Annotated in this window: 55 protein-coding genes (1 of these 55 cut by a window edge); 30 read left to right on the forward strand and 25 right to left on the reverse strand. The window is 67.1% G+C overall.

The genetic code is table 11. The features are described 5' to 3' along the window. Nucleotides 1–239: 239 nt before the first annotated feature. Both VQ042_RS12235 and VQ042_RS12240 read left to right on the forward strand, forming a co-directional pair. The gene (locus VQ042_RS12235; RefSeq protein ID WP_331819598.1) at nt 240–524 is read left to right on the forward strand and encodes a hypothetical protein; all 285 of its coding nucleotides are present in this window, start codon (nt 240–242) and stop codon (nt 522–524) included. Continuing rightward, nucleotides 455–604 (forward strand): toxin-antitoxin system HicB family antitoxin, encoded by a 150-nt coding sequence (locus tag VQ042_RS12240; protein WP_331819724.1) that lies wholly within the window; start codon nt 455–457, stop codon nt 602–604. Before VQ042_RS12235 ends, VQ042_RS12240 begins: the two co-directional genes overlap by 70 nt. Here the strand turns inward: VQ042_RS12240 and VQ042_RS12245 are convergent. Continuing rightward, nucleotides 592–1416: a helix-turn-helix transcriptional regulator gene (locus VQ042_RS12245; protein WP_331819600.1), complete on the reverse strand. Its 825-nt coding sequence runs from the start codon at nt 1414–1416 to the stop codon at nt 592–594. The genes VQ042_RS12240 and VQ042_RS12245 overlap by 13 nt on opposite strands. Before the next feature lie 277 nt (nt 1417–1693). Here VQ042_RS12245 and hslU point away from each other — a divergent pair, with 277 nt between their 5' ends. Continuing rightward, complete coding sequence (hslU, locus tag VQ042_RS12250; protein ID WP_331819602.1) at nt 1694–2998, forward strand: ATP-dependent protease ATPase subunit HslU; 1305 nt, start codon at nt 1694–1696, stop codon at nt 2996–2998. Between the two features lie 9 nt (nt 2999–3007). Here hslU and VQ042_RS12255 read toward each other — a convergent pair whose 3' ends face one another. The 5 genes from VQ042_RS12255 to VQ042_RS12275 all read right to left on the reverse strand — a co-directional run bounded on the left by VQ042_RS12255 (nt 3008) and on the right by VQ042_RS12275 (nt 6726). Next, nucleotides 3008–3799, reverse strand: a complete 792-nt coding sequence (locus VQ042_RS12255) for a class II glutamine amidotransferase (RefSeq protein ID WP_331819604.1) — start codon at nt 3797–3799, stop codon at nt 3008–3010. Between the two features lie 133 nt (nt 3800–3932). Next, nucleotides 3933–4331, reverse strand: coding sequence for a helix-turn-helix domain-containing protein (locus VQ042_RS12260; protein WP_331819606.1), 399 nt, complete (start codon nt 4329–4331; stop codon nt 3933–3935). After that, nucleotides 4328–4894 carry a Smr/MutS family protein gene (locus VQ042_RS12265; RefSeq protein ID WP_331819608.1) on the reverse strand — a complete coding sequence of 189 codons (567 nt, stop codon included), beginning with the start codon at nt 4892–4894 and terminating at the stop codon, nt 4328–4330. Before VQ042_RS12265 ends, VQ042_RS12260 begins: the two co-directional genes overlap by 4 nt. Beyond that, nucleotides 4891–6000 (reverse strand): murein transglycosylase A, encoded by a 1110-nt coding sequence (gene mltA / locus VQ042_RS12270; protein ID WP_331819610.1) that lies wholly within the window; start codon nt 5998–6000, stop codon nt 4891–4893. The genes VQ042_RS12265 and mltA overlap by 4 nt, the downstream gene beginning before the upstream one ends. Before the next feature lie 15 nt (nt 6001–6015). After that, nucleotides 6016–6726, reverse strand: a complete 711-nt coding sequence (locus VQ042_RS12275; RefSeq protein ID WP_331819612.1) for a Tim44/TimA family putative adaptor protein — start codon at nt 6724–6726, stop codon at nt 6016–6018. Nucleotides 6727–6910: 184 nt separating this feature from the next. Between VQ042_RS12275 and VQ042_RS12280 the strand changes: the two genes are divergently transcribed. Further along, the gene (locus VQ042_RS12280; RefSeq protein ID WP_331819614.1) at nt 6911–7453 is read left to right on the forward strand and encodes an FxsA family protein; all 543 of its coding nucleotides are present in this window, start codon (nt 6911–6913) and stop codon (nt 7451–7453) included. Nucleotides 7454–7640: 187 nt separating this feature from the next. Next, on the forward strand, nt 7641–8156 hold the full coding sequence (secB, locus tag VQ042_RS12285; RefSeq protein ID WP_331819616.1) for a protein-export chaperone SecB: 516 nt from the start codon (nt 7641–7643) through the stop codon (nt 8154–8156). An 85-nt stretch (nt 8157–8241) separates the two neighbouring features. On the opposite strand, the gene dnaQ is transcribed toward secB, so the two are convergent. The 4 genes from dnaQ to VQ042_RS12305 all read right to left on the reverse strand — a co-directional run bounded on the left by dnaQ (nt 8242) and on the right by VQ042_RS12305 (nt 11355). Further along, complete coding sequence (gene dnaQ / locus VQ042_RS12290) at nt 8242–8964, reverse strand: DNA polymerase III subunit epsilon (protein ID WP_331819618.1); 723 nt, start codon at nt 8962–8964, stop codon at nt 8242–8244. A 178-nt stretch (nt 8965–9142) separates the two neighbouring features. Then, a complete protein-coding gene (gene coaE, locus VQ042_RS12295; protein ID WP_331819620.1) occupies nt 9143–9727 on the reverse strand; it encodes a dephospho-CoA kinase in 585 nt (194 codons plus the stop codon). A 73-nt stretch (nt 9728–9800) separates the two neighbouring features. Beyond that, on the reverse strand, nt 9801–10763 hold the full coding sequence (locus tag VQ042_RS12300) for a shikimate dehydrogenase (protein ID WP_331819622.1): 963 nt from the start codon (nt 10761–10763) through the stop codon (nt 9801–9803). Continuing rightward, nucleotides 10756–11355 (reverse strand): Maf-like protein, encoded by a 600-nt coding sequence (locus VQ042_RS12305; protein WP_331819624.1) that lies wholly within the window; start codon nt 11353–11355, stop codon nt 10756–10758. Before VQ042_RS12305 ends, VQ042_RS12300 begins: the two co-directional genes overlap by 8 nt. 537 nt (nt 11356–11892) lie before the next feature. On the opposite strand from VQ042_RS12305, the gene hemE reads away from it, so the two are divergent. From hemE to VQ042_RS12355, 10 genes are all read left to right on the forward strand, one after another. After that, a complete protein-coding gene (gene hemE / locus VQ042_RS12310) occupies nt 11893–12912 on the forward strand; it encodes a uroporphyrinogen decarboxylase (protein WP_331819626.1) in 1020 nt (339 codons plus the stop codon). A gap of 187 nt (nt 12913–13099) precedes the next feature. Beyond that, nucleotides 13100–13603, forward strand: coding sequence for a protoporphyrinogen oxidase HemJ (hemJ, locus tag VQ042_RS12315; RefSeq protein ID WP_331819628.1), 504 nt, complete (start codon nt 13100–13102; stop codon nt 13601–13603). Between the two features lie 117 nt (nt 13604–13720). Beyond that, nucleotides 13721–14263 carry a gluconokinase gene (locus tag VQ042_RS12320; RefSeq protein WP_331819630.1) on the forward strand — a complete coding sequence of 181 codons (543 nt, stop codon included), beginning with the start codon at nt 13721–13723 and terminating at the stop codon, nt 14261–14263. A 287-nt stretch (nt 14264–14550) separates the two neighbouring features. Continuing rightward, the gene (rho, locus tag VQ042_RS12325) at nt 14551–15810 is read left to right on the forward strand and encodes a transcription termination factor Rho (RefSeq protein ID WP_331819632.1); all 1260 of its coding nucleotides are present in this window, start codon (nt 14551–14553) and stop codon (nt 15808–15810) included. A 161-nt stretch (nt 15811–15971) separates the two neighbouring features. Further along, nucleotides 15972–16448, forward strand: coding sequence for a YbaK/EbsC family protein (locus VQ042_RS12330; protein ID WP_331819633.1), 477 nt, complete (start codon nt 15972–15974; stop codon nt 16446–16448). Nucleotides 16449–16537: 89 nt separating this feature from the next. Further along, on the forward strand, nt 16538–17974 hold the full coding sequence (gene mnmE, locus VQ042_RS12335; RefSeq protein WP_331819635.1) for a tRNA uridine-5-carboxymethylaminomethyl(34) synthesis GTPase MnmE: 1437 nt from the start codon (nt 16538–16540) through the stop codon (nt 17972–17974). A 125-nt stretch (nt 17975–18099) separates the two neighbouring features. Continuing rightward, nucleotides 18100–19968 carry a tRNA uridine-5-carboxymethylaminomethyl(34) synthesis enzyme MnmG gene (gene mnmG / locus VQ042_RS12340; protein ID WP_331819637.1) on the forward strand — a complete coding sequence of 623 codons (1869 nt, stop codon included), beginning with the start codon at nt 18100–18102 and terminating at the stop codon, nt 19966–19968. Continuing rightward, the gene (gene rsmG / locus VQ042_RS12345) at nt 19958–20677 is read left to right on the forward strand and encodes a 16S rRNA (guanine(527)-N(7))-methyltransferase RsmG (protein WP_331819639.1); all 720 of its coding nucleotides are present in this window, start codon (nt 19958–19960) and stop codon (nt 20675–20677) included. The genes mnmG and rsmG overlap by 11 nt, the downstream gene beginning before the upstream one ends. A 107-nt stretch (nt 20678–20784) precedes the next feature. Further along, the gene (locus VQ042_RS12350) at nt 20785–21570 is read left to right on the forward strand and encodes a ParA family protein (protein WP_331819726.1); all 786 of its coding nucleotides are present in this window, start codon (nt 20785–20787) and stop codon (nt 21568–21570) included. A 95-nt stretch (nt 21571–21665) separates the two neighbouring features. Then, nucleotides 21666–22649 carry a ParB/RepB/Spo0J family partition protein gene (locus tag VQ042_RS12355; protein ID WP_331819641.1) on the forward strand — a complete coding sequence of 328 codons (984 nt, stop codon included), beginning with the start codon at nt 21666–21668 and terminating at the stop codon, nt 22647–22649. A 123-nt stretch (nt 22650–22772) separates the two neighbouring features. Here the strand turns inward: VQ042_RS12355 and holA are convergent, their stop codons facing one another. From holA to leuS, 3 genes are all read right to left on the reverse strand, one after another. Beyond that, nucleotides 22773–23816 (reverse strand): DNA polymerase III subunit delta, encoded by a 1044-nt coding sequence (gene holA, locus VQ042_RS12360; RefSeq protein ID WP_331819643.1) that lies wholly within the window; start codon nt 23814–23816, stop codon nt 22773–22775. A 176-nt stretch (nt 23817–23992) separates the two neighbouring features. Continuing rightward, on the reverse strand, nt 23993–24541 hold the full coding sequence (locus VQ042_RS12365; protein WP_331819645.1) for a hypothetical protein: 549 nt from the start codon (nt 24539–24541) through the stop codon (nt 23993–23995). Then, nucleotides 24528–27146 (reverse strand): leucine--tRNA ligase, encoded by a 2619-nt coding sequence (gene leuS, locus VQ042_RS12370; RefSeq protein WP_331819647.1) that lies wholly within the window; start codon nt 27144–27146, stop codon nt 24528–24530. The genes VQ042_RS12365 and leuS overlap by 14 nt, the downstream gene beginning before the upstream one ends. A 172-nt stretch (nt 27147–27318) precedes the next feature. Here leuS and VQ042_RS12375 point away from each other — a divergent pair, with 172 nt between their 5' ends. From VQ042_RS12375 to acs, 3 genes are all read left to right on the forward strand, one after another. Continuing rightward, on the forward strand, nt 27319–27993 hold the full coding sequence (locus tag VQ042_RS12375; RefSeq protein WP_331819649.1) for a YggS family pyridoxal phosphate-dependent enzyme: 675 nt from the start codon (nt 27319–27321) through the stop codon (nt 27991–27993). Nucleotides 27994–28123: 130 nt separating this feature from the next. Continuing rightward, the gene (locus VQ042_RS12380) at nt 28124–28519 is read left to right on the forward strand and encodes a DUF1761 domain-containing protein (protein ID WP_331819651.1); all 396 of its coding nucleotides are present in this window, start codon (nt 28124–28126) and stop codon (nt 28517–28519) included. Between the two features lie 122 nt (nt 28520–28641). Continuing rightward, entirely contained in the window at nt 28642–30591 is a 1950-nt protein-coding gene (acs, locus tag VQ042_RS12385) for an acetate--CoA ligase (RefSeq protein WP_331819654.1), read from the forward strand. Nucleotides 30592–31059: 468 nt separating this feature from the next. Here acs and VQ042_RS12390 read toward each other — a convergent pair whose 3' ends face one another. The 6 genes from VQ042_RS12390 to VQ042_RS12415 form a co-directional block, all read right to left on the reverse strand. Then, a complete protein-coding gene (locus VQ042_RS12390) occupies nt 31060–32154 on the reverse strand; it encodes a PRC-barrel domain-containing protein (protein ID WP_331819656.1) in 1095 nt (364 codons plus the stop codon). A gap of 173 nt (nt 32155–32327) precedes the next feature. Further along, nucleotides 32328–33608: a cyclopropane-fatty-acyl-phospholipid synthase family protein gene (locus VQ042_RS12395; RefSeq protein WP_331819658.1), complete on the reverse strand. Its 1281-nt coding sequence runs from the start codon at nt 33606–33608 to the stop codon at nt 32328–32330. A 130-nt stretch (nt 33609–33738) separates the two neighbouring features. Next, complete coding sequence (locus tag VQ042_RS12400; RefSeq protein ID WP_331819660.1) at nt 33739–34056, reverse strand: hypothetical protein; 318 nt, start codon at nt 34054–34056, stop codon at nt 33739–33741. Between the two features lie 59 nt (nt 34057–34115). Continuing rightward, nucleotides 34116–34529: a hypothetical protein gene (locus VQ042_RS12405; RefSeq protein ID WP_331819662.1), complete on the reverse strand. Its 414-nt coding sequence runs from the start codon at nt 34527–34529 to the stop codon at nt 34116–34118. A 72-nt stretch (nt 34530–34601) separates the two neighbouring features. Then, nucleotides 34602–35120: a thermonuclease family protein gene (locus VQ042_RS12410; RefSeq protein WP_331819664.1), complete on the reverse strand. Its 519-nt coding sequence runs from the start codon at nt 35118–35120 to the stop codon at nt 34602–34604. A gap of 222 nt (nt 35121–35342) precedes the next feature. Then, the gene (locus tag VQ042_RS12415) at nt 35343–35567 is read right to left on the reverse strand and encodes a DUF1674 domain-containing protein (RefSeq protein WP_331819666.1); all 225 of its coding nucleotides are present in this window, start codon (nt 35565–35567) and stop codon (nt 35343–35345) included. A 229-nt stretch (nt 35568–35796) separates the two neighbouring features. Here VQ042_RS12415 and htpX point away from each other — a divergent pair, with 229 nt between their 5' ends. The 5 genes from htpX to purH all read left to right on the forward strand — a co-directional run bounded on the left by htpX (nt 35797) and on the right by purH (nt 42125). Further along, on the forward strand, nt 35797–36765 hold the full coding sequence (gene htpX, locus VQ042_RS12420; protein WP_331819668.1) for a zinc metalloprotease HtpX: 969 nt from the start codon (nt 35797–35799) through the stop codon (nt 36763–36765). A 77-nt stretch (nt 36766–36842) separates the two neighbouring features. Next, a complete protein-coding gene (locus tag VQ042_RS12425; protein WP_442880074.1) occupies nt 36843–38267 on the forward strand; it encodes an RsmB/NOP family class I SAM-dependent RNA methyltransferase in 1425 nt (474 codons plus the stop codon). 204 nt (nt 38268–38471) lie between these two features. Next, the gene (locus tag VQ042_RS12430; protein ID WP_331819672.1) at nt 38472–40145 is read left to right on the forward strand and encodes a heparinase II/III family protein; all 1674 of its coding nucleotides are present in this window, start codon (nt 38472–38474) and stop codon (nt 40143–40145) included. A 56-nt stretch (nt 40146–40201) separates the two neighbouring features. Beyond that, nucleotides 40202–40417, forward strand: coding sequence for a hypothetical protein (locus VQ042_RS12435; RefSeq protein WP_331819674.1), 216 nt, complete (start codon nt 40202–40204; stop codon nt 40415–40417). Between the two features lie 91 nt (nt 40418–40508). After that, nucleotides 40509–42125 carry a bifunctional phosphoribosylaminoimidazolecarboxamide formyltransferase/IMP cyclohydrolase gene (gene purH / locus VQ042_RS12440; protein WP_331819676.1) on the forward strand — a complete coding sequence of 539 codons (1617 nt, stop codon included), beginning with the start codon at nt 40509–40511 and terminating at the stop codon, nt 42123–42125. Nucleotides 42126–42142: 17 nt separating this feature from the next. Here the strand turns inward: purH and VQ042_RS12445 are convergent, their stop codons facing one another. After that, nucleotides 42143–43597 (reverse strand): MFS transporter, encoded by a 1455-nt coding sequence (locus VQ042_RS12445; RefSeq protein ID WP_331819678.1) that lies wholly within the window; start codon nt 43595–43597, stop codon nt 42143–42145. Beyond that, complete coding sequence (locus VQ042_RS12450; RefSeq protein ID WP_331819680.1) at nt 43594–44472, reverse strand: MOSC domain-containing protein; 879 nt, start codon at nt 44470–44472, stop codon at nt 43594–43596. The genes VQ042_RS12445 and VQ042_RS12450 overlap by 4 nt, the downstream gene beginning before the upstream one ends. Before the next feature lie 153 nt (nt 44473–44625). On the opposite strand from VQ042_RS12450, the gene VQ042_RS12455 reads away from it, so the two are divergent. Then, nucleotides 44626–44754: a hypothetical protein gene (locus VQ042_RS12455; protein WP_331819682.1), complete on the forward strand. Its 129-nt coding sequence runs from the start codon at nt 44626–44628 to the stop codon at nt 44752–44754. Between the two features lie 71 nt (nt 44755–44825). Here the strand turns inward: VQ042_RS12455 and VQ042_RS12460 are convergent, their stop codons facing one another. Further along, the gene (locus tag VQ042_RS12460) at nt 44826–49730 is read right to left on the reverse strand and encodes an NAD-glutamate dehydrogenase (protein WP_331819684.1); all 4905 of its coding nucleotides are present in this window, start codon (nt 49728–49730) and stop codon (nt 44826–44828) included. 112 nt (nt 49731–49842) lie between these two features. On the opposite strand from VQ042_RS12460, the gene VQ042_RS12465 reads away from it, so the two are divergent. Next, nucleotides 49843–50427: a peroxidase-related enzyme gene (locus VQ042_RS12465; RefSeq protein WP_331819686.1), complete on the forward strand. Its 585-nt coding sequence runs from the start codon at nt 49843–49845 to the stop codon at nt 50425–50427. A gap of 166 nt (nt 50428–50593) precedes the next feature. Here VQ042_RS12465 and VQ042_RS12470 read toward each other — a convergent pair whose 3' ends face one another. Genes VQ042_RS12470 through VQ042_RS12480 form a run of 3 tightly spaced genes read right to left on the reverse strand, consistent with a single transcriptional unit; the run spans nt 50594 to nt 52758 of the window. Next, nucleotides 50594–51232 carry a TPM domain-containing protein gene (locus tag VQ042_RS12470; RefSeq protein ID WP_331819688.1) on the reverse strand — a complete coding sequence of 213 codons (639 nt, stop codon included), beginning with the start codon at nt 51230–51232 and terminating at the stop codon, nt 50594–50596. Nucleotide 51233: 1 nt separating this feature from the next. Then, on the reverse strand, nt 51234–52091 hold the full coding sequence (locus VQ042_RS12475) for a TPM domain-containing protein (RefSeq protein ID WP_331819690.1): 858 nt from the start codon (nt 52089–52091) through the stop codon (nt 51234–51236). Between the two features lie 37 nt (nt 52092–52128). Next, complete coding sequence (locus VQ042_RS12480; protein ID WP_331819692.1) at nt 52129–52758, reverse strand: LemA family protein; 630 nt, start codon at nt 52756–52758, stop codon at nt 52129–52131. A gap of 121 nt (nt 52759–52879) precedes the next feature. Between VQ042_RS12480 and VQ042_RS12485 the strand changes: the two genes are divergently transcribed. From VQ042_RS12485 to zapE, 5 genes are all read left to right on the forward strand, one after another. Next, nucleotides 52880–53137: a hypothetical protein gene (locus VQ042_RS12485; RefSeq protein ID WP_331819694.1), complete on the forward strand. Its 258-nt coding sequence runs from the start codon at nt 52880–52882 to the stop codon at nt 53135–53137. A gap of 9 nt (nt 53138–53146) precedes the next feature. Beyond that, complete coding sequence (gene pdxY, locus VQ042_RS12490) at nt 53147–54040, forward strand: pyridoxal kinase PdxY (protein ID WP_331819696.1); 894 nt, start codon at nt 53147–53149, stop codon at nt 54038–54040. 162 nt (nt 54041–54202) lie between these two features. After that, entirely contained in the window at nt 54203–54853 is a 651-nt protein-coding gene (locus VQ042_RS12495) for a carbonic anhydrase (RefSeq protein ID WP_331819698.1), read from the forward strand. Between the two features lie 207 nt (nt 54854–55060). Beyond that, on the forward strand, nt 55061–55588 hold the full coding sequence (locus VQ042_RS12500) for an AprI/Inh family metalloprotease inhibitor (RefSeq protein WP_331819700.1): 528 nt from the start codon (nt 55061–55063) through the stop codon (nt 55586–55588). Nucleotides 55589–55702: 114 nt separating this feature from the next. Continuing rightward, nucleotides 55703–56356, forward strand: partial view of a cell division protein ZapE gene (zapE, locus tag VQ042_RS12505; protein ID WP_331819728.1) — the 5' portion only. 486 nt of this gene lie beyond the right edge of the window; 654 of the gene's 1140 nt are visible here — the first part of the coding sequence; its start codon is at nt 55703–55705; its stop codon lies off the right edge, out of view.

A 56356-nucleotide genomic window follows, 5' to 3' on the forward strand; every position in this document is an offset into this window, starting at 1 on the left:
CAAGTCCGATGAAACCGATCTTCCCATGGTGCGTATCCTCCCGCACACAAGGAATCAGAATACGTCTCCAAGCGGAACCATCCGATTCACACTTATTACTGGACGCTCTAGGGCTCGCGGGTTTAGATCAGTCTTGGCGGCATGCGCGCGGTGTTTCACCGCCCGCACCCACGCAAGGAAGCCGACAAGGGTGCGCTGCGCTCGCTCCGACGCTTTCTCCTGCAGGCGGGAGTCCAGACGTGAATACCATGCATAACAAGGGCTACGAAGGCATTGTTGCCGATGGCGAGGACGCGGAGATCTTCCATGGCGAGGTTGTCAATCTTCAGGACGTCATCACCTTTCAGGGCGCTTCAGTTCCCGAACTGAAGCAGGCTCTGAATCGGTCGAAGACTACCTGGCCTTCTGCAACGAGCGGGGCGAAGACCCGGAAAAGCCCTATTCGGGGCAATTCCTGGTGCGAGCCCAGCCACGGCTGCATCGCGAGCTGGTTGCAGCAGCCCGACGCGCAGGCGTCAGTCTGAACAACCTCGTGACTATCACGCTCGAGCGGACGCTGGGGGAGCATTCCAGCGCTGACACGTCACCCCCTCACGACAAATAGCCGAGCTGGGCGGCCAGAGCGACGGCGTGGGTGCGGTTGGAGGCATCGAGCTTGCGCTGGGCTGCGGTCAGATATTGCGAGATGGTGTATTCCGACAGGCTCAGGATGATGCCGATCTCCGACGAGGTTTTGCCGAGCATGGCGAGCTTCAGGCAGTCGCGCTCGCGCACCGACAAAGGATTGTTGCGCCGGTTCTCCTCGAAGCGCGCCGCCGCCAGCATGCCGAACAGGGCAAAGGCGAAGAGATGCAGCTCGCGGGTGGCGGCCGCGGAGATGGCGCAGCTCCGGCCGGCAAAGGACACCGCGCCGTTGAAGGCGGTCAGCCCGTGCACCGGGAAGAAGGCGCCGGCCAGGTAGTGCGCATCGAGCAGCATGCGGGCTGCCGGCGAAGGATCCGGTTCATCGGCGCCGTAGAGGGTGTCGATGTCCCAGACGAAGGGCATCGGGTCGGTCTTCAGCGCCCCGACCACCAGTTTCGAGCGGTGCAGCCCGAGCTGTTCGTAACCGGTGGCGAAACTTTCCGGCCAGTTGGACAGAAGGAGCCGCGTCGCCGTGCCGCCGTCGTCCGTCGAGGGCACCGACAGGACCGCGGCGTGTGAAAAGCCGAAATCGCCTGCCACCGCGTGGAGAACCCCCGTCAGGGCGACCTCGTCCCAGGGTGGCGCGAGCGTGTTCAGGCGATCGAGTGCGCCGCACATCCGAACCCGGGGCGCGCAGTTTCCGAAGTCCGGCTGTCCCCTGGTCCCGGGCAGTCGGTCGATCAGGGCCGGGACGCCATCGGGGGCGTCCGTCGAACCGTTCGAAGATGGCATGGCCGCACAGCCTCTCGCGATCTGCTCGTTCCGTTTCATGCGCCCCTCGACGCGAATCGGACACGGCCCATACTGGCCTCTCCACGGACAGGATTGAAGCCTTGACTTCGCAATCGGTCGCCTCGTCCTCGCCAGGCGAAGCGGCCTTCCCCCTTGCCAAGGGTGGCAGGATGGCGATGCGGCCCCCATCTAGCGGCGAGTTGCCGTGGCGACCGGTCCGCCGGGCCGCGGAATGCATGCGTGCCGGCGCGGCTCGCCGGCCTGGAAAGAGATATCCATGACTGATTATTCTCCCCGCGAGATCGTCTCCGAGCTCGACCGCCACATCATCGGCCAGAAGGATGCCAAGCGCGCCGTCGCCGTCGCGCTGCGCAACCGCTGGCGGCGTCAGCAGCTCGAGGGGAACCTGCGCGAAGAAGTGATGCCGAAGAACATCCTGATGATCGGGCCCACCGGCGTCGGCAAGACCGAGATCTCGCGCCGGCTGGCACGGCTCGCGGGCGCGCCGTTCATCAAGGTCGAGGCGACCAAGTTCACCGAGGTCGGCTATGTCGGCCGCGACGTCGAGCAGATTATCCGCGACCTGGTCGAGATCGGCATCGGGCTGGTGCGAGAGAAGAAGCGCGAGGAAGTGAAGACCAAGGCTCATCAGGGCGCCGAGGAACGGGTCCTGGACGCCCTCGTCGGCAAGACCGCCTCGCCCGCCACCCGCGATTCCTTCCGCAAGAAGCTGCGGGCCGGCGAACTCGACGACAAGGAAATCGACGTCGAGGTGTCCGACACGTCCAACCCGATGGGCGGCATGGACATTCCCGGCATGCCGGGCGCCAATATCGGCGTCCTCAACCTGTCCGAGATGTTCGGCAAGATGGGCCAGCGCACCAAGCAGCGCCGGACCTCGGTGCGCGAGAGCTACGAGCTCCTGATCGGCGAGGAATCCGACAAGCTGCTCGACCAGGAGCAGCTCGTGCGCGAGGCGATCTCGTCCGTCGAGAACAACGGCATCGTCTTCCTCGACGAGATCGACAAGGTGGCCAACAAGCACGGCCAGAGCGGCGCCGGCGTCTCCAGAGAAGGCGTGCAGCGCGACCTGCTGCCGCTGGTCGAGGGAACCACCGTGGCGACCAAGCACGGCTCGGTGAAGACCGATCACATCCTGTTCATCGCCTCGGGTGCCTTCCACGTCTCCAAGCCGTCGGACCTGTTGCCCGAGCTGCAGGGCCGTTTGCCGATCCGCGTCGAGCTGCGGGCGCTGACCAAGGAGGATTTCCGCCGGATCCTGACCGAGACGGAGGCCTCGCTGATCAAGCAGTACATCGCGCTGATGAAGACCGAGAATGTCGATCTGGTCATCACCGACGATGCGATCGACGCGCTGGCCGATACGGCGGTCGCGCTGAACGGCTCGATCGAGAATATCGGCGCACGCCGCCTGCAGACGGTGATGGAGCGCGTTCTCGACGACATCTCCTTCGAGGCGCCGGACAAGTCCGGCGAGAGCTACACGGTCGACGCGGCCTATGTGCACAAGGCGCTGGACGGCATTGCCGGCGATACCGACCTGTCGCGCTTCATCCTCTAGTTCCGGCAGTCATGCGGCGGCACGGTCCAGCCGGCCGGGACGGAACGGCTGGCTGCGCATCGTGCCGTCGCGCCGAACCATCAGCACCGTGTCCTGCGGGACCGCGACCCAACTGCCCGCATCGTCGCAGGGCTCCGATGCGATCACGATCCCCGGTCCCTCATTGCGCCAGTACAACGAGGGCGGCGGACCGTCGCTTGCCCAGCGATAGGCCCAGAGGGCATCGCCATCGGCATGGATCGCGGCAAAGCGCACCGGCGCCGCCTCCCCGGTCATGGCGGCCGCCGTTTCGATCTCGGCTAGGGTGGCGGCGATGGCTGCGACCGGGTCCGTCTCCAGGCCACGCCCGAGTGCGGCCAGGAAGATCGCCTCGGAATCGCTGGTGCCGCGGCGCTTCGGATAGAGCGCGTCGGGGATCAGTGCGTCGACATGGCGGCGCAGGCGCGCATAGCCGCCGATCTGGCCGTTGTGCAGGAACAGGTGCCGGCCCTCGGTGAAGGGATGGCAATTGCTCGTCGAGACCTCGCCATAGGTCGCCGAGCGGACATGGGCGACGAAGAGCGGCGAGCGGATCTGGCGGCAGAGCGACACGAGATTGGCGTCCGTCCAGGCCGGCAGGATGGCCCGGTAGACGCCGGGCTCGGCCCGTTCGCCGTACCAGCCGACACCGCAGCCATCGCCGTTCACCACCGTTTTGGCCTCGCGGGCCGCCAGGGACTGGCAGATGAGGGAAGCGCGGGGCTCGACCAGCAGCCGGTCGAGGAAGACCGGCGGACCGGCATAGGCGAGAAGGCGGCACATCGGACGGCGACACCACGCGGGAACCCGAGCACCGGGACGGCGCTCCAAACCTCAATCTCCGACCAACATGGTAAATGAAGCGTTAAACGCGTCCGGCTGGCGCAGTTCCACGTGAGTCCGGCGTGGCCGAACGTCAGCGACGCCGGCGGCGGGCCCGCAGGGCTTCCTCGGCGCGCATCGCCGCTTCCTCCAGCTGGGCGCGCAGGCGCTTCAGATCCTCCGCCGGCAGGATCGCGATGGTCTCGGCCAGGCGGTTGGCGAGCGCCGTCGCGTCCGGGCCGAGGCCGGCAGTCTCGACCGTCACCTTGGGATGGGAGAGCTCGGCCAGCCGCTCCAGTTCCTCCGCATCGTCCCAGATGACATTCAGATAGCCGATGATTCGCTGCAGGAGGTCCCAGGTTGGGCGCCCGCGGCGGCCATGTTCCAGCGCCGACAGATAGGCGCTGGAGACGCCCAGCGCCGCCGCCATCTGGCTCTGGGTGACGCCGCGTTCCTTGCGGAAGGCGCGGACCTTCTCGCCGAAGGGGGTCATCCGAACCGCCTGACGCGCACATACAGCGCGCCGTCGCCGCCATGATGGCGTTCGGCGCTGTCGAAGCCGGAGACGAGCGGGCGAAACTCCGGGCCCCCGAACCACAGGGGCACGACGCGTCGCAGGACGCCGCGCGAGCCGAAATGGCCGCCCGAGCCGCCCCGCCCCGTGATCACCAGCACATGGCGCAGCCCCATGACCTGCGCCTGCCGCAGGAAGGCCACCAGCGCGTCGTGGGCGACCCCCTGGGTCATCTCGTGCAGGTCGATGCGGGCCTCGATGGGAAGCCGGCCGTTGGAGATCTTGCGGCGGGTCGGCCGTTCGATCGGATGCTGGGACAGGCGCGGCTGCTGCGCAGGCTGCTGGAGCGGCACCGGAAGCGACGGCGCCGACGCGCCCGAGCCCTTGCGCCCGGTCGGCGAGGTGGGACCTGGTTTTACCTGAGGCGCATCCTCGGGCGGCATGACCGGGTGCCTCTTGCCCTTCAGGGGCACGGCCGAGCGGGCCACGCTCGCCCACAGGCGGGCATCCTCGACGCTGAGCGTGCCGCGGCGGCGTTTCATCGGAGAAGGCGTGCCGCCAGCTTAGGCGGCACGAGGACGGTGAAGTCGGCCGGATGGCGGATCCGCCCGGCGACGGAACCGGCCGCCTCACCCGAGCCGACGAAGATGTCGGCACGCGCCGGACCGAGAATGGCCGAGCCGGTATCCTGGGCGATTACCAGACGGCGAAACGGCGCGCCGTCGATCACGAGGTCCGGCGCTTCGATGAAATAGGGCACGCCGAAGGTCGCGATTTCGCGGTCCACCGCGATCGATGCCAGGGGTGTCAGCGGCACCGTCCCGGCACCGACCGGGCCGAGACCGGGGTCTTCGACCGGCGTCTCGCGGAAGAAGATGAAGGAGCGGTTGCGGTCGAACAGGGCCCGCATGCGCTCCGGATGCGCCGCGAGCCAGCCGCGGATACCGTCCATGTCGGCTTCGGCCAGGGTCAGCTCGCCCTCGTCCACCAGGATCCGGCCGATGGCCGTGAAGCGATGCCCGGTCTTGGCCGCATAGCCGACGCGCATCTGCCGCCCGTCCTCATAGGCGAGGCGGGCCGAGCCCTGGATGTGGATGAAGAAGGCGTCCACGGGATCGGCCAGCCAGGCGATCTCGAGCCCCATGCCCTCCAGCGCACCGGCCTCGATGGCGGCACGATCGGCATATTCTTCCAGAAGGCCGCAGGACTTGCGGCGCGCAAAGCGGAAATAGGGGTCGACGCCGGGCGGACGCGACACGTCGTCGATCTTCACCAGATCTGGCGGCGGCGCATAGAGGGGATAGCGGTAGCGCTCGGTGCGCACGGGAGAGCCCGCGACCACCGGCTCGTAGTAGCCCGTCACAAAGCCCGGGAGCGGGGCATTCTGGCTGTCGGGAACAATGCGAAGAGGAACGAAATGGCGCTCGAAGCAGGCCTTCGCCTCTGCCTCACGAGGCTCTCCCGATAGAGCCTGCGCTGCGCGCGCGGCGTCATCATAGGTGCTGGCATCGACGCCGAGCGTGCCGGTCGCGAAGATGCCCGCAGCGAGCCGTTCGGCGCTGGCGCGAAAGGCAGAAAACGCCAGCGCATGATCGGCGCCGTCCCAGCCTTCCAGATCGGACCATTGCCGGCGAACGAATGCCGTCATCGTCGCCGCTCCGGCTCACGCGTCTTCGGATTCGGTCCCGGCCAGCTTCCAGTTCGGATCGCGCGAGCGGGTGTCGCGGGCGAAGGTCCACACGTCCTTGACCTCGACGACCGTCTCCGGATCGCCGTCGACCACCGTGTCGTCCGGCTTGACCACGGCGGAGATGATCTGCGCGACGATGCGCAGGGTGACCATCGCTTCACGGTCCTTCTGCTCGGCGGACACGATGGTTGCGTCCTCGATGCCGACGAAGGAGAACTGCATCCGCTCGTCGCGCTGCTCGCGCTCGCTGATCGCCTGCTCGAAGCCCTGATAGACGTCGGGGGACAAGAGGTTCTTCAGGAGCTTGCGGTCGCCGTCGGCAAAGCCGGTCACGATCATTTCATAAGCGATCTTGGCGCCGTCGAGGAATTCCTTCGGATCGAAGGACGGATCGGCGTCGCGGATCCTGCGGAGTTCGGCATTCACCGGGGTTCCCGGCTTGGCCACCTTGTCGATAGTCTCGTAGGGGGTCGCCACCGCAGCCTCGCCCTCGATCTCGGTACCGCGGCGATTGGGCAGCGTCACGACGTTGTCGTTGCGCGCCGCGTCGTCACGCGGGTTGTCCCGGCGGGAATAGGGATCGAAGGGCGGACGCTCGTTGCCCGTGCGCTTGCCCAGAACGCTGCGCAGCTGAAACAGGACGATCGCAGCAACAATGATAAAGAAGATCGTCCCGAAACTCATTGCGCGTTGTCACCCTGCCAGTCGATTACGTCATCCGCCGTCATATAGAGACGAGTGGCAGCGCATTCAAATCTGTTTGCGCAGTTCCTATGTTCCGAATGCGGCGGCCAAACCGCACATGTGCCGGAAACCCCGCAAAGGCGAGGGCCCGCCGGCGGCCGGCCGCACAAGGAGATTACGAAACATGCCCTTCGCCCTGATACCCTTTCTGCTGCTCGTCATCCCGATCCTGGAAATCGCGGTGTTCATCCTGGTCGGCAATGCGATCGGCCTGTGGCCGACGCTCGGCCTGGTGGTCCTGACCGCGGTGATCGGCTCGGTCCTCCTGAAGCAGCAGGGTATCTCGACCCTGGCGCGCATCCAGGCGGAAATCGGCGCCGGCCGCGTGCCGGGGCGTGATCTCGTCAGCGGCGTGATGATCGCCATGGCCGGCGTCCTGTTGCTGACCCCTGGCCTCGTCACCGACGCGCTCGGCTTCCTGCTGTTCGTTCCCGGCGTGCGCTCGCGCATCTTCGACTTCCTGAAGTCGCGCGTGGTCGTGGTCGGCCAGAGCGGCGGCTTCGGCGCCGGCATGGGCGGCCAGCCGCGGCGCGGGCCGCCCTACTCGGCCGGTCCCGACGTGGTCGATCTGTCGGGCGAGGAATTCCGCCGTGAACCCGATCCGGCATCGCCCTGGCACGAACCGAAGGATGGCGACGACCAGACCAATGGACGACGCCTGCACTGAAGGGCCCGCCACCGGCTTGTTGCGGGTCTTCATCAGCCGGGTTCGTCTTGTTCTGATGCCGCGTGCGTGATAGCGCTCGCCCCCGTATTTCCTGCCGTGGGGGCTGTCGGCCCTCCGGCTCCTCGCCCGGCACGAGCGCGCGACCCTGCGCCAGCCCTGCCGGTCATTACCGATACGGGAGCAGACCATGTCCGAGACCAACGACGCCAATGCGACGAATGGCGGCAACGGCGCCACCGATGCCAATGCGACGCCGCCGCGCATCAACATCCTGACCCAGTATATTCGCGACCTCTCCTTCGAGAGCCCGAATGCGCCGGGCGTGCTGCGCGGCCAGACCAAGGCCCCGAACATCAATATCGGCGTCAATGTCGGTGCCAATCCGGTGCAGGGCTCGGACGGCGACTACGACGTGCGGCTGACCCTGAACGCCAAGGCCGGCGAAGGCGAAGACATGATGTTCGCCGTCGAGCTGGAATATGGCGGCGTCTTCAAGCTGCAGAACTTCCCGCAGGAGCATCTCCTGCCGGTGCTGTTCATCGAATGCCCGCGGCTGCTGTTCCCGTTTGCGCGCCAGGTGATGGCCGACGTCACCCGCAATGGCGGTTTCCCGCCGCTGATGATCGACCCGATCGACTTCGCCCAGCTCTTCCAGCAGCGCATGGCCGAAGAGCGCGCGCGCCAGCAGGTCCAGCCCAGCTAATTCCGAGTTCCGACACGAAAAACGCCGGCAGACGCGATGCGCTGCCGGCGTTTCTCATGGGTCAGGTGAAGAGCGGCGATGGCGCTCAGGCGGTGACCGCGGCTTCCACCTCCGGACGCTCCAGATAGCGCCACCAGATCGCCTCTTCGCCCAGCGTGGCGACGAAGGCGCGGTGGCGGGCAATCTCCGCATCGGACAGGCGCGGCGCCAGCGGAATCGGGCGCGGCGCGATCCGCCACACATTGCCGTCGGCATCCTCGTGGGCATCTTCCTCGACCGCCAGGCCCAGGGCCGCCTGCCGACCACCGATCAGCTCGATATAGACTTCCGCCAGGAGCTCGGAATCGAGCAGGGCCCCATGCTTGTCGCGGCGCGACGTGTCGACCGAGAAGCGCGAGCAGAGCGCGTCCAGCGTCGCCGGTGCCATCGGGAACTTGCGGCGCGCCATGGGCAAGGTGTCGATCACCACCGACGGGTCGATCGGCGGCTGGTCGATGCGCTTCAGTTCGGCATTGAGGAAGCGCACGTCGAAGGCGGCATTGTGGGCGATCAGCTTCGCCCCGGAGAAGAACTCCAGGAATTCCTCGGCGATCTCCGAAAACAGCGGCTTGTCGGCCAGGAACTCGTCGGAGAGGCCATGGACGTCGAAGGCGGCCGGATCGACCTTGCGGCCGGCCGGCCGGACGAAGGCATGGTAGCTCTTGCCGGTCGGAATGTGGTTCCACAATTCCACCCCGCCGATCTCGATGACCCGCTCGACATCCGGATCCAGGCCGGTGGTCTCGGTATCGAAGACGATTTCGCGCATGGTGGCTCCCGCTGACGGCCCCTTGTCCTAGAGCTGGCGGACAGAGGCAAGCGCGCGATGAAACATCGTGACAGTATCCACGAGCTTCCGTCAATGTTCTTGTTAAGTTCTTACCAATCACGCCTCGCGCGGTGAAGATCGTCGACACCGTCGCGCGTTTCAGGTCGCTGCGGCGGCGTCAGTCCGCGGCGCAGCGCCGGATGATCGCCAGGACCGCCAGGCGCGCGGCTTCCATGCCGTTGCCGGTGTCGACGAGGAAGTCGGCACGCGCACGCTTGTCGGCGTCCGGCATCTGCCGGGCCAGCAGTGCGGTGAACTTGGCTTCGGTCATGTCCGGCCGGGCAAGCACGCGCTCGCGCTGGATCTCGGGACTGGCGGTCACCACGACCGTTTTGTCGCAGCGTTTGTCGGCACCGGTCTCGAAGAGCAGCGGGATGTCGAGCACGGCCAGGGCTGCGCCGGAGTGTCGCGCGGCGCCGAGGAACGCCCGCTCCTCCTCCCCCACCAGCGGATGGACGATCGCCTCGAGCCGCTGCATGGCGGCCGGGTCGTTCACCACGCGGGCCGACAGCGCCTGGCGATCGACGATGCCGTCCTTGACGGTTCCGGGAAAGGCCGCCTCGATCGGCGGTGCGGCGCGGCCTGCATAGAGGCGGTGAACCGTGGCGTCCGCGTCATGGACCGGCACACCCTCGTCCGCGAACATCGCCGCGGTGGTCGACTTGCCCATGCCGATCGATCCGGTCAGGCCTAGAACGATCATCCGACGCGCAGCCGGCGGCGGGACGGGCTGACCGGCCCCCACGCCCGATGTGTATGAATCACGAAATCTCTGCTCATACGCCGCTGTCGATATCGGCGACGATCCTGGCACGCAAGGTCTCTGATACCTGCGGCCGCTGGCCAAACCAGCGCTCGAAGCCCGGCACGGCCTGATACAGCAGCATGCCGAGACCGTCGCAATGGCGCAACCCCCGCTCCTCGGCCGCAGCCAGAATGGGAGTCATGACCGGGACATAAACGATGTCGGTGACGAGAGCATTGTCGGGCAGAGCCGACAGGTCCGGCAGCCGCGGCTCGAACCAGCCGGGCGTCTCGTTGTCGGGATCGGGCGCGGGGATCGGCACCGTGTTGACCAGGAGGTCGGCAGCGGCGAGCTGTTCCTCCCGTTCGGATTCGGCGTGGGCGGAGACGCGCGGTCCGAAGCGGGTCACCATTTCCTCGGCGCGCTCGACCGTGCGGTTGACGATGCGCACCTGCTTCACGCCGCGCTTCAGGAGCGCGAAGATCACCGCGCGGGCAGCACCGCCGGCGCCCAGCACGGTCGCGGTCTCGACATCGGCCCAGCCCGGCAGGCGTTCGTCGAGATTGGCCGCGAACCCATACGCATCGGTGTTGCCGCCGACCATGCGGCCGGATTTCTCGAACCAGATCGTGTTGACCGCGCCGATCGCCTCGGCTGCCGCGTCGCGGCGCGACACCGCCTTCAGCGCCGCCAGCTTGTGCGGAATGGTGACGTTACCGCCGACATAACCCTTTTTGCGTAGGGTCTTGAGGAAATCGTCGATCTCCTCGGGCGGGACGCCCACCCGGTCATAGGTGCCGGCCAGGCCGAATTCCGTCAGCCAGGTGCGGTGGATCATCGGCGAGCGAGAATGCCAGACAGGCCAGCCGGTGACGAAGGCACGCGGGCCCTCCGCCGCGGCCGACGCGATGTTCGGGTCGAAGATCGATCCCTCGCCGCGCGGCCGTTCCGCACCACTCACATAGGGTTTCGGCGTCCAGTCCACATCAGCCATCGATCTCGCCGCGCTCCCTCAGTTCCTCCAGCAGCGGCAGCAGCGGCAGGCCGATGATGGTGAAATAATCTCCCTCGATCCGCTTCATCAGCTGGATGCCTTCCTTCTCGATCTGGTAGGCGCCGACGCTGGTCGTCGCCTTCATGCCGGCATGGGCGAGGTAGCGGCCGATGAAGCCCGGATCGAGCTCGCGCAGGGTGATGGTCGCGGTGGCGACATGGCGCCAGGTCACCGCCCCATCCTCCACCAGCACCACGGCGCTGTTGAGATGGTGGGTGCGGCCGGAGAGCTTCAGCAGCGTGCGCCGCGCCTCTTCCATGTTGGCCGGCTTGTGCAGCACCTCGTCGCCCAGCGACAGGGTCTGGTCGGCGCCGATGACGATCTCGCCGGGATGGCGTGCGGACACGTCCGTCGCCTTGGCTTCGGCGAGGATCGCCGCCACATCCTCCGGGCCGACGCCGGACTCCAGCAGCGGCGCCTCGATGGTGCGCTCGTCGAGGTCGCTGGCTTCGGCGGTGAAGTCGATGCCGGCGTTCTTCAGAAGCTCGCGGCGGTGGACGCTGCTCGAGGCGAGCACGATGCCCTTGGACATGCAAATCCCATTGTACCGGTTTCGACACCTGTCGCCTGACTGATAGCGGTTGGGCGGCGGAATTGCCATTGCCCGCGGCCGGACTCGATTCTTCCGCGGCGCACAAGGGCAGCGGCCGATTCGCGCCCGGGATTCTTCGGAGCCTGTGGGTTACCCGGGAGTAAACGGGTGACGCCGCGAGCGGGCCGTGAAGGCAATGGCAAACCCCTGTCTTGTCCACAATCGCCGGCACGATCCGCTTGGGCAGGGAGCTTGCGTAAGACCGGGGACAAGAGCGATTCGTCCCGTTTCATCCCCCGGTCATCCCCAGGCGGCGCCGCGGTGCTGTCCGGCGCAAGCGACTGGCGAGGCAGAGGGAATCTGGCACGGTCCCCGTGATTGTCCCAGACAGGCGCGATGCGGCATTCCGGCTTGTGGACGATCCTGATATGGGATCCATCTAGGCGGAGGGTTGTGAATTCCTGCAATCCACCGAGTCATAGAATCAAAAGACTCATCTGAAAGAAATCTTTCTTTTTAAATGGGAGCCGGAATCTGATGAAGACGCGCAAGCTTGTCCGTGTGCTGGAAGGCGAACGCATCTTCCCCCCTCCGGTCTGGCTGATGCGGCAGGCAGGCCGCTATCTCCCCGAATACCGGGCGACCCGTGAGAAGGCGGGGGGCTTCCTCGACCTCTGCTACAATTCCGATCTGGCGACGGAAGTGACGCTGCAACCGATCCGTCGCTTCGGATTCGACGCGGCGATCCTGTTTTCCGACATTCTCGTCATTCCTGACGCGCTCGATCGCGGCTTGCATTTCGTGCAGGGAGAGGGGCCGAAGCTCACGCCCATCCGTCCCGACGAGATCGCCGCCCTCGATCCGAGCCGTGCGGACACGCATCTGGCGCCGGTGATCGCGACGGTGGCACGGCTGCGCAAGGAACTGCCCGAGGAGACCGCGCTGATCGGCTTCTGCGGGGCGCCCTGGACGGTGGCGACCTACATGATCGCCGGTCACGGCACGCCCGACCAGGCGCCGGCCCGGCTCTTCGGCTATCGCCATCCGGCCGAGATGGAGCAGCTACTGTATCTCCTCGCCGAGATGGGGGCCGATTATCTGATCCGGCAGCTGCAGGCCGGTGCCGACTGCGTCCAGATCTTCGATTCCTGGGCCGGCGTTCTCGACGAGGCGTGCTTCGAGGCCTATGCGGTCAAGCCGCTGGCCCGGATGGTGGACAAGGTCCGCGCCGCCGTGCCGGGTGCCAAGATCATCGGTTTTGCCAAGGGCGCGGGCTCGCTGCTCAACGGCTATCGGCAGAAGACCGGTGTCGACGCCGTCGGCCTCGACTGGTCGGTGCCGATGGCGCAGGCGCAGGCGCTCCAGAAGGAGGGTGCCATCCAGGGCAATCTCGATCCGCTGCGGCTGATCGCCGGTGGCAAGGCACTGGACGAAGGCGTCGACCGGATCCTGGAAGGGCTCGGCGACGGCCCGCTGATCTTCAACCTGGGGCACGGAATCACGCCGGACGCGCCGATCGCCCATGTCGAGGCGTTGCTGAAGCGGATCCGGGGGTAGAGTCCCGGCCGTCAGGCCGGACGCGTAGCGGACGCTCTGACGACTCGAAGGCACGCCGGGGACTTGCCCGCGCAGGCTTGGAAGCCGGCAGGCTTCGGGCTATGTCGCGAGGCAAGCCGTACAGGGGCAGCCCGCCTCCGGAACGCAGTGATATCTGCGTGCCGCATCTGCTTCGAAGGATCGTTTCATGAAGAACGCCATCATCGCGCTCGCCATCACGGTTGCGGTCATCGCCGCAACCTTCTGGCTGGTGCCGCCTGAAGCCATTCTCTGGATGAAGTCCCTGCACATCCTGGCGGTGATCGCATGGATGGCCGGCATGCTCTATCTGCCGCGGCTGTTCGTCTATCACGCAGGAACCGAGATCGGCACGGCGCAGTCGGAGACCTTCAAGGTCATGGAGCGCCGACTTCTGAAGGCGATCGTCAATCCGGCTATGATGGTCACCTGGGTCGCGGGCATCTGGCTGGCGGTCGAGGGCGGCTGGTTCGAGGGCGGCAATGGCTGGCTGCACGCCAAGATCGCCCTCGTGGTGCTGATGTCGGGCGCCCATGGCTATTTCTCGGCGAGCGTGCGGCGCTTCGCCAACGACGCCAACACCAAATCGACCAGGCACTGGCGGATCATGAACGAGGTGCCGACGGCCCTGATGATCGTCATCGTCGTTCTCGTGGTGGTGAAGCCCTTCTGATATCGGCATGATCCGAGATCACGCGTTGGAGCGCTGCCCGCGGGACGAAAACTCACCTGGCAGGCTGGAAAGAGCGCCCGTCATCCGGCAAAGCCGGCCATGTCCTTGGGGGGATCGATGACTGAAACCAGCCCACAAATGGCGACGAGCCTCGTGGTGATGGGCCCGGCAGGTGTCGGCAAGACGACGACCGCGGCGAGCCTGGCCGGCATGCTGGGCTGGCCCTATGCCGAAGCTGACGAGTTTCATCCCGCCGCGAACATCACCAAGATGGAATCCGGAACGCCGCTCGACGATAAGGATCGCGCGCCCTGGCTTGCGGCCATCCGCGACTGGATCAGCGACGAGGCGGCCGCCGGGCGTTCGACCGTCGTCACCTGCTCGGCGCTGAAGCGTAGCTATCGTGACCTGCTGCGCGGGGCACAGGCGCGCGTTCGCTTCGTCTGCCTGACCGCCACGCCGGATCTCGTCGGACGGCGCATGGCCACCCGCCAGGGCCATTTCATGCCGGTGTCGCTGCTGAAGTCGCAATTCGACACTTTCCAGCCCCTGGAGGCCGACGAGGACGGGATCGTCGTGTCGGTCGACCTGCCGCCGGACGAGGTGGTGGCGACCGCTCTGCGGGCCCTGCGGCTGTCGCCGGTGCCAAGGGCCGGCTGAGGCCACCCGGCTGTTGTCTGGATATGGGATATAGCCATTCAGGCCTGCCGGCCTCCCGTCGGCTTGTGGTGCCGTCCATTGCGACCGTCCGCGGGAAAGCCTTGCGCTGTCGGGATGGTCGGTTTATGAGTAGCGTCTACATCCCGCCTCAGGGCGATGCGCGACGTTTCCGCCGTGTCGATCCCCCGCCGCAGACCCGTTTGCGTTTCCGGCCCAGCGTTTTCCCATACCCGTCTTCATTGTCTGGAATTGCGTTCCGGACGAACCCCGTAAAGAGCCTATCCCGAATGAAACTTCAGGACCTGAAGAACAAGAGTGCGCCGGAACTGATCGCGTTCGCCGAAGAAAACGGCGTCGAGAACGCATCCGTCCTGCGCAAGCAGGAATTGCTGTTCGCGATCCTCAAGCAGCTCGCGGCCCAGGAAGTCGAGATCATCGGCGAAGGGGTCGTGGAGATCCTGCAGGACGGCTTCGCTTTTCTGCGCTCCCCCGAGGCGAACTATCTACCCGGCCCCGACGACATCTATGTCTCGCCGTCGCAGATAAGGAAGTTTCAGCTCAAGACCGGCGATACTGTCGAAGGACCGATCCGCAGCCCGAAGGAAGGCGAACGTTACTTCGCTCTTCTGAAGGTCAACACGATCAACTTCGACAATCCGGAGAAGATCCGGTACAAGAGCCATTTCGACAATCTGACGCCGCTCTATCCGGACGAGCGGTTCAAGATGGAACTCGACGAGCCCACCGGCAAGAAGGACATGTCGGCCCGGGTGATCGATCTCGTCGCGCCGCTCGGCAAGGGCCAGCGCGGGCTGATCGTGGCGCCGCCGCGGACCGGCAAGACGGTGCTGCTGCAGAACATCGCCCATTCGATCACGGCCAACCATCCCGAGTGCTACCTGATCGTCCTCCTGATCGACGAGCGTCCCGAGGAAGTCACGGACATGCAGCGCTCGGTGCGCGGCGAGGTCGTCTCCTCGACCTTCGACGAGCCGGCTCAGCGCCATGTGGCCGTCGCCGAGATGGTGATCGAGAAGGCCAAGCGCCTGGTCGAGCATGGTCGCGACGTTGTCATCCTCCTGGATTCCATCACCCGCCTCGGCCGCGCCTACAACACGGTCGTTCCCTCGTCCGGCAAGGTGCTGACCGGCGGTGTCGACGCCAATGCCCTGCAGCGTCCGAAGCGCTTCTTCGGCGCAGCCCGCAATATCGAGGAAGGCGGCTCGCTGACGATCATCGCGACCGCACTGATCGATACGGGCAGCCGTATGGACGAGGTCATCTTCGAGGAGTTCAAGGGCACCGGTAACTCCGAAATCGTGCTCGACCGGAAGGTTGCCGACAAGCGGATCTACCCGGCCATGGACATCCTCAAGTCCGGCACGCGCAAGGAGGACCTGCTGGTGCCGAAGGGCGATCTGCAGAAGATCTTCGTCCTGCGCCGCATCCTGTCGCCCATGGGCACGACCGACGCGATCGAATTCCTCAACGACAAGCTCAAGCAGACCAAGACGAATGCCGATTTCTTCGATCAGATGAATACCTGATCGGACCGGCAGTCGGGCATGATTCACGTGAAACGGCGGCCCATGGGTCGCCGTTTTCGCATGGGGCAGACACCATGCCGATAGGACAGTTCATGACCCCGGCGCAGCTTGATCTCACGGGACGCGCAACCGACAACACGCCAGCACGGAGGGAAAGCGGAATGAGTGACAAACCGGCAGCCGTGGCGCGGGTCGAAGCGGCCGCGATCGACCACGGGCTGAAGATCGCCATCGTCGAGACCGAAACCTCTGCCCGCTCCGCGGAGGAGGCGGCGAAGGCGGTTGGCGCAAGCGTCGGCCAGATCGTCAAGTCGCTTGTGTTTCGCGGGCAGGACAGTGGCAAGGCCTACATGCTGCTGGTGTCCGGCGCGAACCGCGTCGACGAGGCGCGGGCCGCAGACACGATCGGCGAGCCGCTGGAGCGACCGGATGCCGATTTCGTGCGCGAGGCGACGGGCTTTGCCATCGGCGGCGTGTCGCCACTCGGCGCGACGGCAGCGCTGCCCATCTACATGGACGAGGATCTGTTCCAGCATGCCACCGTCTGGGCCGCTGCCGGAACGCCCAGACATGTCTTCGAGGTCGTACCGCTGCAATTGCGCAGCGCCACCGGGGCCTTGATCTGCCAGGTCACCTGACCGGCGGCCTGCTTCCTCGGTTGCGGCAACGCAGCTTACATGGTCCCCTTCATGTCGAACTTCTTCCTTCCATCGCATCGGGCGAGCCGTTGATCCATAGCGACACCATCGTCGCCCTGTCCTCGGGCACTCTGCCGTCTGGCGTTGCCGTGGTGCGCGTCAGCGGGCCTGCTGCGCGCAATGTCCTGGAGAAGCTTGCGGGCGCCGTGCCGCCCGAGCGGCGGGCCAGCCTTCGCCGTTTCCGCGACAGGAGCGACCGTACCATCGACCGGGGCATCGCCGTCTTCTTTCCCGGGCCAGGGAGCGTCACCGGCGAGGACCTTGCCGAGTTCCACCTGCATGGCGGCCGTGCCGTCGTGGCGGCATTTCTGGAGGCCGCGTCGGCCGTGGAAAGCGTGCGCCTTGCGGTTGCCGGCGAATTCACCCGGCGGGCCTTCGAGAATGGCCGTATCGATCTCACCGAGGCGGAAGGCCTGGCTGACCTCCTGGCCGCCAGCACCGAGGCCCAGCGCCGCATGGCGGTCGCCCAGGCCGGCGGCGCCCTGCGTGCGATCTACGAAGACTGGATGCGCGACCTCATGGCTGCGCGGGCGATGATCGAGGCGGCCTTCGACTTCAGCGACGAGGGAGACGTGGACGACGATGTCGCTGCGGGTGTCGATCGCCAGATCGCGCGTGTCGCCGATGCCATGCGAAGCCATCTCGCCAAGGCCGACCGCGGGGAAATTCTCCGCGAGGGGTTCAAGGTGGCCATCGTCGGCGCGCCCAATGCCGGCAAGTCGAGCCTCCTGAATGCACTGGCGGATCGCGAAGTGGCCATCGTCACCGAGATCCCCGGCACGACACGCGACGTCATCGAGGCGACCCTCGATCTCGGCGGCATCCCGGTTCGATTGTCGGATACGGCAGGAATCCGGGATACGGCCGACCGGATCGAGGCCATGGGCATCGAACGCGCCCGGGCCGTGATCGACGAAGCGGATCTGATCCTGGCACTGGTGGACCCGCTCGCAGGCCCCAGCGCGCTGGAACGCCTGACCGGACTTCTGACTCACGTGAAACATCCGATGATGCTCGCGGGGCAGGACCAGCCGGGAGATGAGACGGCGGCGAGCCCGCTACTGCCGGCAGCGCCTGTCCTGACCATTCGGACCAAGCTCGACCAGGCGGGACGATCCGGTTCGCCTCCTGCGGTTGATGAGGATTCCGGCGAGCCCCACTATGATCTCGCCATTTCGACACAGACCGGAGAGGGAATCGCGGAACTGGTCGAGCGCATTGCGGCGATCGCGGCAGCCGCCGTGGGCGATCCCGACGATGTGGTCCCGGCACGAACGCGGCACCGCGAGTTGATCGGCGATGCGCTGCGGCTTCTGGAACTGTTCCTCAACGAGCCCGAAACTCCTGCAGAAGTGCGTGCGGAGACCCTCCGCCGTGCTGGCCATCGCCTCGGCGCCCTGACCGGGCAGGTCGGGGTGGAGGATCTGCTAGAGGTGATCTTTTCCGAATTCTGCATCGGCAAATGATTCACGTGGAACACGTGAGTCGTTGAGCGTTTCACCGGCACTCCGGTGCCGCTGCGATACGACGGCTCGGTGTCCCGGTTGTTCCTCGTTGACAGATCCGCACGCTGCAGGCTTAACCCATCGGCATGGAACAATTTTTCGATGTCGTCGTCATCGGCGGCGGTCATGCCGGTTGCGAAGCCGCCAGTGCAGCAACACGCGCGGGCGCCAGCACCGCCCTCGTCACCCACCGCTTCGACACGATCGGGGCAATGAGCTGCAATCCCGCGATCGGTGGGATCGGCAAGGGTCATCTCGTGCGTGAGATCGACGCGCTCGGCGGTCTGATGGGTCAGGTTGCCGACGCCGCCGGCATTCAGTTCCGCCTCCTGAACCGGCGCAAGGGTCCCGCGGTGCGCGGGCCCAGGACCCAGGCCGACCGCCGGCTCTACCGCGAGGCGATGCAGGCGGCGATCCGCGCCCAGTCGGGGCTCGACGTGATCGAGGGCGACGTGGCCGATCTCACCCTCAATGCAGACAACCGCGTCACCGGCGTGGTTCTCGGCGACGGTCGCCGCATTGGCTGCCGGGCCGTCGTGCTGACGACCGGCACGTTCCTCTCCGGCCTCATCCACATCGGCAACCGCAAGATCCCGGCCGGTCGCATGGGCGAGGATGCCTCGACGGGCCTGTCGGCGACGCTGGACCGCCTCGGCCTGACCCTCGGCCGCCTGAAGACCGGAACGCCGGCCAGGCTCGACGGGCGCACGATCGACTGGGAGGGTCTCGACCGCCAGGCGCCGGACGACGTGCCCGTTCCTTTCTCCTATCTGACCACGACGATCGCCAATCGGCAGATCGATTGCGGCATCACCCGGACGACACCGGAGACCCACCGGATCATCCGCGACAATCTCGGTCGGTCGGCACTCTATTCCGGGCAGATCGCCGGCAACGGCCCGCGTTACTGCCCGTCCATCGAGGACAAGATCGTCAAGTTCGGCGATAGGGATGGCCACCAGATCTTCCTGGAACCGGAAGGGCTGGATGACGACACCATCTATCCCAACGGGCTGTCGACCTCCCTGCCCGAGGACGTCCAGACCCTGTTCCTGCGATCCATCCCGGGGCTGGAGCGGGTGGAACTGCGCAAGCCGGGCTACGCCATCGAATACGATCACGTGGATCCTCGCGAGCTGGACCGGAGGCTGGCGGTGCGCCGCGCCGAGGGGCTGTTCCTGGCCGGCCAGATCAACGGCACGACGGGTTACGAGGAAGCCGCTGCACAGGGGCTCATTGCCGGCCTCAATGCGGCGCTGCTTGCGGCGGGCAGTGCGGCGGTCACCCTCGGCCGGGCCGACGCCTACATTGGCGTGATGGTCGACGATCTCACCCGGGCGGGCGTGTCGGAACCCTATCGCATGTTCACGTCACGGGCGGAGTTCCGCCTGTCGCTGCGCGCCGACAATGCCGACCGGCGGCTGACACCGCTCGGCCTGTCGCTGGGGATCATCGATGCGGAGCGCCGCGCGGTCTTCGAGGCCAGCGAGACCGCGCTCGAGGGCGCACGCGCCCAGCTCGAAGCTGCCACCCTCACCCCATCCCAAGCCCAGCGCCATGGGCTGCCGGTCAATCTCGACGGACGTCGTCGCTCGGCCTGGCAGCTGCTGTCGCAGACCGACGTGGATCTCGATCGTCTGGCGCAGGTCTGGCCGGAGCTGGCCGGGCTGAGCGGCCCGATCCGTGATCGGATCGAGATCGAGGCGGCTTATGACGTGTATCTCGACCGCCAGCGCCGCGATCAGGAGCGGCTGCGACGGGACGAGAAGCGCGCGCTCCCGGCCGACCTCGACTATACGGCCATGGTGGGACTCTCCAACGAATTGCGGCAGAAGCTGATGGATCGTCGCCCCGCCTCGATTGCCGAGGCCGAAGCCATAGACGGCATGACGCCGGCGGCCCTGGCCATCATCCTGGTCACCTTGCGACGCACGGAGACAGCCCGTGCGGCGTGATCGCGATTCGGAGCGGCCGGCCCGGCCCTATGTCAGGCCTCCCCAGACGCCGCCACGCAGGAGACCCCGTGCCGCCGATGTCGCAGCGGCGCAGGAAGCCGGCCGCGCGGAATTTCTCGCCTCGCACGATGTTTCACGTGAAACGCTGGATCGGCTCGACCGCTACGTTGCGCTTTTGACCGACTGGCAGAAACGGATCAATCTGATCGCGCAGGCCACTATCGGGGATGTCTGGACGCGGCATGTCGCTGATTCGCTGGAGCTGGAACGGCATCTGCCGCAGGCTGCGACCTGCGTCGATCTCGGTTCGGGTGCAGGGCTGCCGGGCATCATAGTCGCGGCTAGCAGGCCCCAGATGTCCGTGGATCTGATCGAAGCCAATGCCAAGAAGATCGCCTTCCTGCGCGCCGCCCAGCGCGAACTGGGCCTCAAGGGAACTGCCCACGGGGCTCGGATCGAGGATTGCGGTCCGGTTCTGGCGGGGGCCGACATCGTCACCGCGCGGGCGCTCGCGTCGCTTTCCGACCTGTTCGCCCTGGTCACCCCGCATATCCGTCCGGGGACACGCTGCTTCTTCCAGAAGGGGCGCAACCATGAACAGGAAATTAACGCAGCGACTGCCCATTGGCGATTCCGCGTGATAAAGCATGAAACGACACTCGAAGACGGATCTGTCGTCCTCGAGCTCGACGATATCGCGCCGCTGTGAGCGGCGACAGCCTCGGCGCAGACGGACCGGCAGCTTTCCGGCCGGCGACCGGAATCGCCGCTTGGCGGAGCGGGAGCGGATCGATGGATGCGATTAGCGGACGGCCGATGCGGATCATCACGATAGCGAACCAGAAGGGCGGGGTCGGCAAGACGACCACCGCCATCAATCTCGCCACCGCCCTCGCCGCGATCGGCAAGCGTGCGCTGCTGATCGATCTCGATCCCCAGGGCAATGCTTCGACCGGGCTCGGGATCGACCGGGACAATCGCGAGGTCTCGTCCTACGACGTCCTGACCGAGAAGGCGTCGATCACCGAGGCCGCCATGGCGACCGCCGTTCCCAACCTCAGCCTGATCCCGTCGACGCTCGACCTGCTCGGCCTCGAGATGGAAATCGCCGGCGCCATGGGCCGCGCCTACCGGCTGCGCGACGCGCTGCATTTCCACCAGGTCGAAACGCCGCAATTCGACTTCGTGCTGATCGACTGCCCGCCTTCGCTCAATCTCCTGACCATCAATGCGATGGCCGCGGCCGATTCCATCCTCGTGCCGCTGCAATGCGAGTTCTTCGCCTTGGAAGGGCTGAGCCAGCTGCTGCAGACGGTCGAGCAGGTGCGCGATTCCCTGAACCCTTCCCTCGACCTGCACGGCATCGTGCTGACCATGTATGACGGCCGCAACAATCTGGCAGCCCAGGTGGTACGGGACGTGCGCTCCTATATGGGCGACCACGTCTATGACACGATCATCCCGCGCAATGTGCGCGTGTCCGAAGCGCCGTCCTTCGGCAAGCCGGCGATCCTCTACGACATGAAATGTCCGGGCAGCCAGGCCTATATCCGGCTGGCCTCGGAGATCATCCAGCGCGAACGCGGGCTGCAGGCAGCATGAACAACTTCCGATACGGCGATCACGGAAGGACCAGCGATAACCCCGATGCCACGAGCGGGGACGGCGCCGACGCGCCGAGGAACGGGGAGACGAAGATGAATGAAGACAAGTCGCGCCAGCGTCTCGGGCGCGGGCTGGCCTCGCTGATCGGCGCCAGTGCCGCCGCCCCTGCCCGCCCCGGCCAAGGCTTCGGTGCCCAGGCAGAGCAGCCGGCGCCGCCGGCGATTCCCGCCGAGCGGCACATCTCCATCGATGCGATCTCGCCGAACCCCAACAATCCGCGCCGCACCTTCCACGAAGCCGATCTCGACGATCTGACCGCGTCGGTGCGCAATCACGGCGTGGTGCAGCCGCTGCTGGTGCGGCCGCGGCCGGGCGAACCCGACGGCTACGAGATCGTGGCCGGCGAGCGCCGCTGGCGTGCGGCGCGCGCGGCCGGGCTCAAGGAAGTGCCCGTCGTCCTGCGCGAGATCGGCGACCGCCAATCGCTGGAGATTGCGATCATCGAGAATGTCCAGCGCGCCGACCTCAATGCGGTCGAGGAAGCGCAGGGCTACGAGATGCTGATCAACGAGCATGGCTATACCCAGGCCGACCTCGCCGATGTCTTGGGCAAGAGCCGCAGCCATGTGGCGAACACGCTGCGGCTGCTGAAGCTGCCGGAGGAAGTGCGCACCATGGTGGCGAGCGGCACGCTGTCGCCCGGCGCTGCCCGCACGGTGGTCACGGCCGAGGATCCGGTCTCCGTCGCGCGCCAGATCGTGTCGCGCGGGCTCAGCGTGCGCGAGGCAGAGGAGCTGGCTCGCCAGCCTGCGGGCGAGGTCGCCGCCCCGAAGAAGCCCGCCGGCGGCAAAAGCGTGTCGACCCGCAGGGCAGCTCCGGAGAAGGATTCCGACGCGCTGGCGCTCGAGCGGCTGTTGGCCGAACTGCTCGGTATGCCCGTGGAGATCGAGGTGAAGGGCGACGGCGGTTCGATCCGGATCGAATACGCCGACCTTGAACAGCTCGACGAGATTTGCGGGCTGCTGCAGACGCGCGCGCAGCGCCCGTCCGACACGCCGCGGGTGCGCGAACTCTAGGCTTTTCGGCTCAAAGTCAGGCGCATCTGTTTCACGTGAAACAGGTGCGTGGATTGGCGCGACGGGGCGTCCCGCAAGAAGTGCCGGCTCGGACGGCGGCGTGTTATTGTGGGAGAGAAACCGTCAGGCCCGGCCTGCGCGCAGCCGCGCTGCTTCGACGGCGACGTCGAGCAGGGTCTGCCGCGTGATGGTCAAGGCAAGTCCGCTCTCCTTGCGGCTGGCCAGAATGTCCGCATCGATCCGCTGCAGGATGGCGGTGATCGCATCCAGGGGCCAGGCTGACAGCGCGGCTTCCATGGCGTGCTTGCGCCGGAAATGCGGACGCCGACGTTCCACCACCCGGCCGACCGGTTCGCCGCCCTTCTCCACCATCTCGCGCATCGTCTGCAATTGCTGGAAATAGCGCAGCAATTGCTGGTGCAGCTGGAAGGTGGCGGTGCCTGCCGAGACCAGGCGGTCGATCAGATGCGGCAGCCGCCGCACCTCGCCGCTGGCCGCCGCATCGATCGTTTCCTCCAGCGTGTCGGCCGAGACGTCGCCGACGATGGCCCGCACGTCGGCTTCGGTCACCGAGGGCGCTCCCAGCGCGTAGAGGCAGAGCTTGCGGATCTCGCCGCGCGAGGCGATGCGGTTGGCGCCGAGGCGGGAGCGCAGCTCGTCGCGGGCCTCGCGATCAATGGTCAGCCCGCTCTCGCGCATCTCGTCGTCGATCATGCGGTCGATCGCCCGGCCCTCGTCCTGGTAGCAGGGCAAGGCGATGGCGAATTTGCCGCGTTCGGCGTTGGCGCGCAGGGCCGAAGTCTTCTTTAGGTCGCCGGCCTCGAGGATGACGATGGCGCCGTCGAGCTTGCGGGCCGCCAGATCGCCCACGGCATCGGCCAGCGACTTGCCGTTGCCGGCACTGCGCACCCGGATCAGGCGCGTGCCGCCGAACATGGAGACGGTCTGGGCCTCGTCATAGAGGCGGCCGATGTCCTTCTCCAACTCGTCGGCCGCCAGCGTGACGGCCGCGAAGGGATCGTTGCGGTCGATCCCGGAGAGTTCGGCGATCTTTTCCGAACGCTCGGATACGAGGCCGGGATCGGGGCCGTAGAGGAGGATGACCGGATAGGAGAAATCGGGCCGCGAGAGGAAGGCTTCGACCTCGCCGGGTTTCTTCTGCGCCATGGTCGGACGTCCCCGTTGCGCGAGCGCGGCGGGCGCTCGCATCCTTCATGCCGTGCCGGCGTCTCCCCCGGGAACGGGCCTACAGCATCGGTCCGAAAACCGGAATCGATTTTCGGACCGATGCTGAGATTCAACAGGTTAGAGCGCCGTTGTGCCTCCGTCAGACGCACGGCGCTCTAGACGCCGGCCTTTGTCAGAGCGCGGGCGATCTCGAGTTCGAGCTGCGCCGCCACGGCCTCTGCGGCCTGTTCGCGCGCGTCGATGACGGCCCGTTGGCTCTGGTAGAGTTGACCGGTGCGGTCGAAGGGCACCGTCTCGGTCCGTGTGCCGGTGGCCAGGACTGTGCCGTCGCTCACGCGCGTCAGGACGAAGGTCGCGGTCATGTGGTAGAGCGACGTTGCCGCCTGCCCGCCGGGTTCGACCGCAATTCCGATCTCGCTGCCGCTGCCGGTGAGGCTGACAGCGTAGAGCGGCTCACTGACTCGCTTGCCCTGGTTGAGACGGAACAGCAGCGCGTTGCGGATGATCTGGACGGTGCGGGTGCCGGCTTCGGAGACCGCAATGCGGCCGCGCAGGGAGACAAGCTGCCCGTTCGGCGCGACGATGTCGGTGGTCAGGCCACCGGCATAAAGTGGCCGCCCGATGCAGCCCGACAAAGCGAGGCCGCCAGCCAGGAAACAGAGCGCCGCCAGGGCGCGAGGCCGGCCCGCATCAAACAACGACATTGACGATTCTCCCGGGGACGACCACGACGCGCTTGGGCGAGCTGCCGGCCAGCGCTGCCTGCACGAAATCGAGCGCCAGCGCTGCCTGTTCGATGTCAGGTTTGCCGGCGGAAGCCGGTACGGTCAAGTCACCACGCTTCTTGCCGTTGATCTGGACCGGCAGGGAGACACTGTCGTCCTTCAGCAGCGCCGGATCGACCTGCGGCCAGGGTGTGGCGGCAGCGAGACCGTCCATGCCCAGTGTCGTCCAGCATTCCTCGGCCAGATGCGGCATCATCGGCGCGATCAGGCGCACGAGAATGGTCAGGGCTTCGCGCGCGGCGGCCCTCAGCGCCGGGTCGCTGTCGGCCGATATGCCCGACAGGGACGCGGCGAGCGTGTTCACCAGTTCGTAGACGCGTGCGACGGCCTTGTTGAAGCCGAGACGCTCGATGTCCTCGGCGACGCCGGCTGCGGCGCGGTGGGACGCGCGGCGGATGGTCAGGACCGCCTCATCCTCGGATTGCGGGGTGCCGCCGGCATCCGCGATGCGGGGCGCTGTCTCCGATACCAGGCGCCAAAGGCGCTGGACAAAGCGATGGGCGCCCTCGACGCCGGATTCTGTCCAGATCACGTCGCGGTCCGGCGGGGAGTCGGAGAGCATGAACCAGCGCGCCGTGTCGGCGCCATAGGAGGCGATGATGTCGTCCGGGTCGACGACGTTCTTCTTGGACTTCGACATCTTCTCGATGCCGCCGATCTCGATCGCGGCGCCGGTCGACAGGCGCGTCGCAGTCCGGATCCCCTCCCCTTCGGTGATCGACACGTCCACCGGCGCGATCCATTCGCGGCCGTCGCGATAGGTCTCGTGGACGACCATGCCCTGGGTGAACAGGCCCCTGAACGGCTCGTCGAGATCGACATGGCCGCAGGCGCGCATCGCCCGAACGAAGAAGCGCGAATAGAGCAGATGCAGGATCGCGTGCTCGATGCCGCCGATATACTGGTCCACCGGCAGCCAGGCATTGGCCGCCTGGGGATCGGTCGGCTCGTAGGCCTGTGGTGCTGTGAAGCGGGCGAAATACCAGGAGGAATCGACGAAGGTATCCATCGTGTCGGTCTCGCGCCGCGCCTTGCCGCCGCATTGCGGGCAGGTAGCGTCGCGCCAGGTCGGATGGCGATCGAGCGGGTTGCCGGGCTTGTCGAAATCGATGTCGTCGGGCAGTTCGACCGGCAGATTCTCCCTGGCCTCGGGCACCACGCCACAGGCCTCGCAATGCAGGACAGGTATCGGGCAGCCCCAGTAGCGCTGGCGCGAGATGCCCCAGTCGCGCAGGCGGAAATTCACCTGACGCTCGGCCTGGGGCCTCCCGTCCAGCGTGGTCGCCTCCAGTCGTTCGGCGACCGCGTCGAAGGCGGCATCGGGCGACATGCCGTCCAGAAAGGCCGAATGGCACATCGTCCCGTCGCCGACATAGGCCTCCGTACCGACCGCGAAGCTGTCGGCGTCGGCGCCTTCCGGCAGGACGACGGCACGCACCGGCAGGTCGTATTTGCGGGCGAAGTCGAGGTCGCGCTGGTCATGGGCCGGGCAGCCGAAGATCGCGCCGGTGCCGTAATCCAGGAGCACGAAATTCGCCACATAGACCGGCAGTTTCCAGGCCGGGTCGAAGGGATGGGTGACGGAAATCCCCGTCAGCATGCCCTTCTTCTCGGCGGTTTCCAGCGCGGCGGCGGACGTGCCCTGGCGGCGGCAGTCGGCGATGAAGGCCTGCAGCTCCGGGTTGGTCTCGGCGGCTTTGGCGGCCAGCGGATGATCGGCGGCGACGGCCACGAAGGAGGCGCCGAACAGCGTGTCGGGCCGGGTGGTGAAGACGGTGACGTCATCGAAGCCTTCGGGCTTCGTGGCGCCATCCAGCGCCCAGCGCACCAGCAGGCCCTCAGACTTGCCGATCCAGTTCTTCTGCATCAGCCGGACCTTCTCCGGCCAGCCCGGCAGATGGTCGAGGGCCGCCAGCAGATCGTCGGCGAAATCCGTGATGCGGAAGAACCACTGGGTCAGTTCGCGCTGCTCGACATCGGCGCCCGAGCGCCAGCCCTTGCCGTCGATCACTTGCTCGTTGGCCAGCACGGTCATGTCGACCGGGTCCCAGTTGACCTTGGATTTCTTGCGGTAGGCCAGGCCCTTGGCCAGGAAGTCGAGGAACAACATCTGCTGGCGGTGGTAGTATTCGACGTCGCAGGTCGCGAATTCCCGGCTCCAGTCCAGGGACAGGCCCATGGATTTGAGCTGGCCGCGCATCGTCGCGATGTTCTGGTAGGTCCATTCGCGCGGATGCACCTTGTTCTGCATCGCGGCGTTCTCGGCGGGCATGCCGAAGGCGTCCCAGCCCATCGGGTGCAGCACGTTGTAGCCCTTGGCCCGGCGGTAGCGCGCGACCACGTCGCCCATGGCATAATTGCGCACATGGCCCATATGGATGCGGCCCGAGGGATAGGGAAACATCTCGAGGACGTAGTATTTCTCGCCCGGGGCGTCTGTCCGCGTTTCGAACAGCTTTGCCTCGTTCCAGGCCTTCTGCCAGCGAGGTTCGGATGCGCGGGGATTGTAGCGTTCTGTGGTCATGCGGCCGATCGCGAAGCTGGTCCGGCCGGATGGGGACCGGCAGGTATTGGGGGATGCGGCTTGACTTACTCTCTTGTCGCGCCCGCGTTCAACACGAGGGGGCGGAAAATCCGCCGAATCTCGGCAAATGTGATGCAGGCGGGCGATGATGGCCCGCCGGAAGGGAGACGGCATGGACAATGCGCTGCTGGAGCGGCTGGAGACGGTGCGGGAAGCGATCGCGCGGGCGTGCAGGGAGGCCGGACGCCCGGAGGATGCGGTGGCCCTGGTCGCAGTGTCCAAGACCCATGACGGCGAGGCGATCCTGCCGGTGCTGGAGGCTGGCCAACGGATCTTCGGCGAGAACAAGGTGCAGGAGGCCAAGGCCAAGTGGCCGGCACTGCGCGAGCGCTTCGACGACATCGAGTTGCGGCTGATCGGGCCGCTGCAGTCGAACAAGGCCGGCGAGGCGGTGGCGCTGTTCGACGTGATCGAGAGCGTCGACCGCGAGAAGATCGCCCGCGAGCTCGCCAAGGAGATGACCAAGCAGGGACGCCGCCCGCGGCTCTACGTGCAGGTCAACACCGGCGAGGAAGAGCAGAAGGCCGGCATCGCGACGACCGAGGCGGTGGATTTCGTGGCCCGCTGCCGGGACGAGCACGGTCTTCAGATCGAGGGGCTGATGTGCATCCCGCCGGCCGACGACAAGCCCGGGCCGCATTTTGCGCTGCTGGAGAAGATCGCCCGCGAAGCCGGCGTCGCGAAGCTGTCCATGGGCATGTCGGGCGATTACGAGATCGCGATCGGCTTCGGCGCGACCTCGGTTCGGGTGGGATCCGCGATCTTCGGCGCCCGCGACTACGGCTGAGATCTCCCGGGTGGAAGCGCCCTGCCCGCCCTGGCCTCGTGCGTTCGCGCGTCCTGTGCCCGGAGTGTGAAACCGCGGGCCTGCTCGCCCGTTACGGGCAGGACCGACCCCGCCCGCAAAGGACCACATCATGGGATTTTCCGACTTCAACCTGGCTGGCGTGTTCGTCGCCGCCCTCCTCGCCTTCGTCTTCGGCTTTGTCTGGCACCGCGCCCTCGAAAAGCCCTGGATGACGGCGAGCGGCTATGGCGGCCGGCCGGCGCTGAAGCCGGGTCCCCTGGCCATCGTCTTCCTGGCGGAACTGATGATGGCCGGCGTCCTGGCCGGCATCATCGGCCATATCGGTCCCGTGACCATCGGCAATGCGCTGATCACGGGCATTCTCGGCTGGGCGGGCTTCGTGCTGACGGCCATGGTGGTCGATCACTCCTACGAGGCACGGTCGCGTCGGCTAACCTATCTGAATGCCGCCCACTGGCTGGGCGTGCTGATCATCATGAGCGTGACGATCGGCCAGTTCGGCTGAGACGACGGGGCCTGAAACCCCGCGAAAGTATGACGCCGGCGAACTGGACCCTGCCGGCGCTTTCACCCTAGATTGCCTGCCCAATGCCGGGCGAACCCGGCGCCAGCACGGGAGGCGATTCGATGACCACGATCCACGTCAAGGACGACTGGAAGGCGCGCGCGAAGCTGACGGACGAGCAGTATCGCGACTGGTACCGCCGCAGTGTCGAGGATCCGGACGGCTTCTGGGGTGAGCACGGCCGGCGCCTCGACTGGATCAAGCCCTATCAGAAGGTGAAGAACACCTCCTTCGCCCCGGGAAACATCGACATCCGCTGGTTCGAGGACGGCACGCTGAACGTGGCGGCCAACTGCATCGACCGGCATCTGGCGACGCGCGGCGACCAGACGGCCATCCTCTGGGAGGGGGACGACCCGGCCGAATCCCGGGCGATCACGTACCGGCAGCTCCACGAGGAGGTGTCGCGCATGGCCAATGTGCTGAAGGATCGCGGCGTCCGGAAGGGCGACCGGGTGACCATCTACATGCCGATGGTGCCCGAGGCGGCCTATGCGATGCTGGCCTGTGCCCGGATCGGCGCCATCCATTCGGTGGTGTTCGGGGGCTTTTCGCCGGACGCTCTGGGCGGCCGGATCGAGGGTGCGCAGTCGGACGTGCTGATCACCGCCGACGAGGGCCTGCGCGGTGGCCGCAAGGTGCCCCTGAAGAAGAATGCCGACCGGGCCTGCGAGATCGCGGCCAAGGCCGGACAGACGGTCAAGACGATGCTCGTGATCCGGCGCACCGGCGGCGACGTCACCTGGCAGGAAGGCCGGGACGTCTGGTGGCACGAGGCGCGGGAGACCGTGTCCGCCGACTGCCCGCCCGCCGAGATGTCCGCCGAGGATCCGCTGTTCATCCTCTACACGTCCGGCTCGACGGGCAAGCCGAAGGGCGTGCTGCACACGTCCGGCGGCTATCTCGTCTACGCCGCGATCACCCATGAATATGTCTTCGACTACCATGAGGGCGACGTCTACTGGTGCACCGCCGATGTCGGCTGGGTGACCGGCCACAGCTACATCGTCTATGGCCCGCTCGCCAACGGCGCCACGACGCTGATGTTCGAGGGCGTTCCCAACTATCCCGACGCCTCGCGCTTCTGGCAGGTAATCGACAAGCACAAGGTCAACATCTTCTACACCGCGCCGACCGCGATCCGCTCGCTGATGGGCGCCGGCGACGAGATGGTCACCAAGACCTCGCGCGCCAGCCTGAAGGTGCTGGGCACGGTGGGCGAGCCGATCAACCCGGAGGTCTGGAGCTGGTACTACCGGGTCGTCGGCGACGAGAGGTCGCCGGTCGTCGACACGTGGTGGCAGACCGAGACCGGTGGCATCCTGATTACCCCGCTGCCGGGCGCCACGGACCTGAAGCCCGGTTCGGCGACGCGGCCGTTCTTCGGCGTGCAGCCGCAGCTGGTCGACAATGTCGGCACGGTGCTGGACGGCGCCAACGACGGCAATCTCTGCATCACCGAGTCCTGGCCGGGCCAGATGCGCACGGTCTACGGCGATCACGAGCGCTTCGAGCAGACTTATTTCGCGACCTATCCGAACAAGTACTTCACCGGCGACGGCGCGCGCCGCGACGACGACGGCTACTGGTGGATCACCGGCCGCGTCGACGACGTGATCAATGTGTCCGGCCATCGCATGGGCACCGCAGAGGTGGAATCGGCGCTGGTGTCCCATGCCAAGGTGTCCGAGGCGGCCGTGGTCGGCTATCCGCACGACATCAAGGGGCAGGGAATCTACTGTTACGTCACGCTGATGGAGGGCGAGGACCCGTCGGACGCGTTGCAGAAGGAGCTCGTGGCCCATGTGCGCAACGAGATCGGTCCCATCGCATCGCCTGACAAGATCCAGTTCGCGCCGGGCCTGCCCAAGACCCGCTCGGGCAAGATCATGCGCCGCATCCTGCGCAAGATCGCCGAGGACGATTTCGGCGCGCTGGGCGACACCTCGACCCTGGCCGACCCGGGGGTCGTCGACGACCTGGTCGAGCACCGCCAGAACCGCAAGAGCTGAATGCCCTTCCGGTTCAACGTCTTGGCTGAAGGAGAAAAGCTGGTGCGAGGCTGACGGAATGGGCGGCGACCCTCTTGCGCCGCCGCATTTTCCTTCCCATACTCGCCTTGTGTTCAACGAAGTGAAAGGAGGTGATCCAATGTCGAGTGATTATCTGAAGCCGGTTGGGTCTTTGATTCTCGGTGGTTCGACGGAGCAGCCTCCTCGCTTCGCCTGAGAATTGCGGATGCCGCGATGCGGTCTTCGACGACCGCCGGCTGACGTCAATCACGGGGCCGCTTCCGAAAGGGAGCGGCCTTTTGATTGTCTGCGACCTGGCGCCCCGCGCCTGTCTGCGCAAGCGATGCGGCGCTGAGCCGGCAAACTTTCCGACACACAGATCCCACGCAATAAGGCCCGCGCCACAGGGCACGGGCCTTCCTTCATCTGCGGTCAGAGGGGCGCTGCAGCCCCAATTGGCCGTCAGGCTTACTGGGCAGCGGGTGCTGCCTCACCAGCCGGTGCCATGGCCGGGTCGGCGACGCCGTCGGTATCATCGGCCATCTCTTCCGGCTCGCCATAGGCCGGAGCCTGCTCGAGCTGCTCGCGCGTAACGTTCAGCACGATGCGGTCCGGCAGATTGTCCTCGCCCACGACCGGAGTCACAGGCTCGGCGGTTGCCGTGGTGCTGGCGGTCGACATGTCCGCATCGCCTGCGGCCATGCCCGTGCCACCGGCAGCGGGATCGGCAGCCATGCCGGTACCACCGGCCGCCGGAGCGGCAGCGCTGGCCTGCGCATTCACCTCTGCTTCGGTCGGCAGACCCTCGGTCTTGCCCGGGCCGAACTCCAGTGCGCTCATCGACACGGCGACATCTTTCTGGCCGATGCCGAGGAAGCCGCCGACGCCGACCAGAACGGCCATCACTTCACCATCCTCGGAGACCAGCACGTCGCTGATCGAGCCGATGCTCTCGCCGGCTGTGTCATACACGTCCTTGCCGTCCAGATCGGCCACGCGCCACGCACCCGTCGGGGGAACGGTCACGAAGGGACCTTCGGCAGACGCGCTCGCGGTGTCCATGTCACCATCGGCCGGTGCATCGGACGCCATGCCGGCAGGCTTGTCGGTCTTGCCGGCTTCACCTTCGGCCGTATCCATGTCCGTCGGCGCTGCGGTGTCAGCCGTGGCATCTTCTTCGGGTACCAGGGTGCCACTCGGTGCTGCCGCATCGGTGCTGTCCGACGGCATCGCCGTATCGCTGGCTGCCGGCGGCGTCTCGGCCGGAGCAGCGGGGTTCGTATCCTGCGCAAACGCGGCGAAGGGCATGACGACGCCAGCGAGCAGGGCGGTGTAGAAGGACTTTTTCATGGTGCTAACTCCCGATTTCAGATAGCCGCACAATGATCGGATTGACCAAGAGGTTCCGCAGGAAAGGCAAATAACGACGATTTTTACACTTGCGGCTTTTGTGTGGCGGAAGCTCACGTCCTGTTGCATGTGGTAACGAGGGGCAGGTTGTTGCCGGGCCGGCAGGAGAGGAAAGCCGTCTGCTTGCCGGGAAGCCATTGATTCCTGTGGCATTCGGACCCCGGGGCTGCCGGTGTCAGTCCTTTGCGGGGGCCAACCGGCCTCGTACGGCGACGGCCTGGCGTCGGTCCACATCGCCGTACCGCTTTCCCGCGGACGACGGCGGTGGGTGGGGCCAACGGAACTCTCTGCAGCAGATCCGGCAAGGCGCAGAGGCGCGAGAACGCCTATTCGTACAGGTCGCGGCGGGTCGGCGGAAGCTCTGCCGGTCCCTTGGCGCGGCGCGAGGCGAGGGTCTGGTAGATCAGCAGGCCGCCGCGCTGGAAGCCGAGGGACACACCGGCCAGATAGAGTAGCCACAGGCGGGCCCGCGGCTCGCCGGCGATGCGACTGGCCTCGGGCATGTTGGCAAGCAGGCGGTCGTGCCAGAGGCGGCAGGTACGCCCATAATGCTCGCGCCAGTTCTCCACGTCGTGGACCTCGAAGCGATGGGCTTCTAGGAGCTGCGCCGAATGGCCGACATGGTCGAGTTCGGCGCCGGGAAAAATGTAGCGAATGATCGCCGCGTATTCCCTGGTGCCTTTGCGAAACTTGGCGTCGGTGGTCTTGGCCGGGCGGGTAATCGCGTGGTGCAGATAGAGCCCGTTCGGTCGCAACAGCTTGCGGACCGCGGTAAGATAGGTCGCGTGGTTGTCCCACCCGACATGCTCGAACATGCCGATCGAGGCGATCTTGTCGAAGCGGCCAGTAAGGTCCTGGAAGGGCTTCAGTTCGACGGTGATCCTGTCCTGGAGCCCCTTGGCGGCGATCCGCTCGCAGGCCAGATCGTACTGTGCCTGGCTGAGCGTCACGCCGTGCCCTGTCACACCGTAATGTTCGGCCGCATGAATGAGCAGCGCGCCCCAGCCGCAGCCGATATCGAGGAAGTGCTCGCCCTCCTTCAGGCGCAGCTTGCGGCAGATCATGTCCAGCTTGTCGCGCTGCGCCCTGTCGATGTCGTCGTGCCAGCCGTCGAAATAGGCGCAGGAATAGAGCATCCGCTCGTCGAGGAAGAGGCGGTAGAAATCGTTGGAAATGTCATAGTGAAACTGGATTGCCGCCTGGGAGGAGCCGCTGGCGCCGGCCCCCGTGCCGCTCTGGGGCGCGACGCGGGCCGCCTTCCGGCCGCGCCGGGCCAGTGTGTAAAGCGACGGCAGGGCCGTTGCGATGGCCAGCCGGTCGATCTGTTTCAGCGCGTCGCGCGTGGGGACATCCGAGCGCGCCGTGGCCACGTCGAAGATCGTTCCGTCCTCGACATCGATCGCCCGGGACATCCAGAGCTCGACCGCAGTAACAATGCGCGGGCTGAGCGCGAGCCTGGCGATGGCGGCGGGATCATTCAGCGCCAGGACGGGACCGTCGGCGGGGCCGATGCGCTCGCCGGTCCACAATCGAACAGCAATCTTCGGCTGGAAGGCGGCTATCGTCTGACGGACGATGGCCTCGAGTCTCGCTTCGCCGGCTGCCATGGAGAATCCTGTTTCACGTGAAACGGCATATGGCCGTGGAGAATGGCAGTATGCCGCGCATTCGCGGCTTATGAACAGCTTGGACGCGTTGCGAAGGGGGATAGCCGCCAAGCGGCGAAGGGGTGAAGAACTAGCTGGCCGCCGAGAGCGGCCCGGCGATATCCATGCGGATCACGATACCATCCGGCATGTAGAATCCGTTGAAGCGGTTGCCGGAGAATCGCGCGTTTCCGAGGCCCGGCAGGTGCAGGAAGTTTGCCATTCCCTTCATGCCCGGATGGGACACGTCGACATATTCCGTCGATCCGACGTCCAGACCCTGCATCTCGTCATTGTGTCGCGAAATCGTCTCCGCGACGATGCGATAGAATTCCCGCTTGTCCGCCACCACAGAGGACGGCACAATCCACAGGCGCCAAGTATCGGTGTCTTCCTGATGGACCCACATGACGGCTCTCGGATGCGCTCTCGTGTCATCCAGACGCCGTGTGAGTGCCTGAGCCTGGCTCACCAATACTGCTTGATCCACCCGAGCACTCCATGTTCACGGTTCGAGATGGCCGCGATGAGGAACTGCGCTTCCGCTGCAGCGACCGAGCGATACCTTGCGTCCGGCGACCATTCCGAAGCGATGGCCCAGTTCGCCGCGAATTCATGATCGGCATCCTGAGCGCTCCGAAGCTCACCGCGCAGGCCCGAAAGGCTAACAAGTTTCATGAACTCATGCGAGTACACATCTCGGATGATCGCCTTGTCGGGGATCGTGTCTGCGGAAATCTGTCGCGCAATGCAGGCCTTCAAAGCGAGTTCGACGCTGTAGCCCGCTAGGTAATAGGCACTCGACCAACGATGATGTGAAAGCAGCAATGCTGCATCGTCGCATCTTGCCTGTGCCACGCCGTGAAGGTCCGTCCGACGCATCGTTCGCCCTCGTTTGACGAAGTCCGAGCAAGACAACCGCAAATCTGCGGGAAAGAAAAGAAAGCGCCGTCCTCAGCCGTCGCGGCCGTCCGTCGCGTCCACGGCGCTCAGATCGCCGGGGAGGGCGCCACTGCACCAGTCGCGGCGCTTCCCGCCTTCGTAGCGGACGACGAGGCCCTCGCGAAGCAGCGTGCGGGCGAGATCCGGCGGATCGGGCGTCGAAAGGGTGGCAAGGACGCGGCCGAAATACTTGTCGCCGGAAATGCCGGTCAGCGTCACGGGACCCGTTCCGATCAGTGTCACGAGCCGTTCGGTCGCTGTGGCGGCCGCAGACTTCTCGGCCGCGCAGCTGCCGCGTTTTTCCGGCGCGTCGATGCCCTTCAGCCGAACGGCGACCTGGACCGCCTGCATGGGCCAGACGAAGGCCTCGACCTCCACCGTGTCCCCATCGCGAACCTTCAGGACACGGGCTTCGACGGGACCGGAAATCGTCCTGGGATAGTCGTCATCGGCCGCCTGGGACCCGCTGCTGGCCGAGGCGAGCAGGAAGACCGATATGCAACCGAGGATTGGTCTATAGATAGGTGTCACGTCATCTGCCAGCGAATCGCAAGGGACGTCGGGCAATATTCCTAGTCCGGACTCCGCGCAAGATGGCAGGTAAGGCATACAGCGCCGGGCGTCGCATGACGCAGGGTCAAGCAAGCTGCTCTCACTGCGTCGCCGGTAGGACGCCGGCCCCACAATCGCCGGGAGAAATGCCGATCCGCGAACAACGCGAATGCGGGGTGCGCGCAAGCGCCTTGGGGGATGTCAGAAGTCGGAAATCAGACCGTTCTTTTCCCAGTCGCCATAGCGTACCGGCTCGTGGCCCTTGGGGCCGTTGATCTCCGCGGCGTGGCCGATGGCACTGTCCGTCTCCGCAAGCCGGCGCCGCTCCTCGGCTTCGGCGAGGGCGCGCCGGGCGGCAGCCGGCAGTTCGCGGTCGCGCGGCGTGTCCGTGGTGGATGCCTCGTCCCTTGCGGCCAGGTCGCTCATGGTTGGCTCGTCCTCATGCTAAGGTCGGCCCACAAGCCTCGCGGCGCCGTACCGTCCAAGATAGGGGCCGGTGCGGGCACTTGAAACCCTTCGGCGCCGCGCTCCGCGCAGCGGTGCAATCGGTCGCGGCTGCCGCGCCGGCAATATTGAAGCCGAACCCGCCGATCCCCATTTCCACGGGCGACCGGCGCGGGTCGGCCGCGCAGACACTCTGGTGCTGGAACCTTCGATGAACATGATCAAGACTGCGATGCTGATCGCTTTCATGACCGCCCTCTTCATGGGGCTCGGCTTCATGATCGGCGGTCGGGCCGGCATGCTGATCGCCTTTGTCTTCGCTGCCGGCATGAACCTGTTTTCCTACTGGAACTCCGACAAGATGGTGCTGAAGATGCATCATGCGCGGGAGGTCGACGCGCGCTCCGCGCCGGAATACTACCGCATCGTGGAAGGGCTGGCCGGACGGGCCGGCCTGCCGATGCCCAAGGTGTATGTCATCGACAATCCCCAACCGAATGCCTTCGCCACCGGGCGCAATCCCGAAAATGCCGCGGTTGCCGCGACGACCGGCCTGCTGGAGCAGCTGACGCCCGAAGAAGTCGCCGGCGTCATGGCCCACGAGCTGGCCCATGTGCAGAACCGCGACACGCTGATCATGACGATCACCGCCACGCTGGCCGGCGCGATCTCAATGCTTGGCAATTTCGCCTTCTTCTTCGGCGGCAACCGCGACAACAACAATCCCTTCGGCTTCATCGGCGTGATCCTGGCGATCATCGTCGCCCCGATGGCCGCGATGATCGTGCAGATGGCGATCAGCCGGACACGCGAATATTCGGCCGACCGGCGCGGCGCCGAGATCTGCGGCAATCCCGACTGGCTGGCATCGGCCCTGGGCAAGATCGCCAGCGCCGCGGGGCGCACCGTCAATGTCGATGCGGAGCGCAATCCGGCGACCGCGCACATGTTTATCATCAATCCCCTGTCGGGCCAGCGGATGGACAATCTCTTCTCCACCCATCCCGACACCGCCAACCGCATCGCCGCGCTCAAGGAGATGGCGGCTGAAATCGGCGGATCGGGTGCGGGTTTCGTCGCGTCTCAGCCGCGCGCGCAGATCGACCGGTCGCGTCCGGGTCCCTGGGGCCGGGGTGACAGGCCGTCTGCCGGCGACCGCCGGCGGGGGCCGTGGGGTTGAGCGCTGGATCGGACGGCCGGAAAGCCCGCCGGGGCGGCAATTTCGATGCAACCCGCTCGGCCCCGCGCAAGCGGCCGTTGCCGGCCAAGGCGCCCCGGCGCGATGACGGTCCGGGGAGCGGACCGCGCATTGCGGCCGGGCCCGATGGTTTCGTGCCGGACGGCTATTCGGCCGGCGATCGGCCGGGCCTGGGCGCCCGGCTGGTGGCCGCCAAGCTGCTGTCGGCGATCATCGACGCGCGGACCTCGGCGGACGGCCTGCTCGACGCATCCGGCGGGCATCCGGGCTTCCGGGCGCTGGAGAGTCGCGACCAGGGCCTGGTCAAGGCGATCATCCTCTCGGCGTTGCGGTTTCGCGGCACCATCGCGCGGGCGCTCGATGCCTGCCTCGACCGGCCGGTGCCGCCGAACGCAGTGGCGCTGAAGCACATATTGCATGTGGGTGCGACGCAGATCCTGTTTCTCGACGTGCCGGATTCGGCCGCCGTGGACCTTGCCGTGGCAGCGGCGAATGTCGATTCCCGCAGCCAGCGCTTCGCCGGCATGATCAATGCCGTGCTTCGCCGCCTGTCGCGCGAGAAGGAGGCGCTTGCCAGCGTCGCGACCGCGACAGAGAACATGCCGGAATGGCTGGCGGCGCGGCTGGTTGCCGCCTATGGCGCCGAGCGGACCGAGGCCATTGCGCGCGCCCATCTGACGCCGGCGCCGCTCGACCTGACCGTGAAGCGCGACCCCGAGGGCTGGGCCGAGACGCTGAGCGGCACCGTGCTGGCGAATGGCACGGTGCGCCTCGGCAGCTTCGACGGTCCCGTGACCGCGCTCGCCGGCTTTGCCGAGGGCGAATGGTGGGTGCAGGATGCGGCCGCCGCCCTGCCGGCGCGATTGTTCGGGGATCTGTCCGGCAAGCGCGTCGCCGATCTCTGCGCCGCGCCGGGCGGCAAGACGGCACAGCTGATCCTGGCCGGCGGCGCGGTGACCGCGCTGGACATCAACGCCAACCGGATGAAGCGGCTGAAGGGCAATCTGGCCCGGCTGTCGCTGGAGGCCGAGACGGTCGTGGGCGATCTCGCCGCCTTCGTCCCCGCCGAGCCTTTCGACGCCATCCTCCTGGATGCGCCATGCTCGTCCACCGGCACGATCCGCCGCCATCCCGACGTGCCCTACACCAAGGATCCGGACGAGATCGGGAAGCTGGCGGGAGTGCAGGCCCGGCTGCTGGGCGAGGCGGCGCGCCTTCTGGCACCTGGAGGCCGGCTGGTGTTCTCCAATTGCTCGCTCGACCCGGCCGAGGGTGAGGCGATCGTCGCCGCCTTCCTCGCCGAGCGGCCGGAGATGGTCCGCGATCCGGTGCGGCCGGACGAACTGCCGGGCATGGAATTCGCGCTGACGGCCGAGGGCGACCTGCGCACCACGCCGGACATGATGGGCGGTGCCGGTCCGGCGGGGACGGCGTCGACCGGCGGGCTCGACGGCTTCTATGCCGCGCGGCTGAAGCGGATCTGAGCGCGATCGCAGGTTCCCGCCGGACCTCGGTCGTGCTTTCGCCGCAAGTCTTAGCGAAGTTTTTACCATATGCGCAGAAGGTGTTGGCTGTTGCGCTGACCTGTTGATCGTGGCCCGAACGGCGGATCACGACGGGTCAGCCAAGGATATCAACAAGCAAACCGGGTGCGTTGCCCGGACTGGGGTCTGGGAGTGTCGACGAGCTTGGCAGGTCAACCGCTCCTCGCTGTCCTGACGCTGCGTGAAGTGTGGCGCAGGGCGCGGCGACGGTTGCGCACCGGCCCCCTGCATCGCTGGCGCTTCGCCGGCGGCCGTGCAGGCCAGCTCCTGGTCGTGCCGCCCTGCCTGCGCCATGGCGACCCGATGATCGCCGAGGCGATCTATTCTGGCCGCTTCTTCTTCGCCGGGCAGCTGCTCGAGCCGGGCCGCACCTCGATCTTCCAGACCATCCTGCCGTCGGAGGCCTATGGCGCCGAACTGCACGGTTTCGACTGGCTGCGCCATCATGCCGAGGCCGGCGACGCGCTGGCGCTCACCAATGCCCGAACCCTCGTCGACGACTGGATCCGGATGAAGGGCGGCACGCTCGGCGATCCGGCCTTCGAGCCGGCAGTCGCCGCGCGGCGGGTCATCGCCTGGCTGAGCCATGCCGACATGCTGCTTGCCGAAGCCGATGCCGGCTTCCAGCGGCGCTTCCTGAAGAGCCTGTCCTCCCAGGCGCGCTATCTGCGTTCTGTCGCGCAGGAGGCGCCGGAAGGCATGCCGCGACTCCAGGTGCGCACGGCGCTCGCCTTCGTCTCGCTCTGCCTGCCGACGGCCAGTGGGCGCATCAAGATCGCCGCCCGGCATCTGGCCGAGGAACTCGACCGGCAGGTGTTTCCCGACGGCGGCCACGTCTCGCGCGATCCGGCTGCGCCTGTGGCGATCCTGGCCGATCTGATCCCGCTGCGGCAGATCTATCTGCGCCAGGGCCAGGCACTGCCCAAGGGGCTCTACTCGGCGATCGACCGGATGCTGCCGGCGGTGCGCTTTTTCCGCCATTCCGACGGTTCGCTGGCGCTGTTCAACGGCTCGGGCGCGTCCGACATCCACCTGATGACGGTCCTGCTGCGCTATGACGAGACGCTGGGCGAGCCGATCACCCATGCGCGGCAGTCGGGCTATCACCGGCTGGCTTCCGGCTCCAGCGTCATCGTCGCCGACACCGGCTGCCCGCCGCCGGCGCTGGTCTCGCGCAATGCCCATGCGGGCACGCTCGGCTTCGAACTTTCCTGCGAGGCGAGCCGCATCGTGGTCAATTGCGGGCGGCCGCTGACGGCCGACGCCGAATGGCGCCGCCTGTCGCGCTCAACGGCGGCCCATTCGACGGTGATCCTCGATGACCGCTCCTCGTCGCATTTCGCCCGGTCGGAAAGTCTCGACCGGTTTCTCGGGACCCCGCTGGTGCCCGGTCCGACCGAGGTGCTGTCGAGCGAACTCGGCGATCCGGGCCAGGGCTTCGAGGCTTCCCATAACGGCTATGAGCGGCAGTCCGGCCTCCTGCACCGGCGCCAGCTGGCGCTGTCGGCGGATGGCTGGACGGTCGATGGCCATGACAGCTTCCAGCGCAGCACGACGGTGCGGACAGGGACCGATGCCGGCAAGGCGACGGCACGCTTCCACCTGCATCCCACGGTCAGCGTCGAGGTGACGGGCGACGGTGTGCGGCTCGCCGTGCGCGGCCAGCGCTGGCTGTTTCGCGCAGATGCGCGGGTGGAGATCGAGGATTCGATCTTCTTTGCCGATCCTGGCGGTGCCCGGCGCACGCTGCAGCTTGCGGTGCTCTTCGACGCCTACGACCCGGCCGGGATCGCCTGGCGCTTCGAGCGCGAGAGCTGAGCGGGGAGGGCGTCGCCCTCTCCGCCCGAGATCCGCCCGAGACCCACGGGGCTGGATTGTTCCGACCGGGTACCCATCTGCAGGCCATGACCCGGATCGCCCTTCTCTTCCTCTGCTTGGCGCTTCTGGCCGGCTGCGGCGGCATGAACCGGGCCGTCGGCGTCCTGCCGGACACGCTGGACGATCTCGAGGCGCGCTCGGCGATCGCCCGCGGCGCGCCCGACGACATGGTCAATCCGGGTCCTGCCGACACGGCCCCGGCGACGCGCTAGCGGCTGCTGCGACCCGGCGACCATTGTGGGATGCGGCGCGGCTGACTATCAGGGGCGCACACCTCCCGTCCGTGCCACCCAGGAAACGCCGATGTCCCTCAAAGCCAATGCCACGCAGGCGCCCGATCGCGTGCGGGTACGCCGCGCGCTGCTCTCCGTCTTCGACAAGACCGGACTGGTGGCCTTTGCCCGCGAGCTTGCAGCCCTCGGCGTCGAGCTGGTTTCCACCGGCGGCACCTACCGGGCGCTGAGCGAAGCGGGTCTTGCGGTGCGCGACGTCTCGGAACTGACGGGCTTTCCGGAGATCATGGACGGCCGCGTGAAGACGCTGCATCCGGGCGTCCATGGCGGGCTTCTGGGCATCCGTGACGATGCCGAGCATGCCACGGCGATGGAGACCCACGGCATTGCGGGGATCGATCTCCTGGTCTCTAATCTCTACCCGTTCGAGGAGACGCTGGCCGGCGGCGCCGATACGGCGACAATCGTCGAGAATATCGACATCGGTGGCCCGGCAATGATCCGCGCCGGCGCCAAGAACCACGGCTATGTCACCGTGGTGGTCGATCCGGCCGACTACGACACGGTGCTGGCGGCGCTGAAGACGGCCGATGGCGAGACCGACCTGGCGCTGCGGCGCCGGCTGGCGGCGGCGGCCTATGCCCGCACGGCGACCTACGACGCGGCGGTGTCGACATGGTTTGCCGGCGTAGTAGCCGATGCGATGCCGCAGCGGGTCAGCTTCTCCGGTACCCTGTCGGAGGCGCTGCGCTATGGCGAGAACCCGCATCAGGAGGCCGGGTTCTACCGGACCGGCGAGCACCGTCCCGGCGTTGCCACGGCACGCCAGGTGCAGGGCAAGGCGCTGTCCTACAACAACATCACCGACACCGACGCGGCCTTCGAACTGGTCGCCGAATTCGATCCGGCGCGCACGGCGGCGGTCGCGATCATCAAGCACGCCAATCCCTGCGGCGTGGCCGAGGGCCCGGACCTTCTGGACGCCTATCTCCGGGCGCTCGCCTGCGACCCGGTCTCGGCCTTTGGCGGCATCGTCGCGCTCAACCGCCGGCTCGACCGGGCGGCGGCCGAGGCGATCGTCCAGGTCTTCACCGAGGTCATCATCGCCCCCGAGGCCGACGAGGACGCCATCGCAATCGTTGCCGGCAAGAAGAATCTGCGTTTGCTGCTCACCGGCGGCCTGCCGGATCCGCGTAGCCCCGGCCGCATGGTCAAGTCGGTTGCCGGCGGGCTTCTCGTCCAGTCGCGCGATGCCGGCGTGGTCGACGATCTGGATTTGAAGGTGGTCACGCGGCGGGCGCCGGGCGAGGCCGAACTGGCGGACCTGAAATTCGCCTTCCGGGTCGCCAAGCACGTCAAGTCCAACGCCATCGTCTATGCCCGCGACCTGGCCACGGTCGGCGTCGGCGCAGGACAGATGAGCCGGGTGGATTCGGCCCGCATCGCGGCGCGCAAGGCCGAGGATGCGGCCGCCGCTGCCGGTCTGCCCGAGCCGCTGACCCGCGGCGCGGTGGTCGCCTCGGACGCCTTCTTCCCCTTCGCCGACGGGCTCCTGTCGGCGGTGGCGGCCGGTGCGACCGCGGTCATCCAGCCGGGCGGCTCGATGCGCGACGACGAGGTGATCAAGGCGGCCGACGACAACGACATCGCCATGGTCATGACCGGCATGCGGCATTTCCGGCATTAGGGCTCGCATCCGGACGGCTACGCGGCCGGCTGGTCCTGCCGCGCCCCGTTCGGGCGTTTGCCGACCGCGCGGGGGCCGGGCGTGCCCCACAGGATTGCAAGGCCGACCACGAAGAACAGGATCAGCGCCGACATGCCGATGCGCGAGGCCGTGGCCGGGTCGGTGAGACCGGCGGCGACCGCGGTGAAGGCCGCCACGGCTGCCGTGCCGAGGAAGGACGTCGCCCGGCCGGTCAGCGCGTAGAAGCCGAAATAGCGGCCGGCCTCGTCGGCGGTGACCGACTGCGCCAGCCAGGAGCGCGAGGACGCCTGCACCGGCCCGAAGGCCAAACCGATGAGCAGGCCGAACACGATGTAGCTCTTTTCCGCCGGTGTCGCGAAGAGGCCCGGCGCATTGGTCGCTTCGAAGGTCAGCAGCCCGAACAGGGTCGACCCCGGTGCGGTGGAGACGATCCCGATCGTCGCCAGCATCAGGCAGAGGATCGCGGCGACGATCACCGCCTTGGAGCCGAGCCGCGCGTCCAGCACGCTGGCGCCCATGCAGCCGATGATCGCGGTGACGTTGAGGATGACGCCGAAGAGCCCGCTCTCGGTGATCGACCAGCCGAACATGCCGGCGGCAAATGCGCCGCCCAGCACGAGCAGGGCGTTGACGCCGTCCTGGTAGACCATGCGCGCCACGAGGAAGCGGAACAGCGTGCCGCGCACCCGGATCTCGCGATAGGTGGCCTTCAGGTCCTTGAGCCCGTCGCGGGCGGCCACGCGGATCGGCTCGGCCTTCCGGCGGTCCGGCGTCAGGAAGAACATCGGCAGGACGAAGACCAGATACCACAGGGCGGCGAGGGGGCCGGTCGCACGGGCACCTTCGCCCAGCGCCGGGTCGAGGCCGAACCAGGGCTCGAGACCGAGCAGGGTCAGACCGGTCTGCGGCGATCCGGCGAGAAAGGCGAGGGTGACGAACAGGAAGACGATCCCGCCGACATAGCCGAGCCCCCAGGCCACGTTCGATACCCGCCCGATCGAATCGCGGTGGATCAGCCGCGGGATCATCGCATCGTTGAAGACGATGGAGAATTCGGCTGCGACCATGGCGAAGACGATGAGGCAGGCGGCATAGATCAGCGGCGTGCCGGGCGCGGCGAACCACAGGAGCAGCAGCGCGATGATCTTGACCACGGCGAAGCTGGCGATCCACGGCTTGCGCGGCCCCGCCCGGTCGGCGATCGAGCCCAGAAACGGCGAGAGGATCGCCACGCAGATGCCGACGACGGTGACCGCGCCGCTCCACCAGGCCTGCCCCGTCGCGGGATCGGAGGCGAGCTGGGAAACGAAATAGGGCCCGAAGACGAAGGTGATGACGACGGTGAAGAAGGGCTGGGCGGCGAAGTCGAAGGCCATCCAGCCCCAGACCGCGCGCTGGCGGAACGGAGCGCTGAAAGGCGGGCCGGCGATCGTCGGGGCGAGTTCCGTCATGGGGCGATGCCGGCGGAACGGGGCGCGCGGATGAGCGCGGCGTCGCCGCGGCGCGCCACGACGCTCACCGGATCGCCGCGCCGGATCCCGGCCGCACTGCGCGGCACCGCGTTCCAGCCAAACAGGACGCCCGGCACCTTCGGCATGGCCGACAGGCGGATGCGGCGCATCGCATCCAGCGGCTCGCTGCCGGCGATGTGCCCCGTCGCCTGGTCGACGCGGGTCACGATGCAGCGCGCGCAGGGCTTGACCAGATCGATCGTTGCCGCACCGACGGTGATCGTTGCCCAATCGTCCTCGGCCCAGGCCTCGGCGCCGTCGATCACCAGGTTCGGCCGGAACCGGCTCATGGGGACGGGCTCGCCGCCGTGGCGCACGATCTCGCCATTGAGTGCGCGCAACGAGGCGCGGTTGGCGACGAGCAGCGGAAAGCCGTCGCCCAGGGCCACCGGGCTGGCGCTAGGCGCATCGGGCGCCCAGGCGGGATCGATGGCGCGGGCATCGGTGCGGTCGAGATGGACGAGCCGGACCGGCATTTGCAGCCATCGCGACAGGGCCGCATTGGTCTCGCGGTCGGCCAGGGCGGCATCGACCGTGTCGTGCCAGATGGTGACGGCGAGCCGTTCGCTTCCGTCGGGATATGGCACGAAGCGTTCGCCAATATCCTCATAGGTCAGGATCAGGCCGTCGGGGTCGGGTTGGGCATCCAGCAGCGCCAGCGGCGGGTGCTCGCGCTGGGAGACAAATCGCCCGCTCTCGTCGACGAGCATCCAGCGACGGTCGTCGGCCAGGCCCCAAAGCTCCAGCCGGCCGTCGGCGCAATCGATCGCCCGACCGGACTTGACCGGATGGACATGGATCGACCCGAGTTCCATTGTGTCCCCACTTCCCCTGACTGAGCCCTGTCCATCCCCCATCCCGCAGCGACGGCGCCGGCCGGTGCAGGATCACGCAAAAGATGGTTCTTGGGATGCCCCCACGTGCTATTCTGTCAATGGATCAATCAGGATTCCACAAAGGATACAATCATGGCCAAGGGTCAGGTACGCGGCAACAAGGAAGTTCGAAAGCCGAAGGCGGACAAGACGAAGGCAGCCGCGCCCGTCACGGTCCCCGGCAAGTTCGCATCGGCGCGCCCGGACGCCAAGAAGAGCTGACACCCGGCCCAGTCCGGCGGCCGGGTTTGCCGGCGCCGGGCTGGCGCCTGCAGAATTGCACTGACCGGCCCCTAGCCCGCCAGATCCGACAACAGGCCCGCCGCGACCGTCAGGCGGGCCACCGACGTGCCGCCCGAGCCGGCGAGCGCGCCGATCTGGCCGCCGATCCGTCCGACCGCCGCCTTGCGGCTCTCGGCCCAGGCCGCCGCCGGGTCGGCCTCATGCCCGAAGTCGCGCAGTGCCGCCGCGGTGAGCTGCCGCCGGGCCCCGGCGATCTGGCTGCCGGCCCGTTCCAGCGCCAGCGTCTCGTAATAATCGTCGGTCTGGAGCGAGAACAGTGCCGCTTCCAGCCGGCCGATCTCGAACTGCCTCGTGATCCCGAAATAGCAGCCGATGGTCTCCTCCAGCCCTGTCGATGTTTCACGTGAGACAGAGGCGATGTCCGGTACGAGGGACAGCAGCGGCAGGAGCGAGATCGCGTCGGCGACATCCTCCGGCACGCCCTTTTCGACGAAGCTTCTTGCCCGCGACTGGGCCTCGGCCCGGCCGATCTCCGTGGCGAGGTCCACGAGCTGCGGCTTGAGCCTGTCCAGCGCATCGCGGCTGGCGACGACGGCGCCGGTCAGCCCGTCCTCGAAGGCCTCGTTCTGGACATACCAGCGCGTGGTGCGGATCAGGAAGCGGCCGATCTCGGCATAGAGCGTGTTCTGGGTCCGGCCGTGCACGGTTCCGTCCAGCGCATCCACCCGCTCATAGAGCGAGCGCACGTCGAGCCCGTCCTTGGCGGCAATGAAGGCCTGGACGATCTGCGCCGGCGAGGCGCCGGAGGATTCGCGCAGCACCGTGACGAAGGTCGGTCCGGTGCGGTTGACCACCTCGTTGGCCAGAACGGTGGCAATGATCTCGCGGCCAAGGCGATGGCCTTCGATGTCCCTGGCGAAATCGCGCTGCATGGGGACCGGGAAATAATCGTCGAGCCGGTCCTCCAGATAGGGATCGTCGGGCAGTTCGCTGGCGACGAGCTGGTCAAACAGCGTGATCTTGGCATAGGCGATCAGCACCGCGATCTCGGGCCGGGTGAGCCCGCGGCCCGTGGCCCGCAGGTCGGCGATGGCCGCTTCGCCGGGCAGCGTCTCGACCGCCCGGTCGAGATCCCCGGCCTCCTCCAGGACGCTCATGAAGCGGGCCTGCAAAGCGAGGGCGCCGGCGCCGGCCCGTTCTTCCAGGGACAAGGCGAGGGTCTGCTCGTAATTGTTGGCCAGGACTAGTTCGGCCACCTCGTCTGTCATATCCGCCAGCAGTCGGTCGCGCTCCTCGCGGGTCAGGCGGCCGGTTTCCATCGCACTCTTCAGGGCGATCTTGATGTTCACCTCGACGTCCGAGGTGTTCACGCCGGCCGAATTGTCGATGGCGTCGGAATTGATCCGCCCGCCCGAGGCGGCGAACTCGATGCGACCACGCTGGGTGACGCCGAGATTGGCGCCTTCACCGACGACCTTCGCCCTCACGTCGGACGCGGCCACGCGTACCGCGTCATTGGCGCGGTCGCCCACATCGGCGTTGGATTCGCTGCCGGCGCGCACATAGGTGCCGATGCCGCCGAACCACAGGAGATCGGCCGGCGCCTTGAGGATGGCGGTGATGATCTCGGCCGGGGTGCCCGAGCGCCGGTCCCAGCCGATCGCGTCCGCGGCTTCCTGGGACAGCTTTATTAGCTTCTCGCGCCGGGAGAAGACGCCGCCGCCCGCCGAGATCTTGTCCCGGTCATAGTCGTTCCACGACGAGCGCGGTGTCTCGAACAGGCGCTGGCGCTCGGCGAAGGAGACGGCCGGGTCCGGATCGGGATCGATGAAGATGTCGCGATGGTCGAAGGCGGCGATCAGGCGCGTCGTCCGCGACAGCAGCATGCCGTTGCCGAAGACGTCGCCCGACATGTCGCCGCAGCCGACCACGGTGAAGGGCTCGCTCTGGATGTGGCGGTCCATCTCGCGGAAGTGGCGCTTGACCGCCTCCCAGGCGCCGCGGGCGGTGATGCCCATGGCCTTGTGGTCGTAGCCGGCCGAGCCGCCGCTGGCGAAGGCGTCGTCGAGCCAGAATTCGTTCGACTGGGCGATGGCGTTGGCGGTGTCGGAGAAGGTCGCCGTGCCCTTGTCGGCGGCCACGACGAAATAGGGGTCGTTGCCGTCATAGCGGGTAACGCGCGGCGGCGTGACCACGTCCTCGCCGACGATGTTGTCGGTGATCGACAGGAGCGAGGCGATGAAAACCACATAGGCCGAGCGGCCTGCCGAGAACCAGGCGTCCCGGTCGGAGGGGTCGGGCAGGCGCTTGGGATAGAAGCCGCCCTTGGCGCCGACCGGCACGATCACCGCGTTCTTGACCTGCTGGGCCTTGACCAGGCCGAGCACCTCGGTGCGGTAGTCCTGGGCCCGGTCGGACCAGCGCAGGCCGCCGCGGGCGACCGGGCCGAAACGCAGATGCACGCCCTCGACGCGGGCGTCGAACACGAAGATCTCGCGATAGGGCACCGGTGCGGGCAGGCCCTCGACGGCGGCGGAGTCGAACTTGAAGGCGAGCGCCGGAAAGACCGCGCCGGGCTCGGAGACCGGTTCGGCCGAGATGCCGTCGACGGCGTAGTAATTGGTACGCAGGGTGGCGAGGATGGCGCCCATGAAGCGGCGCACGATGCGGTCGTCGTCGATGGAATCGACATCCTCCAGGGCCGCGCAGATCGCCGCGTGGATCTCGCCGGCGCCGCGCTGGCGGGCCCAACGGGCCTGCCGGGCCACCGGTTCAGTGCCGCCATCGTCGGCCGCGTCGTCGTCCGCCGGCGGGGAAGGGCGCTCGGGATCGAAGCTGGTGGCGAACAGGTCCCACAGGAGGCGGGCAAGGCCCGGCTGGCGCATCAGGGCAGCGCCCAGATAGTCGGGCGAATAGGCAAGGCCCGTCTGGCGCAGATAGCGAGAATAAGCGCGCAGCACATTGGCCTGGCGCAGGTCCAGCCCGGCCTCCAGCACCAGCGCGTTGAAGCCGTCATTCTCGATGCGGCCGGCCCAGACGCAGGCAAAGGTCGCCGCCAGCGCCGCACCGCCGTCGCCGAGCGCGATCTCGCCGCCGCGGCTGCGCACCAGGTCCATGTCGTGGATGTGGACCGTCTCGCCATCCGGGCGCACGATCCGGAAGGTGCGCTCCGACACGGCGGAGAAGCCCATGTTCTCCAGGATCGGCACGCGGGTGGAGAGGGCGACGGCCTCACCGAGATGGTAGATCTTCAGCCGCAGCATGTCGGCCGGGTCGCGCTCGCGGCGATGGAAGGTGACGCGCACGGGGTCCCCGTCCGCGAGGGCCATGATGACGCCGGCATCCTCGACGGCTTCGTGGGCAGACACCACGTCGCGGTAGCTCTCCGGCAGGCCGGGAGCCAGCCGGCCGTACTCGCCCGCATGCCCGGCGGCCGAGAGGGCGGCAATGAACTCGTCCTCCCAGTTCTTGGCCATCTCCACGACGCGCGCCTCCAGGCGCGCCGTGTCGACTTCGGGCGTGGTGCCGCCGGCGCGGCCGATGATGAAGTGGACGCGAGCCAGCGGGCCTTCGGGGAAGGCCGGGTAATAGGCCGAGACATGGCCGTCATAGGCGTCGGCAAGCAGCAGCCCGATGCGCTCGCGCAGGCGCGAATCGTAGCGCTCGCGCGGCACGAAGACGAGAACGGAGACGAAGCGGTGGAACCGGTCGACGCGAGACAGGATCTTGACCCGCGGCCGCTCCCCCAGTTCGACGATGGTCGAGGCGTAGCGCTCCAGGAGCGCGACGTCGATCTGGAAGACCTCGTCGCGGGAATAGGATTCCAGCGCGTTGAGCAGCGCCTTGGCCGAATGCGAGCCGGGGCGCAGGCCGGAGCGGCTGATCACCGTCTCGGCCTTCAGCCGCAGATAGGGAATGGTCAGGATCGAGCGGGTGTAGGCGCTGGAGGTGAACAGGCCGACGATGCGCAACTCACCGATGAAATTGCCCTCCGCGTCGAACTGCTTGACCCCGACGTAATCCATGTAGGCGCGGCGGTGGACCACCGACCGGGCATTGGCCTTGGTGACGATGAGCGGGGTCGGCGCCTCGAGGAAGGCGCGGATCTCCGGCGTCGTCGTCATGCCGCGGCCCGGCCGGCCGAGAATGCGCACGTCGGGATCGGTGAGGATGCCGAGGCCGGCGTCGTCGCGGCGCTCCAGCGCCTCGCCGTCGCTGCCGGGCAGGTAATCGTATTCGCGGCAGCCAAGGAAGATGAAATTGTCGTCGCGCAGCCATTCGAGCAGAAGGGCGGCTTCCTCGAAGGTCGTCCGAAGGTCGTCGTCCGACAGGCGGACGGTCTGCCGCCGCAGGGCCTCCACGGCCTCGCTGGCGCGATTGCGCATGGCGTCGAAATCGGCATTGGCGTTGGCGACCTGGGCAAGGATCGACTCCAGCCGGGTCTTCAGCGCAGCGCTCGCATCGCCTTCGCCCAGGGGATCCACGGCGAACTGGATGAGGCTCGTGCGGCCGGCGTCGCTCTGGACCATGTCGCGGGGGTGGGAGGCGGAGAAGCTGGAGACCTGGCCGTCCGATCCGCGTAGCACGTCGAGGATCGGATGGGAGATGTAGCGGATGCCGAACGCCGAGTCGGCGATCTCGGCGGTGACCGAATCGAACAGGAACGGCATGTCGTCGCTGACGACGGTGATCAGTTCGAGCGGCTGGCCGCCCCGCAGGCGGAAGCCGGGCCGCTGCTCGATCCGCACCAGATACCCACCGCGCCGATGATCGCCGAGCGCGTCGAGGCCGGCGCGGGCCGCCAGCGCCAGCGCCTCGGGCTCGAACTCGGCCAGGTCCTCGGCCGGCGGACGGGCGAACAGCAGCGGGGCGAGAATGGCCTCCGCGCCGGTCTCCCCGATGGCCGCTTCAACCGCAGACAGGATCTCCGTCTTGCTCGTTGCGGGATGATCCATGGGTGCCCCTCCGATGCGACTGCTTGTCGTGTCCGACACCCTATCATAGGAATCCGTTCTCGACCTTCGAGGGCAGGACGCGTCCGGACGCCGGACGAATGTGGGAGGAAGCATGACGAACGAACAGGACAGATCCGTGACGGCCCTCGATCTTGCCGTGGCCGACCCCCTGTCGGAGCGCACCCGGGCGTTCTTCGCCAAATGCCAGGACAAGCTCGGCCTGGTGCCGAACGTGCTCCTCGCCTACGCCTTCGACGAACGCAAGCTGGAGGCGTTCTCCGCCTTCTACAACGACCTGATGCTGGGCGAGAGCGAGCTGTCGAAGCTCGACCGCGAGATCATCGCGGTGGTCGTCTCCTCGATTAATCACTGCCATTACTGCCTCACCGCCCATGGCGCGGCGGTGCGCCAGCTCTCCGGCGATCCGGGCTTCGGCGAGGCGATCGCGCAGAACTGGCGGGCTGCCGGCCTCGACGACCAGCGTGCCGCGATGCTGGATTTCGTCGTGCAACTCACCGAGCGGCCGGACACGATCGTCGAGGCGGACCGGCAGGCCCTGCGCGACGTTGGCTATTCCAACCGGGCGATCTTCGACATTGCCGCGGTGGCGGCGTTCTTCGCCATGTCCAACCGCGTCGCCTCGGCCACCGACATGCGGCCGAACGCCGAGTATCACGCCATGACGCGGTCGCGTTGAAAGCATGGTCGAGATGCGCGGCGTCGCTCGCGGACCGCTGAGCGTAGCATCACCTCCGACGCTCGAGCAGGGGCTTGTCCCAAGGATCCACGTCTTGGCGTGGATTGCCGTGCGGTCCGCGTTCGACCTCGGCTGAATCGGCAGTGGGGGCGTGGAAACGTCGCCCTCAGATCTCCACCAGCCGGTCGGGGATCTCGTTGGGATTGCGGGGGTCGCCGGGAAAGTGTTCGGTGAGGATGGCGCCGGCGGCATGCGCCGCGGCGACATAGCCGTCGGCGAGATGATCCTCGCGGGCCGCATCGACGAGGTCGGCGACGATCGCGTCCCAGGTCTCCTGGGGCACCTTCGCCGCGATGGCGTCATCGGCGACGATCTCGGCGTAACGCTCGGCTTCGGAAACGAAGATCAGGATGCCGGTGCGTCCGGCCGTCGTGTGGAGATTGTGGGCGAAGAACTGCTGCAGCGCCGCACGGTGGGCCCGGCGCTCGGCGATGGCGCGCGGAACGAAGGCCATGCGCAGGCGCTGGGAGAGGGCGAAAGCCGCGAGCATGGCCAGCACGACGACGATCTGCCCGCCCAGCAGCGCGGCGGCGGGCACTGCGATGCCGAAGAGCGGCGCCAGCAGCAGGGAGAGACCGGCCACCAGAAGCGCGATGGCGAGGGCGGCGGTCGCCGAGACGAAATGATAGCCGTCGCTCGCCCGGGCAAAGACCGCGTAGATCTCCCCGGTCGTGGCGATCTCGGCCTGGCGGATCGCCGAAGCGATGCGGGCGTGGTCGGCCGGGGTGAAGGTCAGTCGTGCCATGTCACCAGCTCCCCGAAGATCCGCCGCCGCCAAATGATCCGCCGCCACCGGAAAAGCCGCCGCCTCCCGAGAAGCCGCCACTGCTGCGCCCGAAGCCGCCGCGCGACCCCGACATGCGTGCAGCCTCGCCGAGGGCCCAGGTCATGCCGAGCCAGCGATAGCGGTTGCGGCCGACCTTCTTGCCGAAGCGGCGGGCGAGGCCGGTCATGGCGAGGCCACCGAGGACGAAGATCCAGATGCCGAAAAACATCAGCGTGAAGGCAATGCCGGCGACGTCGTCACCGCTCCAGTCCTGATTGCGCTCGGCGCGCGCCTCCAGTTCCGCGGCATCGCCGGAAAGCACCTGGAGGATGCCGTCGACGCCGCGCGAGATGCCGCCCGGATAGTCGCCGCCGCGAAAGGCCGGCAGGATGTCGTTCTGGATGATCAGCGAGGAGAGAGCGTCTGTGAGGGTGCCTTCGAGGCCGTATCCGACCTCGATGCGGACTTCGCGGTCGTCGCGGCTGACCAGAAGCACCACGCCGTTGTTCTCGTCGGCCTGCCCGATCCCCCATTCGCGGCCGAGGCGATAGGTGTAGTCGGCGATCTCGAAGCCTTGCAGGTCCGGCACGGTGACGATGACGACCTGATCGCTGGAGCTGGCCTCGAAAGCCGCCAGCTTGTCCGTCAGGGTGGCTTCGGCGGCCGGATCGAGGAGTTCGGCCGTGTCGACGACGCGGCCCGTCAGGGGCGGGAATTCCTGCGCTGCGGCCGGCGTGGCCAGCCCGAGGACGAGGGCGAGCGCGAGCCCGCGGCAGACGGCGATGAGCGCGCGAGCGTATCGCGTTCCTGCCGGACGATGTTGCCGGGACCGATCCATGCGCGCTGGCCTTTCCATCAGGGGGCTGGCCATCGGCTCACTGGCCGAAATCGACCTGCGGCGGCGTCGCCGAACCGGCCGTCGCGGTGAAGGGTTCCATCGCCTCCGCCTCGGGATAGAACAACGAGGCGATCCAGCGGCCGGGAATCGTCCGCAGTTCGGTGTTGTAGACCCGGACGGCGTCGATGTAGTCGCGCCGGGCGACCGCGATGCGGTTCTCGGTGCCTTCGAGCTGGCTCTGCAGGGCCAGGAAGTTCTGGTTGGACTTCAGGTCCGGATAGGCCTCCACCGTTGCCAGCAGCCGCGAGAGGGCGCCGCCGAGCTGATCCTGGGCGGCCTGAAACTGCTGCACCATCGCGGGATCCGAGAGCTGGTCGGCGTTCACGGTGATCTGCGTCGCCTTGGCCCGCGCCTTGACCACGGCGGTCAGGACCTCGCGCTCCTGGGCGGCGAAGCCCTTCACGGTCTCGATCAGATTGGGGATCAGGTCGGCCCGGCGCTGATACTGGTTCTCGACCTGCGACCAGGCCGCACGCGCCTGCTCCTGATAGGTCGGGATGGCGTTGATCCCGCAGGCCGACAGCATCGGGACCAGCAGCGCGAGGGCCAGCGCCGTCAAAGATGTGCGGAGCCGGGGCGACGGGAAGGTCTTGGCAAGGAACGGCATCGACGATCTCCGGTCGGAAAGGCTTCACCGGCGCATGTCTAGCGCATCGCGAAGCGTTGCAGAAGACAATCGTTGCGCTCGGGCTGTTGCCCTCGCCGGGGTTTTGGGACAGAGCTTTCCCATGACCCGGCCTCACGACGACGATGCGCGGCAACGCGAAGCCAAGGCGATCCTGGAACGGATCCGGCAGGAAACGGAGCCGCAGATCGGTGCCCATACCTTTTCCCTCCTGTTTCGCACCCGCGACCATTTCATGGCCAGCGATGCCGAGCCAAACGACCGGATCGAGGTCATCGGCACGCGGATCGGCCGGCTGGCCGGTGTCGTCGGCTTCATCGTGTTCGGCCTGCTCCTGGCCGACTACCTCATGCGCTCCTGAACGCCCGACATGTCGATAGCCGTGCCTTCCGATCATCACGACCGCCCGGCGGTCATCTGTGTCTCCAGCCATGTGGTGCGCGGCACCGTGGGCAATCGGGCCGCGGTCTTCGCGCTGGAGTCCCTCGGCTTTCCCGTCTGGTCCGTGCCGACGGTGACGCTGCCCTGGCATCCCGGCCACGGACCGGCGACGCGGATCGTGCCGCCGGCGGCAGATTTCGCGGCGCTGATGGACGATCTGGCCCGATCGCCCTGGCTCGGCGAGGTGGGCGCGTTGCTGACCGGCTATTTCGGCGACGAGACCCAGGTCGAGCCGACCGCCCGGCTGGTGGAGGCGGTCAAGCGCGCCAATCCTGCGGCGACCTATATCTGCGACCCGGTGCTCGGCGATCGCGGTCGCATGTACCAGCCACAGGCGACCGTCGAGGCCATCCGCGATCGTCTGATCCCGCTCGCCGACATCGCCACCCCGAACCGCTTCGAGCTGGAATTCCTCACCGGGCTCGACTTCACCGACAATTCCCATCTGATCGAGGCGGCTGCGACCCTGGGGCCGGAGACGGTCGTCGTGACCTCGGCCTTCCCGATGCTGCGCGGCGGGATCGGCAATCTCCTGGTACGCGACTTCCAGGCGATCCTCGCCGAACACCGCGTGGTGGAGAATGCCCCGCACGGTCTCGGCGATCTGACCGCGGCGATGTTCCTCGCCCGCACCCTGTCGGGGGCGAAGGGCGAGAAGGCCCTGCAGAGCTCGACGGCCACGGTGTTCGAGATCCTGGCGCGCACCACCAAGCGCGGCGCCGACGAACTGACCCTGGAAACCGACATCGACAGCCTGAAGCATCCGATGGCCATGGTGCAGATGCGCCGGCTGGCCTATCCGGGCGGCAACCGGCGCGCATAGGCACGGTGGGCGCGCATAGGCACGGTGGGCGCGCATTCACGTGAAACATCGCTTGCAGCGGGCGCCGGCAGTATCTAACTCGCGGAACGTCTCCTCGCACCCAATGCGGGTGCGGTCTCCGTGCGATTGATTGCGTCGCGGCAAGCCGGTAGTGATCTGACCATGACGAAGTATCTTCCCGACCACCTTCTCGACGGCTACCGCGCGTTCCTGGCGAACCGTTTGCCGCAGGAACGCCAGCGGCTGCGCGACCTGGCCGAACTCGGCCAGCATCCCAAGACCATGGTGATCGCTTGCTGCGACTCCCGTGCCGCGCCGGAAACCTTGTTCGATACGGCGCCCGGCGAGATCTTCGTGGTCCGCAACGTCGCCAATCTGGTGCCGCCCTACGAGCCCGACGGCGAGTACCATTCCACCTCCGCCGCGCTGGAATTTGCCTTGCACGCCCTGAAGGTGGAGCATGTGGTGGTGCTGGGGCATGGCGGCTGCGGCGGCATCCATGCGGCGCTGTCGCCGTCCGCCGAACCGCTGTCGCCGGGCGATTTCATCGGCAAGTGGATGAGCCTGCTCGATCCGGTGTCGAAGGCCGTGGGTGCCAACGACCACATGACGGCGCGCGAGCGCCAGGCGGCGCTGGAGCGCATCGCCATCCGCTATTCGATCGCCAATCTGCGCACCTTCCCCACGGTCGAAGCGCTGGTGAAGGAAGGCAAGCTGTCGCTGCACGGCGCCTGGGTGGATATCGCCTCGGGCGAACTCTGGGCGATGGATCCGGACACCGGCGACTTCCAGCGGCCACTGGCTGGCGAATGATCCGGCGCGGTGCGTAAGGCATCTTCGCGTGTGACATTGGCCACAATCGTGTGCTTGCGTAACGTTTTGGCACAATGGCATCTTGCGGAATGACTGCATCGATCGATCTATGGACAGGACGGGCCGGCCGGCAGGTCGGATTGGCGAGGGACAGACATGCCGGGGAAGTCTTTGATGACGCATAAGTTGAAAGTCGGAGCGGCCGTTGTGGCTTTGCTTCTCGTGGCGGGCTGTTCGCGGTCGATGCCGGAAATGGGACGCGACACCGGGCCGGCCCCGCTGCCGCCCGCCCCGGCCGGCCGGGTCTCCGCCGACCAGCTTCCGCCACCGCCGCCGCCGCCGCCGCCCGGCGCCAACACCGGCGCCTCTGCCGATTTCGACGCCACGGCCAATGGCGGCGCGAGTGATGCGACCGACAACGGTGGGGGGACGCAGGTCGCCTCGACTAGTTCCGAGCCACTGTCGCGCACCAGCATGACCGGCTTCTACCAGGTGTCGGCCAGCGGCGGGAACTGCCGAGTGGGCCTGACGCTGACCCAGTATGACGAGAACTACAACGCCGCCTCCATGGGCTGTCCGGGCCGCCTGGCGGATGTGCGTCGCTGGTCCACCTCCGGCAACCAGCTCCTGCTCAAGGATACCTCGGCGAACGTGATCGCCACCCTGACCTCGTCGGGGACGAACCGCTTCACCGGACAGACCACCACGGGCGTGCCGGTCGAGCTGTATCGCTAGGACGCCCCGGACGCGATTTGCGCCGGTCCTGGAAACGGGGCCGGCGTCTTCGCATCCGCCGCTTACCAGTCGTCGTGTCGTGAAGGCGTGTCAGTGGCCGTGAATGCCAAGGGAATGTCGCGGGGACCGGTCCGGTCCGCGCTGGAGCGCCTGATCGCGTCGGGCGAGATCGAGGCGGATTCCATCCAGCGGTCGCTGGCCGACAAGCTCGACCGCCTCGACCGGGTCCTGTCGGCGGAGATTGTCGCCTCCAAGAAGAGCGCGCTCGGCTGGCTGTTCGGCAAGAAGCGCGAGGTGGATCCGATCCGCGGCCTCTACATCCACGGCGATGTCGGCCGCGGCAAGACCATGATCATGGACATGTTCTTCCGCAGCGCCTCGGTCGCTGCCAAGCGGCGGGTGCATTTCCATGCCTTTATGGCCGACGTGCACGAGCGGATCGGGGCGCATCGCACCGCGGTGAAGGAAGGCAGCGCCAAGGGGGACGATCCGATCCCGCCGGTGGCGTGCCAGATCGCCGACGAAGCGCGGCTTCTGTGCTTCGACGAATTCTCGGTCACCGACATTGCGGACGCGATGATCCTGTCGCGGCTGTTCAAGGCGCTGTTCGAGAACGGCATCGTGCTGGTCGCCACCTCCAACGTGGCGCCGGACGATCTCTACCGCGACGGACTCAACCGCGGCTTGTTCCTGCCCTTCGTCGAGACGCTGAAGCAGCATGTCGAGATCTTCGAGCTGGACGGCGCCGACGATTATCGCCTGGCGGTG

The sequence above is a fragment of the Aurantimonas sp. A2-1-M11 genome, from assembly GCF_036549475.1.
In the GTDB taxonomy this organism is placed as follows: Bacteria; Pseudomonadota; Alphaproteobacteria; order Rhizobiales; family Rhizobiaceae; genus Aurantimonas.

Excerpts from the sequence above, each read along its gene's own strand:
- purH (WP_331819676.1), top strand. The coding sequence starts at position 40,509 with ATGTCCCTCAAAGCCAATGCCACGCAGGCGCCCGATCGCGTGCGGGTA.
- VQ042_RS12400 (WP_331819660.1), bottom strand. The coding sequence starts at position 34,056 with ATGTGGGTCCATCAGGAAGACACCGATACTTGGCGCCTGTGGATTGTG.
- VQ042_RS12245 (WP_331819600.1), bottom strand. The coding sequence starts at position 1,416 with ATGCCATCTTCGAACGGTTCGACGGACGCCCCCGATGGCGTCCCGGCC.
- leuS (WP_331819647.1), bottom strand. The coding sequence starts at position 27,146 with ATGACCACAGAACGCTACAATCCCCGCGCATCCGAACCTCGCTGGCAG.
- VQ042_RS12445 (WP_331819678.1), bottom strand. The coding sequence starts at position 43,597 with ATGACGGAACTCGCCCCGACGATCGCCGGCCCGCCTTTCAGCGCTCCG.
- VQ042_RS12350 (WP_331819726.1), top strand. The coding sequence starts at position 20,785 with ATGCGGATCATCACGATAGCGAACCAGAAGGGCGGGGTCGGCAAGACG.
- VQ042_RS12465 (WP_331819686.1), top strand. The coding sequence starts at position 49,843 with ATGACGAACGAACAGGACAGATCCGTGACGGCCCTCGATCTTGCCGTG.
- holA (WP_331819643.1), bottom strand. The coding sequence starts at position 23,816 with ATGGCGCAGAAGAAACCCGGCGAGGTCGAAGCCTTCCTCTCGCGGCCC.
- acs (WP_331819654.1), top strand. The coding sequence starts at position 28,642 with ATGACCACGATCCACGTCAAGGACGACTGGAAGGCGCGCGCGAAGCTG.
- htpX (WP_331819668.1), top strand. The coding sequence starts at position 35,797 with ATGAACATGATCAAGACTGCGATGCTGATCGCTTTCATGACCGCCCTC.
- hemE (WP_331819626.1), top strand. The coding sequence starts at position 11,893 with ATGAAGACGCGCAAGCTTGTCCGTGTGCTGGAAGGCGAACGCATCTTC.
- secB (WP_331819616.1), top strand. The coding sequence starts at position 7,641 with ATGTCCGAGACCAACGACGCCAATGCGACGAATGGCGGCAACGGCGCC.
- VQ042_RS12470 (WP_331819688.1), bottom strand. The coding sequence starts at position 51,232 with ATGGCACGACTGACCTTCACCCCGGCCGACCACGCCCGCATCGCTTCG.
- VQ042_RS12495 (WP_331819698.1), top strand. The coding sequence starts at position 54,203 with ATGACGAAGTATCTTCCCGACCACCTTCTCGACGGCTACCGCGCGTTC.
- VQ042_RS12275 (WP_331819612.1), bottom strand. The coding sequence starts at position 6,726 with ATGAGTTTCGGGACGATCTTCTTTATCATTGTTGCTGCGATCGTCCTG.
- mnmG (WP_331819637.1), top strand. The coding sequence starts at position 18,100 with ATGGAACAATTTTTCGATGTCGTCGTCATCGGCGGCGGTCATGCCGGT.
- VQ042_RS12365 (WP_331819645.1), bottom strand. The coding sequence starts at position 24,541 with ATGTCGTTGTTTGATGCGGGCCGGCCTCGCGCCCTGGCGGCGCTCTGT.
- VQ042_RS12305 (WP_331819624.1), bottom strand. The coding sequence starts at position 11,355 with ATGTCCAAGGGCATCGTGCTCGCCTCGAGCAGCGTCCACCGCCGCGAG.
- rho (WP_331819632.1), top strand. The coding sequence starts at position 14,551 with ATGAAACTTCAGGACCTGAAGAACAAGAGTGCGCCGGAACTGATCGCG.
- coaE (WP_331819620.1), bottom strand. The coding sequence starts at position 9,727 with ATGATCGTTCTAGGCCTGACCGGATCGATCGGCATGGGCAAGTCGACC.
- VQ042_RS12475 (WP_331819690.1), bottom strand. The coding sequence starts at position 52,091 with ATGGATCGGTCCCGGCAACATCGTCCGGCAGGAACGCGATACGCTCGC.
- VQ042_RS12405 (WP_331819662.1), bottom strand. The coding sequence starts at position 34,529 with ATGCGTCGGACGGACCTTCACGGCGTGGCACAGGCAAGATGCGACGAT.
- hemJ (WP_331819628.1), top strand. The coding sequence starts at position 13,100 with ATGAAGAACGCCATCATCGCGCTCGCCATCACGGTTGCGGTCATCGCC.
- VQ042_RS12320 (WP_331819630.1), top strand. The coding sequence starts at position 13,721 with ATGACTGAAACCAGCCCACAAATGGCGACGAGCCTCGTGGTGATGGGC.
- VQ042_RS12280 (WP_331819614.1), top strand. The coding sequence starts at position 6,911 with ATGCCCTTCGCCCTGATACCCTTTCTGCTGCTCGTCATCCCGATCCTG.
- VQ042_RS12380 (WP_331819651.1), top strand. The coding sequence starts at position 28,124 with ATGGGATTTTCCGACTTCAACCTGGCTGGCGTGTTCGTCGCCGCCCTC.
- VQ042_RS12455 (WP_331819682.1), top strand. The coding sequence starts at position 44,626 with ATGGCCAAGGGTCAGGTACGCGGCAACAAGGAAGTTCGAAAGCCGAAG.
- VQ042_RS12390 (WP_331819656.1), bottom strand. The coding sequence starts at position 32,154 with ATGCCACAGGAATCAATGGCTTCCCGGCAAGCAGACGGCTTTCCTCTC.
- VQ042_RS12480 (WP_331819692.1), bottom strand. The coding sequence starts at position 52,758 with ATGCCGTTCCTTGCCAAGACCTTCCCGTCGCCCCGGCTCCGCACATCT.
- VQ042_RS12260 (WP_331819606.1), bottom strand. The coding sequence starts at position 4,331 with ATGACCCCCTTCGGCGAGAAGGTCCGCGCCTTCCGCAAGGAACGCGGC.
- VQ042_RS12415 (WP_331819666.1), bottom strand. The coding sequence starts at position 35,567 with ATGAGCGACCTGGCCGCAAGGGACGAGGCATCCACCACGGACACGCCG.
- VQ042_RS12330 (WP_331819633.1), top strand. The coding sequence starts at position 15,972 with ATGAGTGACAAACCGGCAGCCGTGGCGCGGGTCGAAGCGGCCGCGATC.
- VQ042_RS12460 (WP_331819684.1), bottom strand. The coding sequence starts at position 49,730 with ATGGATCATCCCGCAACGAGCAAGACGGAGATCCTGTCTGCGGTTGAA.
- mltA (WP_331819610.1), bottom strand. The coding sequence starts at position 6,000 with ATGACGGCATTCGTTCGCCGGCAATGGTCCGATCTGGAAGGCTGGGAC.
- dnaQ (WP_331819618.1), bottom strand. The coding sequence starts at position 8,964 with ATGCGCGAAATCGTCTTCGATACCGAGACCACCGGCCTGGATCCGGAT.
- VQ042_RS12255 (WP_331819604.1), bottom strand. The coding sequence starts at position 3,799 with ATGTGCCGCCTTCTCGCCTATGCCGGTCCGCCGGTCTTCCTCGACCGG.
- VQ042_RS12300 (WP_331819622.1), bottom strand. The coding sequence starts at position 10,763 with ATGGCTGATGTGGACTGGACGCCGAAACCCTATGTGAGTGGTGCGGAA.
- hslU (WP_331819602.1), top strand. The coding sequence starts at position 1,694 with ATGACTGATTATTCTCCCCGCGAGATCGTCTCCGAGCTCGACCGCCAC.
- VQ042_RS12450 (WP_331819680.1), bottom strand. The coding sequence starts at position 44,472 with ATGGAACTCGGGTCGATCCATGTCCATCCGGTCAAGTCCGGTCGGGCG.
- pdxY (WP_331819696.1), top strand. The coding sequence starts at position 53,147 with ATGTCGATAGCCGTGCCTTCCGATCATCACGACCGCCCGGCGGTCATC.
- VQ042_RS12395 (WP_331819658.1), bottom strand. The coding sequence starts at position 33,608 with ATGGCAGCCGGCGAAGCGAGACTCGAGGCCATCGTCCGTCAGACGATA.
- VQ042_RS12355 (WP_331819641.1), top strand. The coding sequence starts at position 21,666 with ATGAATGAAGACAAGTCGCGCCAGCGTCTCGGGCGCGGGCTGGCCTCG.
- VQ042_RS12375 (WP_331819649.1), top strand. The coding sequence starts at position 27,319 with ATGGACAATGCGCTGCTGGAGCGGCTGGAGACGGTGCGGGAAGCGATC.
- VQ042_RS12265 (WP_331819608.1), bottom strand. The coding sequence starts at position 4,894 with ATGAAACGCCGCCGCGGCACGCTCAGCGTCGAGGATGCCCGCCTGTGG.
- VQ042_RS12485 (WP_331819694.1), top strand. The coding sequence starts at position 52,880 with ATGACCCGGCCTCACGACGACGATGCGCGGCAACGCGAAGCCAAGGCG.